At 71.8% G+C, this 43,608-nt stretch carries 31 protein-coding genes and 1 rRNA gene (1 of these 32 running past the window's edge); 17 read left to right on the forward strand and 15 right to left on the reverse strand.

From position 1 onward, the window contains the following. A protein-coding gene (locus ACIQU3_RS09125) for a YitT family protein (protein ID WP_403924119.1) crosses the window boundary here: on the reverse strand, positions 1-142 show its 5' portion. 548 nt of this gene lie to the left of the window's left edge; only the first 142 of its 690 coding nucleotides appear in the window; it begins with the start codon at positions 140-142; the stop codon falls past the left edge of the window. A gap of 64 nt (positions 143-206) precedes the next feature. Between ACIQU3_RS09125 and ACIQU3_RS09130 the strand changes: the two genes are divergently transcribed. After that, entirely contained in the window at positions 207-1,706 is a 1,500-nt protein-coding gene (locus tag ACIQU3_RS09130) for a PLP-dependent aminotransferase family protein (protein ID WP_403728363.1), read from the forward strand. Between the two features lie 60 nt (positions 1,707-1,766). On the opposite strand, the gene ACIQU3_RS09135 is transcribed toward ACIQU3_RS09130, so the two are convergent. After that, entirely contained in the window at positions 1,767-3,659 is a 1,893-nt protein-coding gene (locus ACIQU3_RS09135) for a hypothetical protein (RefSeq protein ID WP_403924122.1), read from the reverse strand. Positions 3,660-3,711: 52 nt separating this feature from the next. Continuing rightward, positions 3,712-3,906, reverse strand: coding sequence for a hypothetical protein (locus ACIQU3_RS09140; protein ID WP_030843336.1), 195 nt, complete (start codon positions 3,904-3,906; stop codon positions 3,712-3,714). Positions 3,907-4,204: 298 nt separating this feature from the next. Between ACIQU3_RS09140 and ACIQU3_RS09145 the strand changes: the two genes are divergently transcribed. Together ACIQU3_RS09145 and ACIQU3_RS09150 are read left to right on the forward strand one after the other, a co-directional pair. Beyond that, positions 4,205-4,597 (forward strand): ankyrin repeat domain-containing protein, encoded by a 393-nt coding sequence (locus ACIQU3_RS09145; RefSeq protein WP_403924125.1) that lies wholly within the window; start codon positions 4,205-4,207, stop codon positions 4,595-4,597. A 300-nt stretch (positions 4,598-4,897) separates the two neighbouring features. Then, complete coding sequence (locus tag ACIQU3_RS09150; protein WP_403728358.1) at positions 4,898-6,316, forward strand: HEAT repeat domain-containing protein; 1,419 nt, start codon at positions 4,898-4,900, stop codon at positions 6,314-6,316. A 392-nt stretch (positions 6,317-6,708) separates the two neighbouring features. Here ACIQU3_RS09150 and ACIQU3_RS09155 read toward each other — a convergent pair whose 3' ends face one another. The 5 genes from ACIQU3_RS09155 to ACIQU3_RS09175 are packed head-to-tail and all read right to left on the reverse strand — an operon-like array spanning position 6,709 to position 11,094. Then, positions 6,709-7,578, reverse strand: coding sequence for a biotin-dependent carboxyltransferase family protein (locus ACIQU3_RS09155; RefSeq protein ID WP_403924128.1), 870 nt, complete (start codon positions 7,576-7,578; stop codon positions 6,709-6,711). Continuing rightward, the gene (locus tag ACIQU3_RS09160) at positions 7,575-8,192 is read right to left on the reverse strand and encodes an allophanate hydrolase subunit 1 (RefSeq protein ID WP_403924130.1); all 618 of its coding nucleotides are present in this window, start codon (positions 8,190-8,192) and stop codon (positions 7,575-7,577) included. Before ACIQU3_RS09160 ends, ACIQU3_RS09155 begins: the two co-directional genes overlap by 4 nt. Next, positions 8,189-8,947 carry a LamB/YcsF family protein gene (locus ACIQU3_RS09165; protein WP_403728350.1) on the reverse strand — a complete coding sequence of 253 codons (759 nt, stop codon included), beginning with the start codon at positions 8,945-8,947 and terminating at the stop codon, positions 8,189-8,191. The genes ACIQU3_RS09160 and ACIQU3_RS09165 overlap by 4 nt, the downstream gene beginning before the upstream one ends. Before the next feature lie 15 nt (positions 8,948-8,962). Then, a complete protein-coding gene (locus ACIQU3_RS09170; protein WP_403728347.1) occupies positions 8,963-9,796 on the reverse strand; it encodes a putative hydro-lyase in 834 nt (277 codons plus the stop codon). Beyond that, positions 9,793-11,094, reverse strand: a complete 1,302-nt coding sequence (locus ACIQU3_RS09175; RefSeq protein ID WP_381441246.1) for an MFS transporter — start codon at positions 11,092-11,094, stop codon at positions 9,793-9,795. Before ACIQU3_RS09175 ends, ACIQU3_RS09170 begins: the two co-directional genes overlap by 4 nt. A gap of 195 nt (positions 11,095-11,289) precedes the next feature. Between ACIQU3_RS09175 and ACIQU3_RS09180 the strand changes: the two genes are divergently transcribed. From ACIQU3_RS09180 to ACIQU3_RS09195, 4 genes are all read left to right on the forward strand, one after another. Next, complete coding sequence (locus ACIQU3_RS09180) at positions 11,290-12,000, forward strand: GntR family transcriptional regulator (protein WP_403728344.1); 711 nt, start codon at positions 11,290-11,292, stop codon at positions 11,998-12,000. 71 nt (positions 12,001-12,071) lie between these two features. Beyond that, on the forward strand, positions 12,072-13,598 hold the full coding sequence (locus ACIQU3_RS09185; protein ID WP_403728340.1) for a hypothetical protein: 1,527 nt from the start codon (positions 12,072-12,074) through the stop codon (positions 13,596-13,598). Positions 13,599-13,707: 109 nt separating this feature from the next. Beyond that, positions 13,708-14,586: a hypothetical protein gene (locus ACIQU3_RS09190; RefSeq protein WP_403728338.1), complete on the forward strand. Its 879-nt coding sequence runs from the start codon at positions 13,708-13,710 to the stop codon at positions 14,584-14,586. A gap of 47 nt (positions 14,587-14,633) precedes the next feature. Then, positions 14,634-19,265: a hypothetical protein gene (locus ACIQU3_RS09195; protein ID WP_403924133.1), complete on the forward strand. Its 4,632-nt coding sequence runs from the start codon at positions 14,634-14,636 to the stop codon at positions 19,263-19,265. Positions 19,266-19,413: 148 nt separating this feature from the next. On the opposite strand, the gene ACIQU3_RS09200 is transcribed toward ACIQU3_RS09195, so the two are convergent. Both ACIQU3_RS09200 and ACIQU3_RS09205 read right to left on the reverse strand, forming a co-directional pair. Beyond that, positions 19,414-20,973, reverse strand: a complete 1,560-nt coding sequence (locus ACIQU3_RS09200; protein WP_403924136.1) for an APC family permease — start codon at positions 20,971-20,973, stop codon at positions 19,414-19,416. Between the two features lie 116 nt (positions 20,974-21,089). Next, a complete protein-coding gene (locus tag ACIQU3_RS09205; protein ID WP_403924181.1) occupies positions 21,090-21,653 on the reverse strand; it encodes a hypothetical protein in 564 nt (187 codons plus the stop codon). Positions 21,654-22,072: 419 nt separating this feature from the next. Between ACIQU3_RS09205 and ACIQU3_RS09210 the strand changes: the two genes are divergently transcribed. The 5 genes from ACIQU3_RS09210 to ACIQU3_RS09230 are packed head-to-tail and all read left to right on the forward strand — an operon-like array spanning position 22,073 to position 30,301. Further along, on the forward strand, positions 22,073-25,156 hold the full coding sequence (locus ACIQU3_RS09210; RefSeq protein WP_403924139.1) for a nitrate- and nitrite sensing domain-containing protein: 3,084 nt from the start codon (positions 22,073-22,075) through the stop codon (positions 25,154-25,156). Continuing rightward, positions 25,153-25,587, forward strand: a complete 435-nt coding sequence (locus ACIQU3_RS09215) for a roadblock/LC7 domain-containing protein (protein ID WP_031109090.1) — start codon at positions 25,153-25,155, stop codon at positions 25,585-25,587. The genes ACIQU3_RS09210 and ACIQU3_RS09215 overlap by 4 nt, the downstream gene beginning before the upstream one ends. Positions 25,588-25,596: 9 nt before the next feature. Beyond that, positions 25,597-25,992, forward strand: a complete 396-nt coding sequence (locus tag ACIQU3_RS09220; protein WP_403728327.1) for a DUF742 domain-containing protein — start codon at positions 25,597-25,599, stop codon at positions 25,990-25,992. 24 nt (positions 25,993-26,016) lie between these two features. Continuing rightward, positions 26,017-29,715: a hydantoinase B/oxoprolinase family protein gene (locus tag ACIQU3_RS09225; protein WP_403924142.1), complete on the forward strand. Its 3,699-nt coding sequence runs from the start codon at positions 26,017-26,019 to the stop codon at positions 29,713-29,715. Continuing rightward, a complete protein-coding gene (locus tag ACIQU3_RS09230) occupies positions 29,696-30,301 on the forward strand; it encodes a GTP-binding protein (protein WP_403728323.1) in 606 nt (201 codons plus the stop codon). Before ACIQU3_RS09225 ends, ACIQU3_RS09230 begins: the two co-directional genes overlap by 20 nt. A 121-nt stretch (positions 30,302-30,422) precedes the next feature. Here the strand turns inward: ACIQU3_RS09230 and glpK are convergent, their stop codons facing one another. Both glpK and ACIQU3_RS09240 read right to left on the reverse strand, forming a co-directional pair. Then, on the reverse strand, positions 30,423-31,943 hold the full coding sequence (gene glpK, locus ACIQU3_RS09235; protein ID WP_403728321.1) for a glycerol kinase GlpK: 1,521 nt from the start codon (positions 31,941-31,943) through the stop codon (positions 30,423-30,425). A 19-nt stretch (positions 31,944-31,962) separates the two neighbouring features. Then, positions 31,963-32,757 (reverse strand): MIP/aquaporin family protein, encoded by a 795-nt coding sequence (locus tag ACIQU3_RS09240; RefSeq protein ID WP_403728319.1) that lies wholly within the window; start codon positions 32,755-32,757, stop codon positions 31,963-31,965. Positions 32,758-33,429: 672 nt separating this feature from the next. On the opposite strand from ACIQU3_RS09240, the gene ACIQU3_RS09245 reads away from it, so the two are divergent. Continuing rightward, the gene (locus ACIQU3_RS09245) at positions 33,430-34,239 is read left to right on the forward strand and encodes a M15 family metallopeptidase (protein WP_403728317.1); all 810 of its coding nucleotides are present in this window, start codon (positions 33,430-33,432) and stop codon (positions 34,237-34,239) included. Between the two features lie 47 nt (positions 34,240-34,286). After that, complete coding sequence (locus ACIQU3_RS09250; RefSeq protein ID WP_403728315.1) at positions 34,287-34,823, forward strand: NUDIX domain-containing protein; 537 nt, start codon at positions 34,287-34,289, stop codon at positions 34,821-34,823. A 93-nt stretch (positions 34,824-34,916) separates the two neighbouring features. Here ACIQU3_RS09250 and ACIQU3_RS09255 read toward each other — a convergent pair whose 3' ends face one another. Next, positions 34,917-37,283, reverse strand: a complete 2,367-nt coding sequence (locus tag ACIQU3_RS09255) for a TIM-barrel domain-containing protein (RefSeq protein WP_403924145.1) — start codon at positions 37,281-37,283, stop codon at positions 34,917-34,919. A 211-nt stretch (positions 37,284-37,494) separates the two neighbouring features. Between ACIQU3_RS09255 and ACIQU3_RS09260 the strand changes: the two genes are divergently transcribed. Further along, on the forward strand, positions 37,495-39,462 hold the full coding sequence (locus tag ACIQU3_RS09260; RefSeq protein WP_403728311.1) for an acetoacetate--CoA ligase: 1,968 nt from the start codon (positions 37,495-37,497) through the stop codon (positions 39,460-39,462). A gap of 155 nt (positions 39,463-39,617) precedes the next feature. Beyond that, positions 39,618-40,508, forward strand: a complete 891-nt coding sequence (locus ACIQU3_RS09265; RefSeq protein ID WP_403728309.1) for a hypothetical protein — start codon at positions 39,618-39,620, stop codon at positions 40,506-40,508. A 67-nt stretch (positions 40,509-40,575) separates the two neighbouring features. On the opposite strand, the gene ptsP is transcribed toward ACIQU3_RS09265, so the two are convergent. Both ptsP and ACIQU3_RS09275 read right to left on the reverse strand, forming a co-directional pair. After that, positions 40,576-42,246: a phosphoenolpyruvate--protein phosphotransferase gene (gene ptsP / locus ACIQU3_RS09270; protein ID WP_403728307.1), complete on the reverse strand. Its 1,671-nt coding sequence runs from the start codon at positions 42,244-42,246 to the stop codon at positions 40,576-40,578. A gap of 80 nt (positions 42,247-42,326) precedes the next feature. Continuing rightward, entirely contained in the window at positions 42,327-42,776 is a 450-nt protein-coding gene (locus ACIQU3_RS09275) for a PTS glucose transporter subunit IIA (RefSeq protein ID WP_403728305.1), read from the reverse strand. A 544-nt stretch (positions 42,777-43,320) separates the two neighbouring features. Here ACIQU3_RS09275 and ACIQU3_RS09280 point away from each other — a divergent pair. Beyond that, positions 43,321-43,608 (forward strand): 16S ribosomal RNA (locus ACIQU3_RS09280); the annotation flags it as partial.

Raw genomic sequence — 43,608 nt, forward strand, 5'->3', positions numbered from 1 at the left:
CCAGCCCGAGCCCCGACCGGACGAGCAGTGCCGAGCTCGCCCCGTACAGCGCGAGACCGGCGTAGAGCTGGACGAGCCGCCGGGCGAGACCCTCCCGCGTGGACATGATGGTGCCCCCTGTGGTGGTAGTGGACTGATGCATGACACCCTGTGGCTTGGATGGAGAGGCCATCCATGGCCAATCCGGGGAAGGTGGACTGATTTCGATGGCGGAATGGACCTCGGCCGTGGGCGCGGCGCAGCTCGCCCGGCTCCTCAGCTCCCAGCAGGACCGCCCGGCGGGCCCCGGCACGCGCCGCCCACCGGCCTATCGCGCGCTCGCCGACGGCATCCGCCTGCTGGTGCTCGAGGGACGTGTCCCGGTGGCCGCCCGGCTGCCCGCCGAACGCGAACTCGCCCTCTCCCTGTCCGTCAGCCGTACGACCGTCGCCGCTGCCTACGAGGCGCTGCGCAGCGAGGGATTCCTGGAGTCCCGGCGCGGGGCGGGGAGCTGGACCGCCGTTCCGGCCGGGAACCCGCTGCCCGCGCGCGGGCTGGAACCGCTGCCGCCGGAGGCCCTCGGCTCCTTGATCGACCTCGGCTGCGCCGCACTTCCCGCCCCCGAGCCCTGGCTCACCCGGGCCGTCCAGGGCGCCCTGGAGGAACTTCCGCCCTACGCGCACACGCACGGCGACTATCCCGCCGGGCTGCCCGCGTTGCGGGCCATGATCGCCGAGCGCTACACCGCGCGCGGGATCCCGACCATGCCCGAGCAGATCATGGTGACGACCGGGGCGATGGGCGCCATCGACGCCATCTGCCACCTGTTCGCCGGACGCGGGGAGCGCATCGCCGTCGAGTCGCCCTCCTACGCCAACATCCTCCAGCTGATGCGGGAGGCCGGGGCGCGGCTGGTGCCCGTCGCCATGGCCGAGGGGCTCAAGGGGTGGGACATGGACCGCTGGCGGCAGGTCCTGCGGGACGCCGCTCCGCGCATCGCGTACGTCGTCGCCGACTTCCACAACCCGACCGGGGCGCTCGCGGACGAGGACCAGCGCCGACGGCTGGTGGACGCGGCGCGGTCCGCGGGCACCGTGCTGATCGCCGACGAGACGATGAGCGAGCTGTGGCTCGACCCGGAGGTGCGGATGCCGCGGCCGGTGTGCGCCTTCGACCCGGCCGGGTCGACGGTGATCACGGTGGGGTCGGCGAGCAAGGCCTTCTGGGCCGGGATGCGGATCGGATGGGTGCGGGCCGCTCCGGACGTCATCCGCAGCCTGGTCGCCGCCCGCGCGTACGCCGATCTCGGCACGCCGGTGCTGGAGCAGCTGGCGGTGCACTGGCTGTTCGGGACCGGGGGCTGGGAGCAGGCCGTGGAGGTGCGCCGGGAGCAGGCGCGGGCGAACCGGGACGAACTGGTGGCCGCGGTGCGGCGGGAGCTGCCCGCGTGGGAGTTCGAGGTGCCCAAGGGCGGGCTGACGCTCTGGGTGCGGACCGGGGGTCTGTCCGGATCGCGGCTGGCCGAGGCCGGGGAGCGCGTGGGCGTGCGGGTGCCGTCCGGGCCGCGCTTCGGGGTCGACGGGGCGTTCGAGGGGTATGTGCGGCTGCCGTTCACCGTGGGCGGGGCGGTGGCCGAGGAGGCGGCCGTTCGACTGGCCGCGGCGGCGGGACTCGTGGAGAGCGGCGCGGTCGGGAGCGCGGAGGCGCCGCGTACGTTCGTGGCGTAGGGCGCGGGTGCGGGCAGTGCCGCCGAGGGCTGTACGCCCCCGGCGGCACGTGGGCCGCGGCTACGTCTCCTTGGTGAGGGCCGGTACGTGGTCGGTGAGGGCCGGTACGTGGTCCGGCGCGGGCTCCGCGGTCAGGGCGGGGACCGGGTCCGGCGCGGCTTCCTTGGCCAGGGCGTGTACTGATTCCGGCGCGGGCTCCTCGGCCGGGACCTGCACCGGCTCCGGCGCGGGCTCCGTGGTGAGGGCGGAGGCCGGGGCAGGCGCTGCGTCCTTGGCCGGGACGTGTACTGGCTCCGGCGCGGGCTCCTCGGTCAGGACCTGCACGCTCTCCGTCTTCTGCGGTTCCGCCGGCGCCTGCTGCGGTTCCGCATCCGTCGGTGCCGGTTTCGCCTCGCCCTCCGGCCAGTGCTGCTCCTGCTCCGGGATCGTCTCCCCGTCCGCCGGGTCGGTGCGCGGCGGGAGGAGCGCCAGGACCGTCTCGCAGAGGGCGTCGGGTGTGGCGTCGTCGTAGGGGTTCGGCGTGGCCGGGACCTGGAGGCGGTGGACCGGGCCCGTGCCCAGGCGGGCGTATCCGCGACCCGGCGGGAGCTCGTCGATCAAGGTGGTGGGCGGGAGCGCGCCCAGGACCGATTCGAGCTGGTCGGCCGTGGCCGGGCCCAGGACCACGCGGGCACGGGTGTGCTGGCGTACCGGATCGCTGAGGGCGTCCACGCTGTCCAGCTGGTCGGCCACGACCACCGTCACGTTCGCGGGGCGGCCGTGCCGGAGGGGGACCTGGAGGAGGGACTGCGGGTCCTTGCGGCCGTCGGCGGCGGCCAGGTGCGTGAAGGCCGTCGGGCGGTCGAGGAGGATCCACAGGGGGCGCTTGGTGTCGGCGGGCGGCGGATCGCCCGCCTGATGGGCGCGGTTGGCTGCGATCAGGCGGCGCTCGGTCTCGGTCGCGGCCCACTCCAGACTGGCCGTGACCCCGGCCAGCCCGGCCTCGACCGCCAGGACGCCGTCCCGGCCGGTCAGACAGGCGTACTCGCCGGTGCCGCCACCGTCGACGATCACCACGTCGCCGTGGAGCAGGGCCTGCAGGGCGATGGACCGCAGCAGCGTGGAGGTGCCGCTGCCCGGCTGGCCGAGCGCGAGCAGGTGCGGCTCGGTGGAGCGCAGGCCCGTGCGCCAGACGACCGGGGGCACGTCTCGCTGCTCCTCCCCGTGGGTGACGGGGAGCGTGCGGTGGACCCGGGTGGGGTCGGTGAAGCCCAGCACCGTCTCGCCGGGGGTGGTGACGAAACGCTGGGCGACGATGTCGACGGGGAGCGGCAGGAGCACCCCGACCGTCAACTGGTTGCCCTCCTCGTCCCACGTGAAGTGGTATTCGCGGCCCCGGCCCGACTTGGCCGCGAGGAGGTGCTCGATCCGGGCGCGGGCCTCCGCCTCGCCGTCGGTGAAGTACGCCGGGTAGCGCACCACGAGCTGCGCGATCCGGCCGCCGCCGTCGAAGGCGTAGGTGGGGAAGGCCTTGTCCCACGCGCCGCCGTGGGAGTACAGCGGCTCGGGGTCCTCGGCGGCGGAGAAGTACGGCACGAGGGCCTCGTACAGCGATTTGAGCCGCTGGGTCTGCGACTCGTCGGGCCCGTCCGGCGCAGCCCCGGAACGGTCCCGGCCCTGCCAGGCCGCCGCCGCCATCAGGGTGATGGCGGCGAGCAGCGGTCCGTACGGCACCAGTGCCACGACCAGGATCACGGAGGCCACCAGGAACAGCAGCGCCCCCCGTCGCTCCTTGGGAGTCTCGGTCCATCTGCGCCGCCCGGCCGCTGCCAGCCGGCGCAGACCCCGCATGATCGTGATCAGCGGGTGGAGGACGTCGGTGGCGCTGTCGGCGGCCGTGCGGGCCAGCTCCCGGCTCCGGGCGAGCTGCGCGCTGCCGTTGCTCAGAATGCGGGGGAGGGGGCGCCGGGCCACTACTGCCTCCAGTGAGTGCGTACGGGCGGGATGCGTACGGGGAGCGGGGGCGTCAGAACTTGATCCCGCCGAGCAGGCTCGCCAGGCTCTCGCCGCCCGCCTTGATGCTCGGGGCGATGGCCGTGCTGGCCAGGTAGAAGCCGAACAGCATGGCGACCACGGCATGCGACGCCTTCAGTCCGTCCTTGCGGAAGAAGATGAAGACGACGATGCCGAGCAGGACCACACCTGAGATGGAGAGGATCATTTGAGTTCTCCTGGTTCGCGGGGACAGTCACCATGAGTACTTCCAGGCTCACAGGATGTATCCATACGATAAAAGGTGCAACTGGGTGAAATTCTTACTATTTCCCCCGAGTGGCGGAGTGGCACCGGGCCCGGCAGGACCGGCCTGCTGCGCTTGTCCGGGTCTGTGTTGATCTTTACCTCGGGCACATCGGGTCATGTGCCACGCGAGCCAGTACCCTGGCGATTCACTCGTACGGCTGCGCCCCTCGCAGGCGTACGCACCGGAGGCGATGCGTAGTGGAGAGGCGGTCCGCCCGATGACCGAAGCCCCCGACCCCGAGGTCGTGGAGCTGGCGACCAAGATCTTCGATCTGGCCCGGCGGGGACAGACCGAGCCGCTCGTCGCGTATGTCGACGCGGGCGTTCCGGCCAACCTCACCAACGACCGCGGCGACTCGCTCGTGATGCTCGCCGCTTACCACGGCCACTCCGACGCGGTGCGCGCGCTGCTGGAGCGCGGCGCCGAGGCCGACCGTGTGAACGACCGAGGCCAGACCCCGCTCGCCGGGGCCGTCTTCAAGGGCGAGACAGACGTGATCAAGGTCCTCCTGGAGGGCGGCGCCGACCCGTCCGCGGGCACGCCCTCGGCGCTCGACACCGCCCGGATGTTCGGCCGGACGGAACTGCTCGAACTGTTCGGCGAGCACTGAGCCGACCGGTCTGACCTGGAACGACAACGAAAACGGGGGAGGCGGTAAAGGGCCGCCGAAATTTCGGTCGCGGCAGACGGAAGTGCCGAGTCATCATGACGACGTGGTTCACGGACGTGATGGTTGGGCAGGTTTTGCCGCACCGCGCGGGCCGTGACGCGGTCCGCAAGGGCCACCGACGAGAGGCAGAGGAAGATGGTCTACAGCAAGCAGGAAACGGCGGGCGCTCCGACGTGTTGTCACGCGGCCAGGTAGTACACGTCCCCGGTTGCGTCGACGCTTGATGTGAGGCTGTTTCCCATGTTCGATCCGGTCATAGCGCCCAGCGGTACGCTGCTCGGCCTGCTTCAGCGGGGCCGCGGCGACGGCACGCTGCACGCGCTCACCGCCCCGCGCCCCGAAGCGCTTGCTGCGTTGAACCACTGTGTGCTGCGCGATCCCCGCCACGACTGGCAGGTGGAGAACCGCTCCCTCTACTACGCCCGCCTCTACCTCGACCTGAACGGCGAGCTGGACGAGGTCGAGGCCCATCTCTTCTGCGCCGAGGACGTACTGGACGGCGACGAGTCACGCACCGGGCTCGCCCTCGCAGTCCTCGGGCACCTCGCTTCCTACGGCAGGCGGGACGCGCTCGAGCTGCTGCGCAGGTACGCCGCCCACGGCTCCAACTGGGCCTGGGCCCTCGACGAACTCGCCCTCAGGGACGACGACGCGGGCCTGCGTGCCCTCGCCGCCCCCGTGCTCGCCCGGTTCCCGGCCGACCCGGAGGGCGACGCCGAGCTGGCCGCCACCGTCCGGGACGCCTTCGAGCCCCGTCCGTGGCGGCTGTGGGCGGAGGATCCCCGCGACTCCGTCGCCGCACGTGTGCGTGCCGCTCACGAGACGGGTTGTTTCGACCGCTGGCAGCGACAGATGCGACCCTCCGGGCCCCGCCCGGGCTGGAGCGTGCAGGCCGTCTTCGCGTGGGCCCAGCAGGGCATCGAGCGCGGAGCCGCCCTCCATGTGCCGGCCGCCCGCTGTCTCAGCGCCGTGGCGGGGCCCGAGGACCGGGCCGAGATCGTGCAGGCGGCGAAGGACGGCAGCGACGGAGCCCGGTGCACGGCTCTGCGGTACCTCGCCGACGCCAACGATCCCGAGGCCCTCGACCTGATCGAGGGCGCCGTGGCCAGCGGCTCGGCCCTCGTCGTGGACGCGGCCGTCGACGCCTTCGAGCGGATGCGCTCCCTGGCAGCCGTGGACCGGGCGCGCGGCTGGGCCCGGCGCCCGGACCCGCTGGGCGCCGCCGCCGGGCGCGTGCTCGCCTGCCGGGGCGGGGTCCAGGACCGTGACCTGGTCCTCGCGGCGCTGCGGGAGGCCGTACGCGGCGAAGGTCCCGACGCGCCGACCCTGTGGACCCTCGTGGACGGCACCGGCCGGCTGGGCATCGCCTGCGCCGCACCCGTGCTGCGCCACATCTACCGCGAGACCGCCTCCTCCCATCTGCGCGGCCGGGCCGCCCGGGCCCTCGCCGCCACCGACCCCTCCTTCGCCACTGGCTTCGCCGTCGAGTGCCTGTGGGACTGCGAGGAGACCACCCGGGAGATCGCCGCCCGGCACGCCGAGACCGGGGACACCCGCGTCGTCGAGCGACTGCGCCGACTCGCCTCCGACCCGGCCGAGGAAGCCGAGGTCCAGACGGCCGTACGCAGCCGGATCGGTCCCGAGGAGACCGCTGTGTGACCCCCTCCCGAAGAGGATGCCGGGGCGGATTCGCGCCTCCAGGGTGAACTGGGGGTGACCCGCGGGTCAGGAGGGGATGGACACCACCTGACCTGCGGGGGTGCGCATCGGACGCTCATGGGACGTTCCTCGGCCGGAAAGATCCACGTTGACGCGGCCACGTCCGGCACGGCGACAACACCGATATGCGCGTCGTCATCGTGACCGAATCCTTTCCCCCCGGCGTGAACGGCGTGGCCCACTGCGCGCTCCAGACCGCCCGGCACCTCGTCGCGCGCGGCTCGATGTGAGGGCCTCGGCCGCCGTGTCCGCCGCGCTCGCTGCCCCGTCGGTGACGGAGCAGCCGGACGCCGCCTGGGACCGGTCGTCCGGACTGATGCAGCCGCGGGGCCCTAGCGGCGGCGTACGGCCACGAAGCGGACCGGAGTGCCCGGGACGGCCTGGGCCGCTGCCGGGAGGTCGGCGGCGCGGACCACGGCGATCACCGGGTAACCCCCGGTGGTCGGATGGTCGGCGAGGAACACCACCGGCCTGCCGTCCGGCGGGACCTGTACGGCGCCCAGCACCATGCCCTCGCTGGGCAGTTCACCCGGCCGGGCCCGCTCCAGCGCGGGTCCCTCGGTGCGCAGCCCGATGCGGTTGCTCGCGGAGGACACCGAGAACGGGCGGGAGACGAAGGTGCGTACGGCCCCGGGAGTGAACCAGCCGTCCCGCGGGCCGAGCGTCACCCGGAGGACCAGCTCGTCCGGCGGCGCCGGCTGCGGGGCGACGTCCACGCGCGCGTGCCCGCCCGTCGGTCGTCCCAGAGGCAGCACCGTGCCGTCCGTGAGCGGGGGCGGACCGAGCCCCGACAGCAGGTCCGTGGACCGGCTGCCGAGCACCGGCTCGACCGCGACGCCTCCGGAGACACCAAGGTAGGCGCGTACGCCCGACACGGCGGGTCCGACGTCCAGCAGGGCCCCCGCGGGCACCCGCACCGGCGCCCCCCAGGCGGCGGGCCGTCCGTCCACCGTGACCCGGCAGGGCGCACCCGCCACCGCCACCATGGCGGTCGAACGAGGGCGTACGGCACAGCCGTCGAGGGTCGTCTCCAGCACGGCCGCCCCGGGCGGGTTGCCGACGAGCCGGTTGACGAGGTCCGCGGCCGGCCGGTCCAGGGCCCCTGAGCGGGGCACGCCGAGATGGGCGTGACCGGGACGGCCCGCGTCCTGCACGGTCGTGAGGGCCCCGGCCCGGACGACGGCGAGCGCACGGTCCGTCATGACCCCGCCTCGGGGACGAACCGCACGCGCGTGCCCGGCGACAGCAGCGCGGCCGGTACGCGGGCGTGGTCCCACAGCACCGCGTCCGTCGTGCCGATCAACTGCCAGCCGCCCGGCGACGAGCGCGGGTACACGCCCGTGTACGGGCCCGCCAGGGCGAGCGATCCCGCCGGGACGGCGGTGCGCGGTGTGGCCCGGCGCGGGACGTCATAGCGCGGCGGCAGACCGGTGAGGTAGCCGAAGCCGGGTGCGAAGCCGCAGAAGGCGACCTGGAATTCGGTGTCACCGTGGATGCGGGCGACCTCCTTCTGCGGCACGCCCCAGTGGGCGGCGACGTCGGCCAGGTCCGGGCCGTCGTACCGCACCGGGATCTCCACGACGTCACGCGCGCGTGGGGGAGCGGGCGGCAGGTCGGCGGCGGACAGTTCGGCGGCCAGCCGGGCCGGGGCGTCGAGGCCGTCGAGGAGGACCGTGCGGGCCGCGGGCACGATCTCGCGGACCGCGAGCGATCCCTCCGCACGGCGCCGCAGCAGCTCCGCGTGCAGCGCCTGGGCCTCGTCGTCCGAGGAGACCTCGACGAGCAGGGCGTCCTCGCCGACGGGCAGCACGTTCATGCGAAGGCCTCCACCCGGACCCCCGACGCCTCCAGCCGCTCGCGCACCCGGCGCGCCAGCTGCACCGCGCCCGGGGTGTCGCCGTGCAGGCACAGCGAACGCGCGCGGACCTCGACGCGCGTCCCCGAGCGGGAGACGACCTCGCCGGAACGGGCCAGGCCCAGGGAGCGTTCCACGACGGCGTCCGGGTCGGTGACGACGGCGCCTTCCAAGGTGCGCGGCACCAGGGTGCCCTCGTCGGTGTACGCCCGGTCCGCGAACGCCTCGGTGACGACCGGCAGTCCGGCCTTCCCGGCCAGCTCCAGCAGGCGCGAGCCGGGCAGCCCGAGGACGGGCAGCGCGGTGTCCGCCAGGAGCACGCCGTCGACGACCGCGGCGGCCTGCTCCTCGTCGCGCACGACCCGGTTGTAGAGCGCGCCGTGCGGTTTGACGTAGGCGACGCGGGCGCCGGCCGCGCGCGCGAAGACCTCCAACGCGCCGATCTGGTAAGCGACTTCCGCCGTCAGTTCGGCGGGCGGCACGTCCATGGCGCGCCGCCCGAACCCGGCCAGGTCCCGGTAGGACACCTGGGCGCCGATCCGGACCCCGCGCTCGGCCGCCAGCTCGCACACCCGGCGCATGGTGGCGGCGTCCCCGGCGTGGAAGCCGCACGCCACGTTGGCGCTGGTGACGACGGACAGCAGCTGTTCGTCGTCGGTGAGCCGCCAGCGGCCGAAGCCCTCGCCGAGGTCGGCGTTCAGGTCGATCGAGGTCATGTGCGGTGTCTCCTGTCAGGCCACGCGGTACTGCTCGTCGCGGGCGTCGGTGAGGAACATCTGCCCCGGTGCGTGGGTGAGGGCGAAGGGCGGACGCGAGGCCGTCACGACCGCCTGCGGGGTCACCCCGCAGGCCCAGAAGACCGGGATGTCGTCCGGCTCGGCGTCCACCGGGTCCCCGAAGTCGGGGCGGCCGAGGTCGTCGATGCCGAGGCCCGAGGGATCACCGCAGTGCACGGGGCTGCCGTGTACCGCCGGCAGCAGACTGCTCTCCCGGATCGCCGCCGCCAGGTGCCGGGGCGGCACCGGCCGCATGGACACCACCAGCGGCCCGCGCAGCCGCCCCGCCGGCCGGCACCGGCGGTTCGTCACGTACATCGGGACGTTGCGGCCCTGCTCGACGTGGCGGATCGGCACGCCCGCCTCGCCCAGCGCCCACTCGAAGGTGAAGCTGCACCCGATGAGGAACGAGACCAGGTCGTCCCGCCAGTACGCGCGCACGTCCGTCGGCTCGTCCACCAGCTCGCCGTCCCGCCACACCCGGTAGCGCGGCAGGTCGGTGCGCAGGTCCGCGCCGTCGGCCAGGACGGTGCTCCAGGAGCCGGCGTCCGTGACGTCGAGGACCGGGCAGGGCTTGGGATTGCGCTGGCAGAACAGCAGCATGTCGTAGGCCCAGTCGGCGGGGACCGAGATCAGGTTGGCCTGGGTGTGGCCCGCCGCGACTCCGGCCGTGGGGCCCGTCAGGCCATCCCGGAAGCGGGCCCGGGCGGTTGCGGGGCTCCACGCGTGTGCCTGCTCGTCGACCAGGACGACGGGACGGTCCTCGGTCCCGGTGCTCGTGGGGTTCACGCGAGCTCCTTCCCGCGCGTCTCCGGCAGCCCGAGCAGTGCCAGCGCCGCGATGCCGTAGCCGATCGCTCCGAAGACCAGGGCGCCGCCGACGCCCCAGCTGTCGGCCAGGAACCCGACCGTCGTCGGGAACACGGCACCCACCGCGCGGCCGGTGTTGTACGTGAAGCCCTGCCCCGTCCCGCGCACCGCCGTCGGGTACAGCTCGCTCAGGTAGGACCCGAAGCCGCTGAAGATCGCCGACATGCAGAACCCGAGCGGGAAACCGAGCACCAGCAGCAGGGTGTTGGCGCCGCTCGGGATGTTCGCGTACGCCAGGATGCACAGCGCCGACAGCAGGGCGAAGAGCCAGATGTTGCGCCGCCGGCCCAGCTTGTCGGTGAGGTAGCCGCCGGTCAGGTAGCCGATGAAGGCGCCCGATATGAGGAACGTCAGATAGCCGCCGGTGCCGACGACCGACAGGTCGCGCTCGGACTTCAGATAGGTCGGCACCCAGGTGGCCAGCGTGTAGTAGCCGCCCTGGACGCCGGTCGAGAGCAGTCCTGCGAAGAGGGTGATCCGCAGCAGGCCGGGCTTGAAGATCGCCGTGAACGAGCCCTTCTCCGCGCTCTGTTCACGTGCCGCGGCCGCCTCGGGGGCGTCGTGCACACTGCGCCGCAGCCAGATGACGAGCAGCGCGGGCAGCGCCCCGGTCCAGAACATGATGCGCCAGGCCAGGTCGTCGCCGGCCACGGAGAAGACCAGGGTGTAGACGATCACGGCGAGGCCCCAGCCCACGGCCCAGGAGCTCTGGATCGCGCCGAGCGTGCGCCCCCGGTGCTTGGCGCTCGCGTATTCGGCGACCAGGATCGCGCCGACGGCCCACTCGCCGCCGAAACCGAGGCCCTGGAGGGCACGGAAGACCAGCAGGGTCTCGTAGTTGGGCGCGAAACCGCAGGCGACGGTGAACACCGCGTACGTGATCACCGTGAGCATCAGCGCCTTCACCCGGCCCACGCGGTCCGCGAGTACGCCGGCCAGGGCGCCGCCGACCGCGGACACCACCAGCGTGACCGTGGTGAAGAGACCGGTCTGGCCGCTGTTCAGGCCGAAGTAGGCGGACAGCGCGACCATGCTGAGCGGCAGCGTGAAGTAGTCGTACGAGTCCAGGGCATAGCCGCCGAAGGCGCCGGTGAAGGCGCGTCGGCCACGCGGGCCCAGGGCGCGCAGCCAGCCGAACGCCCCGTCGTCCGAGGTGCGTTCGGTGGTCGCGGGGCGTGGGTCGTCGAGCTGGGCCTGCGGTGGAGGGGTCGTGCTCATGGGCACCTCGCAGAGGGAGGACGGAGAGTGCTTCGGAGTGAGCCGTGCCGTACGGAGGCGATCGGCGCCGGATGGGGAAGCGGTGGGGAAAGCGGCCCCGCCGCCGCGACGCTGTGCGTAGCACCGTAGAGGATTGTTCAACGATCCCTCAATACCCGTGTTGGTTCTTCTTGTGATCTGCGATTGAATTCCGGCATGGCAGAGCAGCTGAAGGACCTCGCCGACGACCGGGCCCTCCTGGGGCGCACCAGCACCGCGGAGCGGGTCTCGGACATCCTCAGGAGCCGGATCGCCGAGGGCTACTTCCCGCCCGGGACCCGCCTGTCGGAGGACAGCATCGGAGGCGCGCTCGGCGTCTCGCGCAACACGCTGCGCGAGGCGTTCCGGCTGCTCACGCACGAGCGCCTGCTCGTCCACGAGTTGAACCGGGGCGTCTTCGTCCGGGTCCTGACCGTCGACGACGTCGAGGACATCTACCGCACCCGCCGGCTCGTCGAGTGCGCCGTCGTCCGGGGCCTCGGCGAGCCGCCGTACGGCCTGGAAGGGCTCGCCGGAGCGGTCGAGCAGGGGCGGGTGGCGGCCCGGGAAGGTGACTGGAAGGCGGTGGGTACCGCGAACATCCACTTCCACCGGGAGCTGGTCGCCCTCGCCGCGAGCGAGCGCACTGCCGAGCTGATGCGCAGCGTCTTCGCCGAACTGCGGCTGGCCTTCCACGTGGTGGACGAGCCGCAGCGATTGCACGAACCGTATATTGCGCGAAATGTCGCGATTCTGGAGGCGCTGCAGGACGGCAACCGGAAGAAAGCCGAACACCTGCTCGCCGGATACCTCGACGACTCGCTGGAACGCGTGGTCGAGGTGTACCGGCGGCGGGTCGGCGAGGACGGCCCAGGGGCGCCCCGCTGAGGAGCGTGGCTCAGCCGGGCGCACCCGCGTCGTTTGGGTGGTTGTCAGACCCAGGACCTAGTCTGTGCACCGTGACTTCGCCTGCATCGACGGACAGCGTTCCGCCCCAGCTCAGCGCGGGGCCGCGCCCCGCCCCGGGGCCGGCCGCCGACGAGGGCCTGGCGCGGCGCCTGCGCGCGCTCGCCTGCACGGCGCCGCTGCACGACCTGGACGCGCGCAAGGCCAACCTGGCCGGCGAGTACTCGGTGTACGGCATGTCGGAGGTGGCCCTCGCGGCCATCGACCTGGTCACCCTGAACATGGACTTCGACACGGGCGCGGACCACGACCAGATCGTCGCCCGCCTCATCCCGCGCATCGCAGCCCAGGCGCCGCAGCGCCCCGCCGCCGAGCACGAACGCGTGGCACGCTGGGTCCTGGAGAACCTGATCAACGTCGGCAGCGTCGACCGCGGCTTCCGCGCGGTCTACGGCACGTTCGGCGCGGACGGCAGCTATGTGCGCCGTGACTACGACTTCAAGCTGCTCGAGGAGGTCCCCGGCCCCGGCGGCACGGTCTACCTCCGCACGACGGACGAGGCGGTCAACGTCCTCGTCGGCGCCCTCGACACGGACGTCACCAGCGCGCAGATCGCCGCCGAGGTCAAGCTGGAGGTGCTGATCAGCCGCGGCAGGCTGGCCGACGCCCAGCTCGCCGCCGAACAGGCCCGCTACCGCACCGTGCAGTACTCGGAAACCCTGCGCCGCGCCCTGGACGCGACCCGGCGCAACGTGCGCGCGGTGGACTGGCTCTCCGCCGTGCCCGACATGATCGCCGAGGCCCTGGAGCACGTGGCCGACCGCTACCGCCACGAGAACGCGATCCTCACCAACATCCGCAAGGCGCGCGACGAGTCCGAGGACCCCGAGCACAAGCGCCGCACCGCCGAGCTGGTCGACATCGTCAAGGACTGCATCCGCCGGCACACCCAGCTGCAGTCCCGGCTGCTGGAGGCCGGACCGCTGTTCCGTGCCGAACAGGACCGGCAGGCCTTCGCCACCCCGATGACGACCTCGGGGACAGACCTCTACGGGCACCTCCTCGCGCCCGTCCTGCCGCTGCCGCTGGAGCAGGCCGTCCGTGTCACCGACGCCTTCTTCGGCCGCGGCACCGGGCTGCGCACGCCCGTGTCCGTCCGGGTCGGCGACCTGGTCGACATACTGCTGACGCCGCCCGTGGAGCGGGAGCACCTGGGCGCGGAGATGCCCGAGCCCGACCTGATCGCCACACCGGACGACAGCCGGTTCAGCGAGGAGCAGCTGGCCGCCGCGCAGGAGCTGCTCGACCTGCCCGCGGACGCGCCGCGCCGCTTGTCGGGGCTGCTGGCGCAGGCCCGGCGGCAGGATCCCGAGCTGCCGTACCTGGTGGCCCTGCTGGCGGTGCACGCCGCCAGCCCGCCGGTCGGCACGGCCTACCGCCAGGGCGAGCAGAAGCTGCTGTTCGCCGTGGACGACGGGACCGAGCTCGACGACCCGGAGTTCGGCGGAGCGGACCTGATCGTCGGCACCGCCCTGCTGGACGCCGCGGGGATGGCGGCGGACCGGACGGAGGCCGCGTAATGCTCCCGCCGGTGGGCGGCTGCGACGCCGTCGTGGCCGACCGCGCAGTTTCCCGCGCCCCTGAGGGCGCTGCCCGCAACCTCGTCTACAAGGTCAAGGAGTTCAAGTCGTGAGCGAGCACGTCGAGTGGAGTGAGCCGGAGGGCCCGGCCCCGGCGGCCGCCGCCGTCACTCCCGCCGACGCCGCCGACGCGGCTCGGCTCGTGTCGTTCGGGCTGCAACCCAAACTGCAGCCCGCCCGCGACCAGGAGTACGCGGACCTGCTCCGGAGGTACCGCGAGGACCCGCCGTTCGCACGGCTCGCGGACGCCGTGGCGACCGGGCTGGGGCTGATCGTGCTGGAGGTGTCCCCGCGCGCGGGCATGGCCGTGACCGCCGCCGAGGACTCGGTGTTCGCCGTCCGCATGGGTGACTACGCGCGTCGTACGTCCGCCGACGGCGGCGACCGGTTCCTGCACGGGCTCGCCCATCTCGCCGTCGCCGCCATGGCCTTTCCGCGCCCCGAGGACCTCGCCGACGACGGCTACATCGGCCGGGTCACGGTCAACGGCGTCGACGCCTTCGTGCGCCAGGCCTGCCGCCGGCTGGAGGAGCGCGCCGAGGAGCAGGGCGAGAACACCGACCCGGCCACCGACGCCCCCGGACTCGAGGCCGCCTGGCGGATCTGGGTGCGGCGCAGCGCGACGGGCGCCACCAAGGACGCCCGCCGCCTGGCCGGTTCGACCACCGGCATCGTCGCCAAGGCCGCCGCGTTCCTCACCGAGTCCGGCTTCCTGCAACGCACCGGCGACGACCACGGCGGCACGTACCGCACGACCGCCCGGTACCAGCTCCAGGTCCGCGACATGGCCGGCAGCGCCGCCATGGCCGAGCTGCTGGACCTGGGGGTCGTCCCGGTCACCGACGGCACGCCGACGCTGCTGCCCGCCGAGGAGAGCGACGACCTGGAACTGGTCGCCGACGCCGCGCTGCCCTTCCACTCCTCCTGAACCACCCGCCACTTCACGCACTTCACGAAGACTTACGAGAGTCCGCCATGTACGAGCTGTCCCGGGTCCGTCTCTACTCGATCGGTCCCGCCGGTGCGCGCTACGCCGACACCGTGCTTGACCTGCGGGGTGTGGGCGAGATCGTGCCCGACCCCGCGCCCACGCAGGCGGAGTTCTTCGAGGAGGAGCCGGTCGGCCCGCCGCGCCGGCCCGCGCCCGCCGGCGTGCTCTTCCTGGAGAACGGCGGCGGCAAATCGGTGCTGCTCAAGCTGATCTTCTCCGTGATGTTGCCGGGCCACCGCAACACCCTCGGCGGCGCCAGCTCCGGCGTGCTGCGCAAGTTCCTGCTCGCCGACGACTGCGGACACGTCGCACTGGAGTGGCAGCACGTGCTGACCGGCGAATGCGTCGTCGTCGGCAAGGTCAGCGAGTGGCGCGGACGGCAGGTCTCCAACGACCCGCGGAAGTTCGCCGAGGCCTGGTACTCCTTCCGCCCCGGCCCCGGGCTGAGCCTCGACAACCTCCCCGTGGCCGAGGCCACCGCCGTACGGGCCCCGGCCGAAGGCCAGTCCACTGCCCGTGGGCGGCGCCGCACCATGAAGGGCTTCCGCGACGCCCTCACGGAGGCGGGCAAGACCTACCCGCACCTGGAGGTCCACTGGGAGGAGATCCACGACCGCTGGATCGAGCACCTCGGCGACCTCGGCCTCGACCCCGAACTCTTCCGCTACCAGCGCGAGATGAACGCCGACGAGGGCGAGGCGGCAGGTCTCTTCGCCGTCAAGAAGGACGCCGACTTCACCGACCTGCTGCTGCGTGCCGTCACCGACACCCGTGACACCGACGGGCTCGCCGACCTGGTCAGCGGCTTCGGCAACAAGCTGGGCCGGCGCGCCGAGCTGATCGCCGAACGCGACTTCACCGCCGGGTCCGTCGACCTCCTCGGGCGGATCGTCGAGGCCGCCGAGACCCGCTCACGCGCCAGGGACGTCCACGCCGCAGCCGAGCGCCGTACCCGGACCCTGGCGCGCAGGCTGTCCGCGCGCGGCGTGCAGGAGCGGGTCAGGGCCGCGGACCTCGCCCAGCGGGTCACCGCCGCCGCGTACGCCGTCACCCACGCCGAGGCGGCCCGCGAGCGCAGCGCGCTGATCTCCGCCGAACTCGCCTACCGGCACGCCTCGCTGGCGCTCGCCGGAGCCGAGAAGTCCGCCGCCGCGCAGAAGCGTGAACTCGCCGACGCCCGCACCCTGTTCTCGGCGTGGCAGGCCGCCGAGGCCGTACTGCGCCACCGCGCCGCCTCCGACCGCGTCACCCGCGTGTCCGCCGCCATCCAGGAGGCCGAGCGCGACGCCGCCCCCGCCCTGGCCGCCCGCTCCAAGGCCGCCGTCGACCTCGTACGGGCCCTGCACGCGGCCGCGGAGAAGGCGGAGAGCCACGCCAACGAGGAGGAGGAGCGCTCCGCCGCCCTCCAGGAGGTCAGCGACGCGGCCTACCGGGACTCCACCGCCGCCGCCACCCAGGCCCAGCGCGCCCGCAGCGAGATCGGGCACCTCAAGCAGCGCCTCGCCGAGGTCGAGCAGGAGACCGCCGAGGCGGTCCGCGCGGGCTGGCTCGACGACTCCGCGCCGGACGCCGACCCGGCCCGCGCCGCCCTGGCCGCCAGCGACGCCGAGAAGACCGCCGTCGCCGCCTGGGACGCGGCCCGCGAGGCGTCCCGCCGCGCCACGGAGCAGGCGCGTGAAGCCGCTTCCGCCGAGTCCCGCGCGGAACTGACCGCGGCCCGCGCCGCCGACGCGGCCACGGCGGCGGAGCGGTCCTACGAGGCCGAGCGCCGCACCGCCGAGGCACTGGCGGGGGAGGAGCGGCTGGCGGAACTGCTCAGCCTGGCCCCTCAGCCCCGCCCGGGCATTCCCCAGCCCCGCCACGACACGGACGGTGAGCCCACCGCGCAGTCGGCCGCCGGCGAGCAGGGACTCACCGCCGAAGAACTCGACCGCTTCGCCGACGAGCTGCGCGACCTGCTCGATGACGCCGTCTCCTCCGCCGAACGGCAGCTGTTCGACCTGCGCACGGCCGCCGCGGACGACTCGCGGATCCTCGGCGCCCTCGGTGACGGCGGACTCCTGCCGCCCGGCCCGGACGTCCTGGCCACGGTCGAGTTCCTCGGCGAGCACGGCATCCCCGCGCTGCCCGGCTGGCGCTATCTCGCCCAGGCCGTCGACCCGGCCGACCACGCGCGTGTGCTGGCCGCCCGGCCCGAGCTGGTCGACGGCGTGATCATCACCGACCCCGACTCCCATGCCCGCGCCCGGGAGGCCCTCGGTGACGCGGCGCTGCTGCCCCGCTCCGCCGTGGCGGTCGGCACCGCCGCCGCCCTGCTCGCCCCGACACCTGCTCCGGACACCGACGGCGGCGACGTGTTCCTGGTCCCGCCGAACCCGGCCATGCACGACGAGCATGCCGCCGACGAGGAGCGGCAGGCGCTGCGCGCCCGGGCCACCGAACGGGACGAGGAGATCCGCACGCTCGCCGCCCGGCTCGGCAAGGACCGCGAACTGTCCGCCCGGCTCGCCTCCTGGCGCGCCGGCTGCCCCGCCGGCCGGCTGACCGAACTGGCCCGTGCGGCTCACGACACCCGCGACTTCGCCGAGGAGTCGGAGGCCGAACTCGCCGAGGCCCGCACCACCCGGGCCGAGGCCGACGAGGTCGCCGCCGAGGCCGCACATGTCCGGGACGAGCGGCAGGAGGCAGCGCAGAAGGCCCGCCGCTCCGCCGACGCCCTCGCCGGGCTCGCCTTCCGGCTGCGCGAGCGGGCCGGCTGGCAGGTGAAGCTGCGCGACCTGGCCGACGAGGCGGCCGAGTCCGAGGCGAGCGCCCAGGCCTGCCTGGAACGGGCCCGGGCCGCCGACGAGGACCGGCGCGCCGCCCAGCGCGCCGCGGACGACACCCGCCGCACCGCCCGTGCCCTGCGCGCCGAGCGCTCCGAGATCGCGGGCGCCCCCGACGACGTGCCCGAGGACGAGGAGCAGACGCCCAAGGCCTCCCTGCCCGCGCTGCGCGAGGCCTACCGGGCCGCGTCCCAGGTGTACGAGAAGGTCGGCGTAGGTGCCGACCTGCGCGCCGAGCAGGCCCGTGCGGAGAGCGACGAGAGCGCGGCCCGCGCGGAACTGGACCGGCTGAGCAACAAGGTCCGCACGCGCGCGGAGCAGCTCCTCGAATCACCCGACGGCTCCGACGGCCCCAGTCGTCAGGCCGCCGCCGCCCGCGCCGAGGAACTGGTGCAGCTTCTGGAGACGCGGATGTCGACCGCGAGCGAGCAGCTCGGGCGGCTGCGCGGCGAGGCCGAACGCCTCGCTCCCGCCGACGACGGCGCGACCCACACCGACCTGCCCGAGGACCTCGAGCCCCGCGACACCGAACACGCGCAGACCCTGCTGCGCACCGCCACGGCCGAACTCGCCTCCCGCACCGAGGCGCTGGAGCAGGCACGCGAGGCGCACGCCGAGCTCCTCGACGCCCACCGCGCCGCCGAGGACGCGGCGAGCGGCTTCGACGAGATCGCCGCCATGCTCCGCGACCTGCTGCGCGAGCACACCACGGACGAGGAGCACGAGGAGCCCGAGCCCTATGCCGGCAGCCCGGAGGAGGCCCGCCAGGCGGCCGCCGAGGCCCGGCGCTCCCTGCGCGGCTGCGCCGCCGACCTGTCCGCCGCCGAGGCCGCCGTCCGCGAGGCGAGCGACATCCTCGTCCGGCACGCCAACTCCACCCGCTACGAGCAGGTCCGCACCCCGGCCCGGCAGCAGATCCGCGAACTGCCCGCGTCCGCACTGCCCGAGCACGCCCAGAAGTGGGCGGACGCCTTCGCACCCCGCCTGCGCGTCCTCACCGACGAACTGGAGCAGCTGGAACGCAACCGCGACTCGATCGTGGACCGCCTGCGCGGCCTGGTCGAGTCGGCCCTGGCCACCCTGCGCTCCGCCCAGCGGCTCTCCCGTCTCCCGGAGGGTCTCGGCGAGTGGTCGGGGCAGGAGTTCCTCCGCATCCGCTTCGAGGAACCCGACCAGGCCACCCTCACCGAGCGGCTCGGTGAGGTCATCGACGAGGCGACCCGCGCCGCCGTCAAGAAGAACTCCGACCTGCGCCGCGACGGCATGTCCCTGCTGCTGCGGGGCGTCGCCGCCGCTCTGCAGCCCAAGGGCGTCGCCGTCGAGATCCTCAAGCCGGACGCGGTGCTGCGCGCCGAGCGGGTCCCCGTCGGGCAGATGGGCGACGTCTTCTCCGGCGGGCAGCTCCTCACCGCCGCCATCGCCCTGTACTGCACGATGGCCGCCCTGCGTTCGAACGACCGGGGCCGCGACAAGCACCGGCACGCCGGCACGCTGTTCCTCGACAACCCCATCGGCCGTGCCAACGCCACGTACCTGCTGGAACTCCAGCGGGCGGTGTCTGACGCCCTCGGTGTGCAGCTCCTGTACACCACGGGCCTGTTCGACACCACCGCGCTGGCCGAGTTCCCCCTGGTCATCCGCATGCGCAACGACGCCGACCTGAGGGCGGGCCTCAAGTACATCAGCGTCGAGGAGCACCTCCGCCCGGGCCTGCCGCAGCAGCCCCGGGCGGGGGAGGCGGTCCACAGCGAGATCACGGCCACCAGGATGTACAAACGCCCGGTCTCCTAGCCCGCGGCGTCCTCCCGCGGGCCAGGAGATCCGCGCTCTGCCGGCCGATCATCGTGGTGGTGATGCAGGGGGCACCGGCGACGCGGCCGGGCATGACCGGCCCGGTGACCAGCGGCCTCTGCACCCCCTCGTGGTGTCCCCTCCGCCTTCAGTCGGCCGCCGGTGCGACGGGCGCGGCGGCCGGGGCCTCGGAACGGTGCTCCGCGAGCACGCCCGTCCGGTGCCGCTGGACGAACCAGTAGTAGGCGAAGCCGCCGCCCGCGATGACGGCGACGAACAGCACCGCACCCCAGCGCAGGTACCAGTGGTAGGGAGCCGCGGCGTTGTAGACGGCGGACCTCGGCCAGATCAGGTTGAGGGTCATGGCCGAGCCCCACAGGACCGCGAGGATGTTGACCGGAAGGCCCCAGCGGCCCAGGGAGAACCGGCCCCCCTCCGCGGGCTGCCACTTCCCGCGCAGCCGCGCGACCAGCAGCGGCACCGTGACGCCCAGGTAGGCGAGGTAGATCATGATGATGCCGATGCTGGTGACGACGGTGAAGATCTGCGGCTGGCGGATGTTGACCACCAGGATCGCCAGCGCCAGGATCCCGATGATCACGGTCGGCAGGACCGGCGTCTGGAACCGCGGGTGGCACTTGGCCAGTTTCGAGGACGCAGGCAGGTTGTTGTCGCGGGCCATCGCGAACGCCAGCCGGACCGCCGCCGTGTGCACGGCCAGGGCGCACACGGTCACCGCGATCAGCACGCACCACAGCATCGCCTTGCCGGCCGTCGGGCCGAGCACGTCCAGCACGATGTACTGCAGGCCGTCCGTGGAGAGCTTCTCGCCCTTCAGGCTGGACACACTCATCAGCGCGAGGAGCAGGATGAGGCCGCCCAGGACGAAGGAGGCCACGATCGCCCGGATGATGGCGCGCGGCGCGTTCCGGGTCGGGTCCAGGGACTCCTCACCCAGCGACGCGGCCGTGTCGAAGCCGTACATGACGTACGCCGAGGCCAGCGAGGCCACCAGGAAGGCGCCGAGGTAACCGTTTCCGTAACCCGCGCCGGTGCCGTGCGTCTCCAGGACGACCTGCGGACCGCGCGTGATGTGGACCGCGAACAGGATGATCAGTACGACGGTGGCGATCAACTCGATGAACACGCCCGCCGTGTTGATCCGTGCCATCAACTTGACGCCGAATGCGTTCACAAGGGTCGTGAACAGGATCAACACCGCGGCCAGGATGACCGCGTTGGTCGCCACGTCGTACGTGCCGGTGCCGTCCCCCACGAATTGGAAGAACGACGAGATCTGCGGCAGCGTCAGCTGATAGGCCAGCGCGACGGCCGATATGGAGACGATCGAGGCGATCAGCATCATCCAGCCGGCGAGCCAGCCCAGATGCGGATTGCCTATCTTCTTCGACCAGTTGTAGACGGAACCCGCCACGGGATAGCGGGCGGCGAGCTCGGCGAAGCAGAGGGCGACCATGAACTGCCCGACGAAGACCATCGGCCACGACCACCAGTAGGCCGGGCCGCCGCTGCCGTAGCCGAAGTAGAACAACTGGAAGGTGCCGGTCAGGATCGAGATGTAGCTGATCCCCGCGGCGAAGGTGTGGAAGTTGCCGAGCGTGCGTTTCAGCTCGGGTCTGTAGCCGAACTCGGTGAGTTCGGCGTCGTCCCGGCCGTCTGGGGCGGTGGACTGCGGGGTGGTTCTCATGGCGGTTCCTCGCTGGGTTTCTCAGGCTTGTTCGATCAGTTGATCCAACCCTGAGGTGCGAGGCGGGTGTTACGCCAGAGGTGCGATGTCGATCACCCGTACCCGGCCGCCGGGCTTCACGAGTGGGACAACTGCCCGGCCCCGCCCCGCCGGCGTATCCGCCCCTGTGCGCGCTCGGCGGCACGCTCCTGCCGCCGTGTCCGGCGCCGCTCCCGCCGCAGTGCCCGCGCGGTACTGCTGGGCACGGACACCACGCCGTGGCGCTGGTTCCAGACCTGGCGGGTCACCCACACGTCGAGCGCTCCCCATGTGGCCGCGATCGTACTGACCACACTGCTGATCACCATGGGGAATGCCAGCCAGGACCCGGCCATCGTGCACAGGAAGGCCACCATGGCCTGGATCAGGGTCACGGCGATGAGGAGAACCGCACGCACGGCCGCCGTCCGCACCGGATCCGGCAAGCGCCGCCGCCGCGCGGGTTCCTCGACCCACAGGGGCCGGTAGTGCTGCTGCTCACGAGCGCCGCGACCCGCCTGGTGAGCCGGAGACCCACTGTCTTGTCCCGAAGGCTCCGTCCCGGCCTCGGGGATGTCGCGTTCGGTAGCTGCCAGGTCCCTGCGCCCCGTCAGCTGCGCCCCGCCCGCCCTGGGCGCACCGCGCCGTTCCGCCGTGCCCATCACCGTGTCACTCCCCACCGCCAGCAGACCGCTCGCTCGCATCCGAAGACCCGTGCTCCCCAGTGGCTGCCCGGCTTGCGCTGTCTTACGCCGCCCAGGTGCGCAACGCGGCTCCTCTGGCCGTTTCCGCCCCCGTTTCCCGTAGGGAAGGACGAACGACCGTTCACGAAGATTCCCGAAAACCGAAAAGTTTCAGCCAACCGCCCGAACAGCGTTCGGGTGTTGGGCCGCGTCGCCACCATCGATTACGGGCAGACAACTCCCGCAATGCCCGGACAACTCGCCATGCCTCGTGGCTGGCGCGGAAGTTCAGGTTCCGGACCGGTCTTCGAGTTCCCTGTGGGTCGGTAGTAGGCTCGCGCCGTTTGTTGACGCACATGTGTACCCCCGGTAGCGGGGGGTCCGAGCAGGGGGAGGCCATGCGCTTTCGCGGGAAGTCCATCCGCCGGAAGATCGTGGCGCTGCTTCTCGTGCCGCTTGTGTCCCTGACCGCGATCTGGACCTTCGCCACCGTGCTCACGGGACGCGAGGCGGCCGACCTGTTCAACGTGTCGTCCGTGGTGGAGAAGATCGGCTACCCCATCGAGGACACCGTCCGCGTCCTCCAGGAGGAACGCCGCCAGACCCTCGTCTACCTCGCCGACCCCCGCGCCTCCGACGGCCTCACCGCGCTCCGGCGCAGCCGTACCGCCACCGACGAGGCCATCAGCGGCATCCGCGACAACGCCCGGAACCCCGATGTGCGGGACGCGATGGGCGCGGACACCGACGAGCGGCTCACCGCCGTCCTGGACGGCTTCGACGGCATCGAGTCGCTGCGCCGCAGCGTCGAGGACGGCACCGTCAACCGCACCCAGGCCCTGGACCTCTACAACCGGCTCGTCGACCCCTGCTACGTCCTGCTCGCCAACCTGCACGTCGTCGACAACATTGAACTGGACAAGCAGTACCGCGCCCTGGTCAATCTCGCCCGCGCCCGCGAACTGCTCTCCCGCGAGGACGCCCTCCTCGGCTCCGCCCTGATCGTCGGCAGGATCTCCCACTCCGAGGAGCGGGACGTCTCCGACCTGGTGGCCCAGCGCACCCTGATGTACGACGTCAACCTGCCGCTGCTGCCCGTGGCCGAGCGCGACCGCTACCAGAGCTTCTGGAAGAACGCCTCCTCCGCACCGTTGCGCGTGGCCGAGGAAGCAGCCGTCTCCTCCGGCGCCGGCACCCCCCGCGGCGTCTCCGCCAAGAGCTGGGACAGCGCCGCCGGCAACGTGCTCGACGAGCTCGGCACTCTCAACGACCAGGCCAACGACCGTTACCAGGACCGCGTCCACCCCGTGGCCGTCGGCGTCATCGCCAAGGCGGTCATCGCCGGGGCCCTCGGCCTGATCGCGCTCCTGCTCTCCCTCTTCCTCTCCGTACGCGTCGGCCGCACCCTGATCCGTGATCTGCGGCAACTGCGCCTGGAGGCCCACGAAGCGTCCGGAGTGCGCCTGCCCAGCGTCATGCGCCGCCTCTCCGCGGGCGAACAGGTCGACGTCGAGACCGAGGTCCCGCGCCTCGAATACGACAAGAACGAGATGGGTGAGGTCGGCCAGGCCCTCAACACCCTGCAGCGCGCGGCCGTCGAAGCCGCCGTCAAGCAGGCCGAACTGCGCGCCGGTGTGTCCGAGGTCTTCGTCAACCTCGCGCGCCGCAGCCAGGTCCTCCTCCACAAGCAGCTCACCCTGCTCGACGCCATGGAGCGCCGGACCGAGGACACCGAGGAACTCGCCGACCTGTTCCGCCTCGACCACTTGACCACGCGTATGCGCCGGCACGCCGAGGGCCTCGTGATCCTCTCCGGTGCCGCACCGTCCCGTCAGTGGCGCAAACCCGTACAGCTCATGGACGTCGTACGCGCCGCCGTCGCAGAGGTCGAGGACTACGAGCGCATCGAGGTCCGCCGCCTTCCCCGCAACGCCATCACCGGCCCGGCCGTCGCCGACCTCACGCACCTCGTGGCCGAACTCCTGGAGAACGCCACGGTCTTCTCCCCGCCCCACACCGCCGTCCAGGTCCTCGGCGAGCGCGTCGCCAACGGCTTCACCCTGGAGATCCACGACCGTGGTCTCGGCATGGCCGCTGAGGCACTCCTGGACGCCAACCTCCGGCTCGCCGAGACACCGGAGTTCGAACTGTCCGACACCGACCGGCTCGGCCTGTTCGTGGTCAGCCGGCTCGCCCAGCGCCAGAACGTCAGGGTCTCCCTCCAGCCCTCCCCGTACGGCGGTACCACCGCCGTGGTCTTCATCCCCGACACGCTGCTCACCGACGACGTCCCGGACACCAACGGCATCGGATTCCGTCTCGACCGCCCCCAGTTCGCCCCGGAGAAGGAGCCGCAGGACAGCCGCCGCGCCGCACTGTCCCACGCGCCCGCGCAGCGCCCGGGTCTGCCCGCCTCCCTGCTGGACGGCCCGGTCGAGCTGGAGGCCCCCGTCGACCTCGACACCGTCGGAGGCTTCCCGGGCGCCATCGAGGACGAGGACAGCGAACACGGCGGCCTGTTCCGCCCCCGCCACTCCCTCACCCGTGACCCGGACGAGTCCGCGGGCCGCCGCACCGATCCGCGCCGGCAGCCCGCCGACGCCCGCAGCACTGGGAACCGGCCCGACAGCGGCGCCGAGCTGAGCGACCCGGTCGCGCTGCCCCGCCGCCACACCCCCAAGCTGGTCAGCTCCCATGGACGCCCGGTGACCGAGCAGCGCCCCCGGCGGGCGAGGACGGACGAGGAGACCACCCCGGCCGTCGGCCGAACGGACGTGAGCCCAACCTCCGCGCTCCCGTCACGCCGCCGGGGCGAGGAGCCCACTCCCGGCCGGGACACCGGCCGGTCAGCGCCCGAACCCGCTCCCGCCGTTCCGGCCCGCCGCACCGAGGGCCCTTCTACCGGCAGCCGTCGCGGCGAAGCCCTCCCCGAGGCACCGCCGCCGCTGCCTGCCCGCCGCCGCGGCACGGACCCTGCCCGCCGTGGCATCAGCGCCGTGAGCCGCAACGAGGACCAGCGGGACCAGACGGAGCCCCCGGCCCCCTCGGGCGGCGTCGGCGACGGGCCGGAGCCGTCCGTCCTCCCGAGGCGGACCCGCCGCGCGGAGATCGCCTCCAGCGGCCCGGCCCGGCCGGACCGGCGCCCCGGCTCCGCGGCGGCCGCCACCGGCGGCGCCCCGCACCAGGAGACCGGGTCCGGCGACGCGCCCCGGGGCACCGGCTCCGCGGCGCCACCTGCTTCCGGCACCGCGCCGCTGCCCCGGCGCGTCCGGCAGGCCAACCTGGCCCCGCAGCTGAAGCGGAGTTCCGCGCCGTCCGGCGAGGACACGGCCGAGCCCGTCGAACGCGACGCGGAGGAAGTACGCAGCCGCATGGCATCGCTCCAGCGTGGCTGGCAGCGCGGCCGTGCGGAGAACGCCGGGGGCGATGCCGCCCACACCGGCGCAGCACCACAAGGAACGACAAAGGGGGACGGTCGATGACCGCACCGAAGGCGACCGGCCACACCGCGACCATCAAGGGGGAGCTGAACTGGCTCCTCGACGATCTGGTGGACCGCGTCGCGAGCATCCGCAAGGCCCTCGTGCTCTCCGGCGACGGTTTGCCGACGGGCGTGTCCAAGGACCTGACCAGGGAGGACAGCGAGCACCTCGCTGCCGTCGCCTCCGGTTTCCACAGCCTCGCCAAGGGCGTGGGACGCCACTTCGAGGCGGGCAACGTCCGCCAGACGGTGGTGGAGCTCGACGACGCCTTCCTGTTCGTGACGGCGGCCGGCGACGGCAGTTGCCTCGCCGTCCTCTCGGACGCCGACTCCGACGTCGGCCAGGTCGCCTATGAGATGACGCTCCTGGTGAAGCGGGTGGGCGTGCATCTGGCCGCCGCACCGCGCACCGATCTGCCCGCAGGCGGGTAGTGGGATGGCATGAGCGCTGACGGTCAGGGAAGAAGCCACTGGTTCGACGACGAGGCCGGACCGGTCGTCCGCCCGTACGCCATGACCCGCGGCCGCACCAGCAGCCAGGGCCAGCACCGCCTGGACCTGATCGCGGTCGTGGTCGCGGAACCGCAGGCGGAGGATCCGGAAGCGGACCACATGCTCTCCCCGGAGCATGTGGACATCGTCGAACTGTGCCGTGACCTTCCGCAGTCGGTCGCCGAACTCGCAGCGGAACTCGACCTGCCGATCGGAGTGGTACGGGTCCTCGTCGGAGATCTCGTGGACGCGGAATTCGTCCATGTGAACCGGCCCGTTCCCCCTGCCGAGCTGCCGGACGAGAGTATTCTGCGCGACGTGATCAACGGCCTCCGGGCGCTGTGAGCAGCGCGGAAGCGGGGTACTGACGTGACTGGCTGGCAGTTCTGGGTGGACCGAGGCGGCACCTTCACCGATGTCGTCGCCCGGCGCCCGGACGGCCGGCTGCTCACGCACAAGCTGCTCTCGGACAATCCCGCACGCTACGCCGACGCCGCGGTCGAGGGCGTCCGCACCCTGCTGGCCGGCTCCGGCCACCCCGTCGACAGCGTGCGCATGGGGACCACCGTCGCCACCAACGCCCTCCTGGAGCGCAAGGGGGAGCGCACCCTCCTGCTCATCACCCGGGGTTTCCGCGACGCCCTGCGCATCGCCTACCAGAACCGCCCGAGCATCTTCGCCCGCCGCATCGAGCTGCCCGAGCTGCTGTACCAGCGGGTCGTCGAGATCGACGAGCGCATCGCCGCCGACGGCACCGTGCTGCGCGCCCCCGATCTGGACGCCCTCACCGGGCCCCTCAGGCAGGCGTACGACGACGGCATCCGCGCGGTCGCCGTGGTCTGCATGCACAGCCACCTCCACCCGGCCCACGAACAGGCCGTCGGAGAGCTCGCCGCCCGCATCGGCTTCCCGCAGATCTCGCTCTCCAGCGAGACCAGCCCCCTGATGAAGCTCGTGCCCCGCGGGGACACCGCCGTCGTCGACGCCTACCTCTCGCCCGTGCTGCGCCGCTACGTCCGCCATGTCGCCGACGAGCTCGAAGGCGTACGGCTGATGTTCATGCAGTCCAACGGCGGCCTCACCGAGGCCGGGACGTTCCGCGGGAAGGACGCCATCCTGTCCGGACCGGCCGGCGGCATCGTCGGCATGGCCCGCATGTCCCAGCTCGCGGGATTCGACCGGGTCATCGGCTTCGACATGGGCGGCACCTCCACCGACGTCTCCCACTTCGCCGGCGCCTACGAGCGGGTCTTCACCAGCAAGATCGCCGGTGTCCGGCTGCGCGCCCCCATGCTCGACATCCACACCGTCGCCGCCGGCGGCGGGTCGGTCCTGCACTTCGACGGCTCCCGCTACCGCGTAGGGCCGGACTCGGCGGGCGCGGAGCCGGGGCCCGCCTGCTACCGCGGCGGCGGACCGCTCGCCGTCACCGACGCCAACGTCATGCTCGGCCGTATCCAGCCCGCCCACTTCCCGCACGTGTTCGGCCCGAACGGCGACGAGCCCCTCGACGACGCACTCGTCCGCGACCGCTTCACGGCCCTCGCCCGCGAGATCGGAGAGCGGACCGACGACGACCGCACGCCGGAACAGGTCGCGGAGGGGTACCTGCAGATCGCCGTCGCCAACATCGCGTCCGCCGTGAAACGAATCTCCGTACAGAAGGGCCACGACGTCACCCGTTACGCCCTCACCACATTCGGTGGCGCGGGCGGCCAGCACGCCTGCATGGTCGCGGACTCCCTCGGCATCCGCACCGTTCTCGTCCCCCCGATGGCCGGGGTCCTGTCCGCCCTCGGCATCGGCCTCGCCGACACCACCGCCATGCGCGAGCAGTCCGTCGAAGCCCTCCTCGAGCCCGCGTCGATGCCCGGCGTCCACAGGACCGCCGAGGACCTGGAAGCGGCGGCCCGCGCCGAACTCCTCGCCGAGGACGTCCCCGAGGAGCACATTGAGATTACCCGCCGCGCAGAGCTCCGCTACGACGGCACCGACACCACCCTCACCGTCGAGCTGACCGAGCCCGGCACCATGCGGCACGCCTTCGAAGAACGTCATCGCGCCACGTACTCCTTCACGCTCGACCGCCCGATCGTCGTCGAAGCGCTCTCCGTCGAAGCCACCGGCATCACCGCACCCCCCGATCTGTCCGCTCTCGCGCCCTACGAAGCCGCCTCCGGAGCAACGCCCCCGAGTGGCTCCGGCCACGGCTCCGCAGCGCCCCCGACCGTCCGCCTCCACACGGGCGGCACCTGGCGCGAGGTGCCCCTCCGCCGCCGCGAGGAACTTCCCCCCGGCGACACCGTCACCGGCCCGGCGATCATCACCGAAGCCGGCTCCACGACCGTCGTCGACGACGACTGGCGGGCCGCGGCGACCGACGACGGGCATCTGGTCATGGAACGCGCCGCGATTACGCAGAGTTCCGAACTCGACACGAAAGTCGACCCGGTTCTGCTTGAGGTCTTCAACAACCTCTTCATGTCGATCGCCGAGCAGATGGGCGCCCGCCTCGAATCCACCGCCCAGTCCGTCAACATCAAGGAGCGCCTCGACTTCTCCTGTGCCCTCTTCGACCCGGACGGAAATCTGGTGGCCAACGCCCCGCACATCCCCGTCCATCTGGGCTCCATGGGCACCAGCGTCAAGGAGGTCATCCGCCGGCGCGGACCCCGTATGCGCCCGGGCGACACCTACGCCGTCAACGACCCGTACCACGGCGGCACCCACTTGCCGGACGTCACCGTGATCACGCCGGTCTTCGACACGACACCGGCACCCGACACGGAGAGTGACACGCGGGAGCGTGAAGCGCGGGATCCGAAGATCCTCTTCTACGTCGCCTCGCGTGGTCACCACGCCGAGATCGGCGGCATCGCACCCGGCTCCATGCCCGCCGGCAGCCGCACCATCGAGGAGGAAGGCGTCCTCTTCGACAACTGGCTGCTCGCCGAGAAGGGCCGCTTCCGTGAGGCGGAGACCCTCCGCCTCCTCACCGACGCGCCCCACCCCTCACGCAATCCGCAGACCAACCTCGCCGATCTGCGCGCCCAGATCGCCGCCAACCGCAAGGGCGTCGACGAGGTCGGCCGCATGATCGAGGACTACGGCCTCGACGTCGTCCAGGCCTACATGAAGCACGTGCAGGACAACGCCGAGGAAGCCGTACGCCGCGTCATCGACGCCCTCGACGACGGGGAGTACGCCTACGAGACCGACTCGGGGGCCGTCATCCGCGTGGCCGTGCGCGTGGACCGCGGACGGCGCGCCGCGACCATTGACTTCACCGGCACCTCCGCGCAGCTGCCGACCAACTTCAACGCGCCGTTCTCGGTCGTCAACGCGGCCGTCCTGTACGTCTTCCGCACCCTGGTCGCCGACGACATCCCCCTCAACGACGGCTGTCTGCGCCCCTTGAGCATCGTCGTCCCACCCGGCTCCCTGCTCGCCCCCGAGCCACCCGCCGCCGTCGTCGCGGGCAACGTGGAAACCTCCCAGGCCGTCACCGGCGCCCTGTACGCGGCGCTCGGAGTGCAGGCCGAGGGCTCCGGCACCATGAACAACGTCACCTTCGGCAACGAACGCCACCAGTACTACGAAACCGTCGCCTCCGGCTCCGGCGCGGGCGACGGCTTCCCCGGCGCACCCGTCGTCCAGACCCACATGACCAACTCCCGCCTCACCGACCCCGAGGTCCTGGAGTGGCGACTGCCCGTGCGCCTCGAGGAGTTCGCCGTCCGGCGCGGCAGCGGCGGCGCCGGCCGGTGGCACGGCGGGGACGGCGCCGTCCGCCGGATCCGCTTCCTCGAACCCATGACTGTCTCCACCCTGTCCCAGCACCGCCGAGTCGCCCCGTACGGCATGGCGGGCGGCGAGCCGGGCGCTCTCGGCGCCAACCGGGTGGAGCACACCGACGGCACGGTGACCGAACTGGGAGGCAGCGACTCCGCGGACCTCGTCACCGGCGACGTACTCGTCATCGAAACCCCAGGCGGCGGAGGCTACGGCCCGCCGTCGCCCGACCCCCATCAAGCAGGAGAAGAAATCGATGATCTTCGGGCGTTCTGAGCGCGGCAAGCCTCCGGTCGAGCCCGTCACGCTCAAGATCCTCGTGGCCGGCGGCTTCGGCGTGGGCAAGACCACGCTCGTCGGCGCGGTCAGCGAGATCAGGCCGCTGCGCACCGAGGAACTGCTCACGGAGGCCGGCCGCCCGGTCGACGACACCAGCGGTGTGGAAGGCAAGCACACGACGACCGTGGCCATGGACTTCGGCCGGATCACCCTGCGCGAGGACCTCGTGCTGTACCTCTTCGGCACGCCCGGCCAGGAGCGGTTCTGGTTCATGTGGGACGAACTCTCCGAAGGCGCGCTCGGAGCCGTCGTGCTCGCCGACACCCGCCGCCTGGAGGACTGCTTCGCCGCGGTCGACTACTTCGAACGGCGTTCCATCCCCTTCCTCGTCGGCGTCAACTGCTTCGAGGGCGCCCCCCGCTACCCCGTCGACGACGTCCGCCAGGCGCTCGACCTGGACGAGGGCGTGCCGCTCGTGATGTGCGACGCCCGCGACCGCGAATCGGTCAAGGAAGCACTCATCGGTGTCGTCCAGCACGCCATGGCGTACGCGGCGGACCGCCGTGAAGCCGTGACCGGCTGACGCCCCGGACGACCGGATACGGCCGGTACCCACGGAACGGGTACGGGCCGTATCCGGAAACCGCGTCGATGACGAGGACCTCGTCGTCACCGACGACCCAGACGACTCCATGCGCGCGTGGTCAGCTGTCGCCGCCCTCCTCCCAGCCGAAGCTCTTCTCCACGGCCTTGCGCCAGTTGTGGTACTCGCGGTCCCGTACCGACGCCTCCATGTTCGGCGTCCACTCGACGTCCTTCTGCCAGTGCGCCTTGAGCTCGTCCAGGTCGTTCCACACCCCGGTGGCCAGACCGGCCGCGTAGGCGGCGCCCAGACAGGTCGTCTCGGAGACCTTGGGCCGCACCACCGGCACGTCGAGCACGTCCGACTGGTGCTGCATGAGCAGGTTGTTCTTCGTCATGCCACCGTCGACCTTGAGGGTCGTGATGTGCACCCCGGAGTCCTGGTACATGGCATCCACGACCTCACGGGTCTGCCAGCTGGTCGCCTCCAGCACCGCGCGCGCGAGGTGCGCCTTCGTGACGTACCGGGTCAGGCCGGTGACCACGCCACGCGCGTCGGAGCGCCAGTACGGGGCGAACAGGCCCGAGAACGCCGGAACGATGTACGCGCCGCCGTTGTCCTCGACGCTCGCCGCGAGAGGCTCGATCTCGTCGGCCGTCCGGATGATGCCGAGCTGGTCCCGGAACCACTGGACCAGCGCGCCCGTGATGGCGATCGCGCCTTCCAGGCAGTAGACCGGCGCCTCCGTGCCGATCTTGTATCCCATGGTCGTCAGCAGTCCGCTCTTCGACGGCACCGGGCGGTCGCCCGTGTTCAGCAGCAGGAAGCTGCCCGTGCCGTAGGTGTTCTTGGCGGTGCCCACGTCATAGCAGGCCTGCCCGAACACGGCCGCCTGCTGGTCGCCCAGCGCGGACGCCACGGGCACGCCGGCCAGCTGGCCGACCGCGGTGCCGTACACCTCGGAGGAGGAGCGGATCTCGGGCAGCATGGCCTCGGGGATGTTCATCGCCGAGAGGATCGAGGGGTCCCACTCGAGGGTCTGCAGGTTCATCAGCATGGTGCGGCCGGCGTTGGTCACGTCGGTGACGTGCTGCCCGCCGTCCGTGCCGCCGGTGAGGTTCCAGATCAGCCAGGAGTCCATGGTGCCGAAGGCGATCTCGCCGCGTTCGGCACGGGCCCGCAGGTCGGGCACGTTGTCGAGCAGCCAGGCCGCCTTGGGCCCGGAGAAGTAGGTGGCCAGCGGCAGGCCCGTCTGCTCGCGGAAACGATCCTGCCCGTCCGAGCCGCCCAGCTGGTTGCACAGCGCGGCCGTCCGCGTGTCCTGCCAGACGATGGCGTTGTGCACCGGCTTGCCGGTCGCCCGGTCCCACAGGAGGGTCGTCTCGCGCTGGTTGGTGATGCCCATCGCGCTCAGCTGGTCGGCTCTCAGACCGGCCTTGGCGATCGCCCCCGCGACCACCGCCTGCACCTTCGACCAGATCTCGGTGGCGTCGTGCTCCACCCAGCCGGGCTTCGGGAAGATCTGGCGGTGCTCGCGCTGGTCCACGGCGACGATCGCGCCGTTCTGGTCGAAGACGATGCAGCGGCTCGACGTGGTGCCCTGATCGATGGCTGCGACGTACTTCGCGGAGTTGTCCGTCATGGCTATCCCTTCGGCTGGTTCAGAAGGCTGCGTTGTAGATGACGCCACCCAGCAGGCCGCCGATCAGTGGTCCGACCACGGGGATCCACGAGTACCCCCAGTCGGACGTGCCCTTGTTCGGGATCGGCAGGATGGAGTGGATGATGCGCGGGCCGAGGTCACGCGCCGGGTTGATGGCGTACCCGGTGGGTCCACCCAGGGACAGGCCGATACCGACGACCAGGAGGGACACCAGCAGGATCGCGATGCCGGACCCGTAGATGCCGCCGCCGCCGGGGATCAGACCGATGCCGACGCCCTCGACGTGCCTGTCCTGGCCGACCAGGGCCAGGATGGGCAACACCAGGGCGATGGTGGCGAGGATCTCCGTGACCAGGTTGGCGATCGGGTTACGGATCTCTGGGATGGTGGAGAAGATCCCGAGCGTCGGGACCGGTTCGTCCACCGTGCCCTCCGTGGTGCCCGTCTTCCGCACATTGGCCGCGAACTGTGCGTAGTACACGAGGTAGCACAGCACGGCCCCGATCATGGCGCCGGTCATCTGGCCGAGGAGGTACACCCAGACCTTGCTCCACACGCCGGTGTCGACGGCGAGGCCGAAGGTGACGGCCGGGTTGATGACCCCTCCGGACAGGGGAGCGGCGGTGTAGGCGCCTGCCAGCACGCCGAAGCCCCAGCCGAAGGTGATCACGATCCACCCCGAGGCCCGGGCCTTCGAGAATCTGAGGGTGACGGCGGCACATACACCGGCACCGAACAGGATCAGAATCGCCGTGCCGATCATCTCGCCGAAGAAAATGTCTCCGTTAGTCATGGCTGCTCCTCAGCCTTGGCCCGGGACGATCCGCCCCGGTCCTCACCTGCAGGGTGCGTTCCCCGTGGCTACTTCAGCCGAAGGCAGGGAGATACCGCGCCCCGCCCGGCATCCGTGACGAGCGTGCCGTAGCAGCCGGATCGCCCATGGGGGAAAGGGCCTTGGCGCAGGCGCACTTTCGCGCCGCTGTGCCGGAATGCGCCGACTATGTACGGCGATGTCGACTGACACCGGAAGTGTTCACCGGCACCCCAAGGGCGTCAAGGTAGCCGACCGCAACGGTTGGCGTCGGACGGTCACCGGGCTCGCGCCGGGCCGACGGGCCGGTTTGCTCGGCCACGGCGGCGCCCGGTCGGGTCGTTGTTCAGATCTGGTCGGACCCGCGCGGGCCCGCCGCGCGAGGCTTGGCTGATGGTGTCAGGCCTGCGCCGAGCCCCGCCCGGGGCCAGAGCCCAGCTGTGCCCGACTCCTCGCTTGCTAGTGTCCAGGATCCACCTGACCTGGCGGTTTCTCAACCGCAGGAGATCGGCGGGGCCATGACCCCGCGTTTATGGACCACCCGCATGGACACGCCCCTCCGTCCCCGCACGTCCGCCCGGAAGGCACGGCGGCATCACCCCCTCGCACGCTGCTCCTTCCCCTGGCGTCCTCGCTCCTGATAAACGCAGGTACATGACACGACTCACCACCGTGGCACGTGCTCTGCTCACCGCGGTCACCGTCCTGCTGGCGTCGACCGCCCTCACCCCGGCCGCCCACGCCGCCACCGCTCCCAAGGCACCGAAGGACTTCGTGGCACTGGGAAACGTGGACCCGACGATCATTCAGGAGATGCGCTACGTCACCCCGCACAACTTCGTGGGCGAGCGCATCGACGGCTACGACCAGCCCCTCTGCATCCTCACCCGACCCGCCGCCCAAGCCCTCCACAAGGCCCAGCGCAAGCTCCTGCGCGAGGGCTACACCCTCAAGGTGTACGACTGTTACCGGCCCCAGCGCGCGGTGGACCACTTCGTCCGCTGGGCCGAGGACCTCGGCGACCAGGCGATGAAGGGCGAGTTCTACCCGAACGTCGACAAGACGCGACTGTTCGCGGACGGCTACATCGCGGCGAAATCCGGCCACAGCCGCGGCTCCACCCTGGACGTCACACTCGTCAGGCTCCCGGCGAAGCCGACCCGGCCCTACCACCAGGGAGAGCCCCTGGTGCCGTGCTTCGCGCCCAAGGGCGAGCGGTTCCCGGACAACTCGGTCGACATGGGGACCGGCTTCGACTGCTTCGACACTCTCTCGCACACCCTCGACCCGCGCGTCCAGGGCCGGCAGCGCGCCAACAGGCTGCTGCTCAAGAGCACGTTGGAAAGCCTCGGCTTCGTGAACCTGGCGGAGGAGTGGTGGCACTACACCTTCAAACCAGAGGCCTATCCGGACACCTACTTCGACTTCCCCGTGTCCCGCACATCGCTCACCGGCGCCCACTGAGCAGCCTGCCCACGGCGCCCTCTGCGTGATCGGCTACAGTCCGCCGCGTGTCCGAATCTCAGCACTCCGCTTCCAACTCCGTGCCGAACTCCCACTGTTCGAGCTGCGGTGCGCCCTACGGAGAGGGCATCACCGGCTGGCCCCGCACCTGCAAGGTGTGCGGGGCCGTGGCCTACCGCAACCCGCTGCCGGTCGCAGTGGCCCTGCAGCCCGTGTACGACACCAAGGGCACCGCCCTGGTCGTCATCACCCGAACCATCCCTCCCGCGCGCGGGGGCCTCGCCCTGCCCGGCGGCTACATCGACGACCGGGAGGACTGGCGGCAGGCCGTCATACGCGAACTCCGCGAGGAGACCGGCATCGACGCGGCCGGCCGTGACGTCCGGCTCGCCGACGCGATGAGCTCACCGGACGGTCACCTGCTGCTGTTCGGCCTCCTCCCGGAACGCCCGGTCGAGGGCCTGCCCCCCTCGACCGCCACGGACGAGACGGAGGGCTGGACCCTCCTGCGCAGGCCCGAGGAACTCGCCTTCCCCCTGCACACCCTGGCCGCACGCGCGTGGTTCGAAGGCCGCTACATCTGAGCGCGTCCCTCCCGGCCCACGAAGCTCACCTGCCCTGAGCCAGGTGGCCCCTCCCTCGCTTCCCCCGGAGCTGGCCTCTCCGGCCGGACGAGCTCACGGCTCCCGGACCCCTCGAACGCGCACCGGGTAGGGCGGCGTCCCCCCGCCGTCCTCACCCTCCCGCTCGACGACCACCCGGGAACCCGTCCACCGAGCGGTGTAGCGCTCGATCTCCGGCTCGTCCCACCCCTCGCCGCCGTCCGGCACGACCAGCCCGCCCCCGGTCCGTCCCCGGGCGGGCGCCCACACCTCCAGCTCCAGCCCCCCGTCCTCCCCACGTACCGGAAACACGGCACCCGCGCGCGCGAACACCGGGATCCGCGACAGGGGCGCGTCGACGAGCACCTGCCCCGGACCCTCGTACGCCTGCTGCGTCGCGACGTCGTACCAGCGCCCCCGCGGCAGCCGCACGGCACGACGGACGGCGCCCGGATCCAGCACCGGTGCCACCAGCAGGCCGTCCCCAAGGAGAAAGGCGTCCTCGCAGTCGCGCAACATCCGATCCTCGGGCGCCCCCCACCACACCGGCCGCACATAGGGCGCTCCCGTACGCCGCGCCAGATGCGCCAGCGTCATGAAGTACGGCAGCAGCCGGCGGCGCTCGACGAGCGCCACGCGCGCGTGCTGCAACACCTCGCCACCGAACTCCCAGGGCTCCCTGCGCCCCGCCCGCAGACTCGCGTGCGTCCGGAACAGCGGCAGATACGCGCCCAGCTGGAACCAGCGCAGATACAGCTCCGGCGACGGGTCACCGTCGAAACCCCCGATGTCCGGCCCCGAGTACGGGACACCGCACAACCCGAGCCCCATCACCAGCGCCAAGGACGCCCGCAGCCCGGGCCAGCCGGTGGCCACGTCCCCCGACCACGTCCCTCCGTAGCGCTGCATCCCGGCCCACCCGGAACGGGAGAACAGAAACGGCCGTTCCTGGGGCGCGAGCCGGCGCAACCCTTCGAAGCCCGCCCTGGCCATGCACAGCGCGTACACGTTGTGCGCCTCACGATGATCACCGCCCCGCCCCTCCAGGGAGTGCCGGGCCGAACGCGGCAGCGTCGACTCACCGAAGGCGGTGAACGACGTCGGCTCGTTCATGTCGTGCCAGAAACCCGAGAAGCCCTGCGCGAGCCGCTCCTCGTACAGTGCGCCCCACCACTCCCGCACGCGCGCGTGCGTGAAGTCAGGCCAGACCACCTCCCCGGGCCACGAGACACCCTCCACCACCTCCCCGGCGGCGTCCCGCACGAACGCGTCCGCTGCCACCCCGGCGTCGTACACCGCGCCGCCCGGCAGGGCCTTCACGGCCGGACCGACGATCGACACCAACCGGACGCCGTCCCGCCTGAGCTCCTCGGCCAGGACCGGCAGCTTGGGAAAGCGGTCATGATCGACGGTGAACACCTGATGCGCGTCGAGGTGGTCGATGTCCAGGTGCACCGCATCCAGCGGCAAACCGCGCTCCACGTAGCCCGCCACGATCCGCCGGACCTCCTGCTCGCTGCCGAACCCCCACCGCGCGTGATGGTGTCCGAGCGCCCACGCGGGCGGCAGCGCCGGCGCGCCCGTGAGCGACGCCCAGGCGAGCAGCACGCGCGCGGGGGTGCCCACCATCACCCAGCAGCGCAGCGGGCCGCCGTCCATCCGCAGCTCGCTCGTCCCGACCAGGTCATGCCCGGAACCCGCGCCCTCCTCGCCCTCCCGCAGTGTCACCGTGCCGTCCCACGCGTTGTCGTGGAACACCAGATGCGTACCACCGTCGGACACCACCACCTGTACCGGCATCGTGATGTACAAGGGGTCGGTCCCCGACGCGAACGCACGGCCGGGATCGGTGTTCCACAGCCGGTACGTCCCGTCCGGCAGCCGGGGACCCGAGCCACGCCCCCCGAGCCCGAAGAACCGCGCGTCCGCGCCCACCTCCGACCGCTGCATCCACCTCGCTGGGCCGCCGCCGACCGGCTCCCACCACCGCGGCGGCAGATCACGCCGCAGCGTCACACCACCCGGAGTCCGTACCTCCACCGCGCCGTGCCGCGAGACCGCGACCGTCACCCGCTCGGCCACCACACGCCAGCCGCCGTCCTTGTCCGGCTCCAGGACCGCCCGCGGATCCGGCTCCGGACCACGGCCGGCCAGCGCGTAGGACGGCTCGGGCCCCGCCCCGTCCCACCCCCAGAACACGGCCCCGTTCACCGCGACCAGGATCCGCAGCTCCGACCGGCTGAACCGGACGACACCACCCCCCGGCTGCGGCTCCACCTCCGCCACGGGCCCGGGCACCCGCGCACGCTCGGCCCCCCGCGCCGGCAGCCCGGTGGCGTCGGCCCGGCGCCTGCGCCACGCTGCTCGTACGGTACGCACACCCTGCGCCGCCCCCACCGAAGCCACCGCTTTCATCGAACGCACCAGGTCACGACCGTTCATGCTGCTCACCCTGCCACTGACGGCCCAGCGCGGGCGTGTCGTTCAACTGCCGTTCACCCGTGCCAGGGCCACATCTTCACGACACGGACTATGTGGGGCGCACCCTGGTGCCGAAGTCGATCACATGGCATTGTCCGTGCCAGCCGCTCACGCGCACACCCCAGCCCGTGCGCGGAGGACGCACACGACGCGCACAGTCCGGGAGCCGACCATGTCGACCGATAGTCCCCAGCCGCTCTGGCAGCCCGACCCCGAGCGCATCGCCCGCGCACGGATCACCAGGTTCCAGGCCTGGGCCGCCGAGCACCACGGCGCCCCCGCCGAAGGCGGCTACGCGGCCCTGCAACGCTGGTCCGTCGACGAGCTGGACACCTTCTGGAAAGCCGTCACCGAGTGGTTCGACGTCCGTTTCTCGCACCCCTACGCGCGCGTGCTCGGCGACCGCTCGATGCCGGGCGCCGAGTGGTTCCCCGGAGCGACCCTGAACTACGCCGAGCACGCCCTGCGCGCGGCCGCCACCCGCTCCGACGAACCGGCCCTCCTGCACGTCGACGAGACCCACGAACCCCGCCCCGTCACCTGGGCCGAGCTGCGCCGCCAGGTCGGCTCACTGGCAGCCGAACTGCGCGCTCTCGGCGTACGTCCCGGCGACCGCGTCAGCGGCTACCTCCCGAACGTCCCGCAGGCGGTGGTCGCCCTCCTCGCCACGGCCGCGGTCGGCGGCGTCTGGACCTCCTGCGCGCCCGACTTCGGCGCCCGCAGCGTCCTCGACCGCTTCCAGCAGGTCGAACCCGTCGTGCTCTTCACGGTCGACGGCTACCGCTACGGCGGCAAGGAGCACGACCGACGCGAGGTGGTCGCCGAACTGCGCCGGGAACTGCCCACCCTGCGCGCAGTGATCCACATCCCGCTCCTCGGCACCGAGCCACCCTCGGGCGCCCTGGAGTGGTCGGCACTCACCTCCGCCGACGCGGACCCCGTCTTCGAGCAGGTGCCTTTCGACCACCCCCTGTGGGTGCTCTACTCCTCCGGCACGACAGGCCTGCCCAAGGCCATCGTCCAGTCCCAGGGCGGCATCCTCGTCGAGCACCTCAAGCAACTGGGCCTGCACTGCGACCTCGGCCCCGAGGACCGCTTCTTCTGGTACACCTCGACCGGCTGGATGATGTGGAACTTCCTCGTCTCCGGCCTGCTGACGGGCACCACGATCGTCCTCTACGACGGCAGCCCCGGCTACCCCGACACCGGCGCACAGTGGCGGATCGCCGAACGCACGAAAGCCACCCTCTACGGCACCTCCGCCGCCTACGTCATGGCCTGCCGCAAGGCCGACGTGCACCCGTCCCGGGACTTCGACCTCTCCTCCGTGCAGTGCGTCGCCACCACCGGCTCGCCCCTGCCCCCCGACGGATTCCGCTGGCTCCACGACGAGGTCCGTGACGACCTGTGGATCGCCTCCGTCAGCGGCGGCACCGACGTGTGCTCCTGCTTCGCCGGAGCCGTACCGACCCTCCCGGTCCACGTCGGCGAGCTCCAGGCCCCCTGCCTCGGCACCGACCTGCAGTCCTGGGACCACAGCGGCAGCCCCCTCGTCGACGAGGTCGGCGAACTCGTGGTCACCAACCCCATGCCGTCGATGCCCATCCACTTCTGGAACGACCCCGACGGCAGCCGTTACCACGACAGCTACTTCGACACCTACCCGGGCGTGTGGCGGCACGGCGACTGGATCACCCTCACGTCCCGCGGATCCGTCGTCATCCACGGCCGCTCCGACTCCACGCTCAACCGCCAGGGCGTCCGCATGGGATCCGCCGACATCTACGAAGCCGTCGAACGCCTCCCCGAGATCAAGGAGTCCCTCGTCATCGGCGTCGAGCAGCCGGACGGCGGCTACTGGATGCCCCTCTTCGTGCACCTGGCCCCCGGAGCAGTCCTCGACGAGACCCTGCTGAACCGCATCAAGCAGACGATCCGCGAGCAGCTGTCACCGCGCCACGTCCCCGACGAGATCATCGAAGTACCCGGCGTCCCGCACACCCTCACCGGGAAGCGCATCGAGGTCCCCGTCAAACGCCTCCTGCAGGGCACCCCCCTGGAGAAGGCGGTCAACCCCGGCTCCATCGACGACCTCGGCCTGCTGAACTTCTACGAGGATCTGGCCCGCAAACGCGCCTGACGCCCCCTGCCCCGCAGAGCGCAGGTCACAGCACACACTCGCTGTGACCTGCGCTCTCCGTCGTGAATCCTCCCCACGATCACCGATTGGGACCTCACTGTCAGTGGTGGTCGTTACTGTGAGTGAGCATTGATCGACCGTGCACAGGGGGAACGATGACGCACACCGACCACCGGACCATGCGACGCGTCCTGCACCGCGAAATGACCGGCACCATCGGCCTGCTGGCCGACGAGCACGACTTCCGGGCGATGCGGCGCTACCGCAGCTTCGCCTTCCACGACCACGCGACCTATCTGAAACAGGTGGAGGCCCTCCTCAGGACCAGGGCCCTGCAGGGCAGCCACACCACCGTGGCCCTCTTCGACCCCGAGGAGTACGCAGAGTTCTGCACCCGCAAGGACCTGGACCCCGACAAACCGTCGAGCCGCTCCCGCTTCACCGCGCAGATCGCGGCGACAGGCCCCACCCTTCCCTACGACGGCCGCCCTCTGGCCGACCTCCTCCCGGCCCTCGTGGACGAGGCGGTCCGGCATGCCACCTGGGAATACGCCAGCACCCTCCTCGCCCGCCTGGGCCCCTGCACCTCCTGCGGCGAGGACATCGGACGCGCCGCCTTCACCCGAGCCGCAGAACTCCTCGTCCGCATCCTCGACACGGCACCACCGGGCGACCGCCACCTCGTCTGCAGCGTCACCGGCTCACCCGAAACCCTCGTCGCCGCCCTCCGCATCACCGACGACGGAGCCTGCCTGGAACTGGACGAGACCGAAGCCCTCGAGTTCACCACGGTCCTGGCCCTCGGCCTGGCCACCGAAGGCCCCGGAGGACTCGTCATCCGCGCCACAGCCCCCGGCGCACCCGACCGCGTCTACGGCTGGCGCATGCGCGCCTACGGACTCGAACCCCTCACCGCGGGAGAGGTCTTCGACGCCTACTGCACCGACGTCGAATCCGGCGACCTGATCGCCCCCGAATCCAACGTCGACTACTGCGCGCCGCCCGATCTGGGGGAGGAGAACCCGGCTCAGGGACACCGGCACTGAACGCGCGAGGGGCGCCCCACCGCAGTGGAGCGCCCCTCCCCGGCAACCGCCGACGGCCCGGCCGGGCCTACTCGCCCGACAACACCGCCTGCGCCGCACTGCGCGCTTCCTCGGCACTGTCCGTAGCGCGTGCCGCCGCGGCGGCACGCTCGCACTGCGCCAGCGTGTACTTCGCCAGCGTCGCCCGGACGTACGGAATCGACGCGGCACCCATCGAGAGAGAGGTGACACCCAGACCGGTCAGCACACACGCGAGCAGCGGGTCGGAGGCTGCCTCACCACAGACGCCACAGCTCTTGCCCTCGGCCTTGGCCGCCTCGGCGGACAGTTCCACCAGGTCGAGCAGGGCAGGCTGCCACGGGTCCTGCAGACGGGACACCGCACCCACCTGACGGTCCGCGGCGAAGGTGTACTGGGCGAGGTCGTTCGTGCCCAGCGACAGGAACTCCACCTCCTGAAGGATCGAGCGAGCCCGCAGCGCGGCGGACGGGATCTCCACCATCGCGCCGAACTTCGCCCGCAGCCCGGCCTCACGGCAGGCGTCCGCGAAAGCCCGGGCATCCGTACGGTCCGCCACCATCGGGGCCATGACCTCGAGGTAGACCGGCAGGCCTTCGGCCGCCTTCGCGAGCGCGGTCAGCTGGGTGCGCAGCACCTCCGGGTGGTCGAGCAGCGTCCGCAGACCCCGCACACCGAGCGCGGGGTTCGGCTCATCGGCCGGCGTGAGGAAGTCGAGCGGCTTGTCCGCGCCCGCGTCCAGCACCCGCACCACGACACGCCCCTCGGGGAACGCCTCGAGCACCTGCCGATACGCGGCGACCTGCTTCTCCTCCGAAGGAGCCTGCTTGCTGTCGTCAAGGAAGAGGAACTCGGTACGGAAGAGACCGACTCCCTCGGCACCCGCCTCGACGGCGGCCGCCACATCAGCGGGGCCGCCGATGTTCGCGAGCAGCGGCACCTTGTGACCGTCCGCCGTGGCACCGGGACCGGTCGAGGCAGCCAGCGCCGCCTTCCGCTCGGCGGCCGCCGCTTCGAGCTGTGCCTTCTTCTCGTCGCTCGGCTCCACGAAGATCTCTCCCGTGCTGCCGTCGACGGCGATCATCGTGCCCTCGGCGAGCTCACCGGCACCCGGCAGCGCCACTACGGCCGGTACCCCGAGCGCCCGGGCCAGAATCGCGCTGTGACTGGTCGGCCCGCCCTCCTCGGTGACGAAGCCGAGCACCAGAGTCGGGTCGAGCAGCGCGGTGTCGGCCGGCGCGAGGTCACGGGCGACCAGGACGTAGGGCTCGTCGCTGTCGGGGACGCCCGGCATCGGCACGCCCAGCAGACGGGCGACGATCCGGTTCCGCACGTCGTCGAGGTCGGCGACGCGGCCGGCGAGGTACTCACCGGCTCCCGCCAGCAGCTCGCGGTAGGAGGCGAACGCGTCGTACACCCCGCGCTCCGCCGTGCTGCCGACGGCGATCCGCCGCTCCACATCGGCCATCAGCTCGGGGTCCTGGGCCATCATGGCCTGCGCCTCGAGCACCGCCTGGGCTTCCCCGCCGGCCAGGTTGCCCCGCGCCATCAGGTCCGCCGCCACCGCCTCGACGGCTTTGCGGGCGCGCCCCTGTTCGCGCTCCGCATCCTCCGCCGGTATCTGCTTCGCGGGCGGCTCGAGCACCGCCGTACCCATGTGCCGAACCTCGCCGATGGCCACACCGTGGCTCACGCCGACGCCTCGCAGCGTTGTCTCCATCTCACCCGTCTCCGATAGAGCGGCGGCCGCCGCCGCCGCGGTGGTTGTCGTACTCGCCGTCGCACAGGACGGCACAGGAGTCACTTCCAGAGGAAGAGACTGTCGCCGGCCTTCACATCGCCGTTGTCGCGAAGATCGGAGAGAGCTTCGGCTGTGGCCTCCAGCGCCACGACCGGGCAGACCGCGGACTTCCCGGCGGCCTCGACGGCAGCCGGGTTCCAGCGGACGACACCCTGACCGCGCCGGACGGTGTCGCCCTTGTTCACGAGCAGCTCGAAACCCTCGCCGTTGAGCTGCACGGTGTCGATACCGAGGTGGGTGAGCACGCCGTGTCCGTGTTCGTCGACGACGACGAACGCGTGCGGGTGCAGGGAAACGATGACGCCGTCCACGGGTGAGACGGCCTCGGAGGGCTCACGTACGGGGTCGATCGCGGTGCCCGGGCCGACCATGGCCCCGGAGAAGACGGGATCCGGCACTGCCGCCAGTCCGATGGCGCGTCCTGCGAGCGGGGACGTCACGGTGGTCATGGGAAGCCTCCCAGGGGTGGAGATCGATATGGCCGCCCCTGTGGCACCGGGCGGCACGTTCAGCAGCGTATGTCACCTGAAGTGCCGGTTCCGTGCGAGCACTCCGAAGTGGTCTAGACCATACCCTAAATCGATTTGCACCGGCTCCGAGGCCGCGTGTACAGTCGTACTCCTGCTTGGGGCTGAGCGACGCACTCGCGTGCCAGCCGGGCAGCAACCAACTTGTCAGATCCTATCTCTGGGTCGCCTTCTGCATGCCTGCGGGACGGTGGTCAGGGGGCCGGAAAAACACTGATAGAGTTTGGAACACCGAAGGGAAGCGCCCGGAGGAAAGCCCGAGAGGGTGAGTACAAAGGAAGCGACCGTTCCTTGAGAACTCAACAGCGTGCCAAAAGTCAACGCCAGATATGTTGATACCCCGTCCATCGGATACCCGATGGTCGAGGTTCCTTTGAAATAACACAGCGAGGACGCTGTGAACGGTCGGGCCTATTCCGCCTGACTGTTCCGCTCTCGTGGTGTTGCACCGGATTACCGGTACACATTCACGGAGAGTTTGATCCTGGCTCAGGACGAACGCTGGCGGCGTGCTTAACACATGCAAGTCGAACGATGAAGCCCTTCGGGGTGGATTAGTGGCGAACGGGTGAGTAACACGTGGGCAATCTGCCCTGCACTCTGGGACAAGCCCTGGAAACGGGGTCTAATACCGGATACTGACCACTGGGGGCATCCTCGGTGGTCGAAAGCTCCGGCGGTGCAGGATGAGCCCGCGGCCTATCAGCTTGTTGGTGAGGTAGTGGCTCACCAAGGCGACGACGGGTAGCCGGCC

Source organism: Streptomyces sp. NPDC101110, assembly GCF_044759525.1.
Lineage (GTDB): Bacteria > Actinomycetota > Actinomycetes > Streptomycetales > Streptomycetaceae > Streptomyces.

What these genes read in the sequence shown, in the direction of transcription:
- ACIQU3_RS09130 (WP_403728363.1), top strand. Translation starts at nt 207, where the DNA reads ATGGCGGAATGGACCTCGGCCGTGGGCGCGGCGCAGCTCGCCCGGCTC.
- ACIQU3_RS09140 (WP_030843336.1), bottom strand. Translation starts at nt 3,906, where the DNA reads ATGATCCTCTCCATCTCAGGTGTGGTCCTGCTCGGCATCGTCGTCTTC.
- ACIQU3_RS09145 (WP_403924125.1), top strand. Translation starts at nt 4,205, where the DNA reads ATGACCGAAGCCCCCGACCCCGAGGTCGTGGAGCTGGCGACCAAGATC.
- ACIQU3_RS09150 (WP_403728358.1), top strand. Translation starts at nt 4,898, where the DNA reads ATGTTCGATCCGGTCATAGCGCCCAGCGGTACGCTGCTCGGCCTGCTT.
- ACIQU3_RS09155 (WP_403924128.1), bottom strand. Translation starts at nt 7,578, where the DNA reads ATGACGGACCGTGCGCTCGCCGTCGTCCGGGCCGGGGCCCTCACGACC.
- ACIQU3_RS09160 (WP_403924130.1), bottom strand. Translation starts at nt 8,192, where the DNA reads ATGAACGTGCTGCCCGTCGGCGAGGACGCCCTGCTCGTCGAGGTCTCC.
- ACIQU3_RS09165 (WP_403728350.1), bottom strand. Translation starts at nt 8,947, where the DNA reads ATGACCTCGATCGACCTGAACGCCGACCTCGGCGAGGGCTTCGGCCGC.
- ACIQU3_RS09175 (WP_381441246.1), bottom strand. Translation starts at nt 11,094, where the DNA reads ATGAGCACGACCCCTCCACCGCAGGCCCAGCTCGACGACCCACGCCCC.
- ACIQU3_RS09180 (WP_403728344.1), top strand. Translation starts at nt 11,290, where the DNA reads ATGGCAGAGCAGCTGAAGGACCTCGCCGACGACCGGGCCCTCCTGGGG.
- ACIQU3_RS09195 (WP_403924133.1), top strand. Translation starts at nt 14,634, where the DNA reads ATGTACGAGCTGTCCCGGGTCCGTCTCTACTCGATCGGTCCCGCCGGT.
- ACIQU3_RS09200 (WP_403924136.1), bottom strand. Translation starts at nt 20,973, where the DNA reads ATGAGAACCACCCCGCAGTCCACCGCCCCAGACGGCCGGGACGACGCC.
- ACIQU3_RS09205 (WP_403924181.1), bottom strand. Translation starts at nt 21,653, where the DNA reads ATGGGCACGGCGGAACGGCGCGGTGCGCCCAGGGCGGGCGGGGCGCAG.
- ACIQU3_RS09210 (WP_403924139.1), top strand. Translation starts at nt 22,073, where the DNA reads ATGCGCTTTCGCGGGAAGTCCATCCGCCGGAAGATCGTGGCGCTGCTT.
- ACIQU3_RS09215 (WP_031109090.1), top strand. Translation starts at nt 25,153, where the DNA reads ATGACCGCACCGAAGGCGACCGGCCACACCGCGACCATCAAGGGGGAG.
- ACIQU3_RS09220 (WP_403728327.1), top strand. Translation starts at nt 25,597, where the DNA reads ATGAGCGCTGACGGTCAGGGAAGAAGCCACTGGTTCGACGACGAGGCC.
- ACIQU3_RS09230 (WP_403728323.1), top strand. Translation starts at nt 29,696, where the DNA reads ATGATCTTCGGGCGTTCTGAGCGCGGCAAGCCTCCGGTCGAGCCCGTC.
- glpK (WP_403728321.1), bottom strand. Translation starts at nt 31,943, where the DNA reads ATGACGGACAACTCCGCGAAGTACGTCGCAGCCATCGATCAGGGCACC.
- ACIQU3_RS09240 (WP_403728319.1), bottom strand. Translation starts at nt 32,757, where the DNA reads ATGACTAACGGAGACATTTTCTTCGGCGAGATGATCGGCACGGCGATT.
- ACIQU3_RS09245 (WP_403728317.1), top strand. Translation starts at nt 33,430, where the DNA reads ATGACACGACTCACCACCGTGGCACGTGCTCTGCTCACCGCGGTCACC.
- ACIQU3_RS09255 (WP_403924145.1), bottom strand. Translation starts at nt 37,283, where the DNA reads ATGAACGGTCGTGACCTGGTGCGTTCGATGAAAGCGGTGGCTTCGGTG.
- ACIQU3_RS09260 (WP_403728311.1), top strand. Translation starts at nt 37,495, where the DNA reads ATGTCGACCGATAGTCCCCAGCCGCTCTGGCAGCCCGACCCCGAGCGC.
- ACIQU3_RS09265 (WP_403728309.1), top strand. Translation starts at nt 39,618, where the DNA reads ATGACGCACACCGACCACCGGACCATGCGACGCGTCCTGCACCGCGAA.
- ptsP (WP_403728307.1), bottom strand. Translation starts at nt 42,246, where the DNA reads ATGGAGACAACGCTGCGAGGCGTCGGCGTGAGCCACGGTGTGGCCATC.
- ACIQU3_RS09275 (WP_403728305.1), bottom strand. Translation starts at nt 42,776, where the DNA reads ATGACCACCGTGACGTCCCCGCTCGCAGGACGCGCCATCGGACTGGCG.